We start from the raw sequence: 50,750 nt of genomic DNA, 5'->3' as shown, positions 1-50,750 counted from the left end.
CTTGGCCGGCCCGGTGCCGGCGGCGCGCGCCGCAGCGGCCGCCGCGGCGCCGGCCTCGAATCGCCCGATGTCTTCCAGGGCCTCCTCAAGCTCATAGTCCACCCGGTAGCTGGCGGGGAACGCCTCCGACCACAGCTCGGAGAGGCGCTCCGCCGCCTCCAGCGGGTAGCTCTCGCGCAGTTTCTCGCCGATACCCTCCGGCCAGGACCGCACCGCCATCACCAGCCGGTGCTCGAGCGCGGCCGCGTCGACGACGCCGACCGTGTCGTTCTTCTGCAACCGGATCCGGAAGAACAGCCGGGCCAGCGCGGACTCGGTCATCCGGGCCTCGAAGTCGACGGACTCCGCGTGGAAGGTGTCCCGCAACTCCTTCTCGATCCGCAGGCGCACGGCCGTGGTGTACCGGTCGCGGGGAAAGTAGACCAGCGCGGTCATGAACCGGCCGTAGACATCCGGGCGGAGGAAGAGCCGGGTGCGACGCCGCTCCTGCAGCCGCTGGATGGCGAGCGCGGTGGTGAACAGGGTGGGCACGTCGATCTGGAACAGCTCGTCGCGGGGGTAGGTTTCCAGGATACCGAGCAGTTCCTTGCCGCTGTGCGACCCGGGCGGGAACCCGGCCTGCGCCATCACGGCGTCGACCTTCTCGCGCAGGATCGGCACGTCCCGCACCGAGCTCGTGTACGCGGTCGCGGCGAACAGGCCGATGAATCGCTGCTCCCCACGCACGTTGCCGTCTGCGTCGAAACTCTTGATCCCGATGTAGTCGAAGTACGCGGGCCGGTGCACGCTCGACCGCGAGTTCGCCTTGGTGATCACCAGGGCGCTGCGCTCGCGCGCCTTGAGCCGGCCGGCATCCGTCAGGTGCTGGATCTGGTGGCCGTCGTCGGTGAAGCGCAGCAGCCCCAGGCCGCTGCCGTCACGGATGCTCAGCACGTCTTCCCCGTCGACGGTCTCCAGGTCGTACTCCCGGTAGCCGAGGAAGGTGAAGTTGTCGCGGTCGAGCCAGCGCAGCAGGTCCTGCGCCTGCTTGATCTCCTGGATGCCCTCGGCGTGGGCGACGTCGCCGAGCGCGTCGGCGATCTGCACGGCCTTCGTGCGCATGGCCTGCCAGTCCTCGATCGCGGCGCGCACGTCGCCGAGCACCTTGGCGAGCCCGGCGACCAGGGCGGGGCGCGCGTCGTCGTTGGCGGGTTCGATTTCGATCGCGATCCACGACTCGACCTGGGTGACGGTTTCGTCGGCGGCACCGGGCCGGGCACCGTCGCCGCCGTGCACGCGGGTGACGCCGATGAGCTCGTTGGTGTCCCGGTCCCGGCTCACGACGAGCAGCGGGTGAACCTCGAGGTGGATTGCCGAGTGCTGGCGCACCAGCTCCGCGGTGACCGAGTCGACCAGGAATGGCATGTCGTCGGTGACGATGTAGACGACGCTGCGGCCGGCTTCGTTCCGGATCTCGATGTTCGGGGTGCGGGGAGTGCGAGTTCGGGCGACCTCCCAGTGGTGGACGGCCCGTGCCCGGAGCAGCTCGGTGGGGTAGTTCTGGGCGTCTTCACGGGCCAGGTGCTCGTAGTAGTCGCCCAGGAGAGCGTCGAGTGTGCTGCCTGCCGGGGATTGTCCGGTGCGGGTGGACTCAGACGTCATTGAAATAGGCCTCCATCAGAAAATCTCCGCGTCATTGCGGAATTACGTGCGTACGATCCGGGGCATGCGACTGCCACGCCCCCTGTCTACCATCGTAGATTCGCCAGCCGGGTTCCGCAGACCGAACCACCGGGCGGACGCCGATCCGGTGATCGAGCCCATCCCGGTGATCGAGCCGTCCCGGTGATCGAGCCCGTCGAGATCCCACCCACCCCGGTGATCGAGCCGTCCCGGTGATCGAGCCCGTCGAGATCCCACCCACCCCGGAGATCGAGCCCGTCGAGATCCCACCCACCCCGGACGTCAGACACCAGTGACGAGCGTAGGCTGACGCGATGCGCGCAATCATTGTGAAGTCCCCCGGGGGCCCCGAAGCCCTCACACTCAGCGCCGTCGCCGACCTGCCCGCCGGGCCCCGCGACATCCGGATTCAGGTGGCCGCGGCCGGCGTGAACCGCGCGGACGTGGCGCAACGGCTGGGCAGCTACCCGTCGCCGGCCGGGGCGCCGGACTGGCCCGGGCTCGAGGTATCCGGTGTGGTGACCGAGGTCGGGGCCGAGGCGACCCGGTTCGCGGTCGGCGACCGGGTCTGCGCCCTTCTGGCGGGCGGCGGGTACGCCACCGAGGCCGTGGTGCACGAGGACCTGGCCCTGCCGGTTCCGGACTCGGTCGACCTCGTCGACGCGGCCGGGCTGCCCGAGGCGCTGGCCACCGTGTTCTCCAACTTGTTCCTGAGTGCCAGCCTGACTGCCGGCGAGACCTTGCTCGTGCACGGCGGCGCCAGCGGCATCGGCACCACCGCGATTCAGCTGGGCCGGCTGGCCGGCGCGCGGGTGGCCGTGACGGCCGGGTCGGCGGCGAAGCTGGCCGTGTGCCGGAGCCTCGGGGCGGAGATCCTGATCGACTACCGCGAGCAGGACTTCCCCGCCGAGCTCAAGGCCGCCACCGACGGGCACGGCGCCGACGTGATCCTCGACATCATCGGCGGCTCCTACGCGGCGCGCAACGTGGACGCGCTGGCCGTGGGCGGGCGCATCATGGTGATCGCCAACCAGAGCGGCGAGAACGCCGGCTTCGACCCGTTCCACCTGATGCAGAAGCGCGGTCGCTACTGGGGCACCACGCTCCGCGCCCGCCCGTTCGAGGAGAAGGCCGCGATCATGCGCGGCCTGCTCACGGATGTCTGGCCCTGGCTGGAGTCCGGAGCCTTCCGCCCGGTCATCGACAGCCGGTTCTCGTTCGCCGAGGCGGCGGACGCTCACCGGCGGATGGAGGCATCCGCTCACGTGGGCAAGATCGTGCTGGTTCCCTGAGGTCGGTTGCGGGTCTCGACAGGCTCGACCACCGTTCGACCACCGGCGGTGATTGAGCCCGTCGAAATCAAGGCTCGCGGGTCTCGGGGTCGACAAGCTCGACCACCGCTCGACCACCGGCGGTGATTGAGCCCGTCGAAATCAAGGCTCGCGGGTCTCGACAGGCTCGACCACGGCTCGACCACCGGGGAGGTTGACCGCCGCTCTACACTGGCGGGCATGTTGATCACAAAGCTGGCGCCGGGAGAGGTCTTCGTGTTCGGATCCAATGCCGCCGGCTGGCACGGCGGCGGGGCGGCCGCGACGGCGCTGGAAGAGTTCGGCGCGGTCTGGGGCGAGGGGCACGGGCTGCACGGCCAGTCGTATGCGATCGACTCGATGAGCGGGTTCGAGACGCTCGCCGCGGAGGTGGCGACGTTCCTGGGGTTCGCGGCCACGCATCCGGAACTCACGTTCCTGGTCACCGAGGTCGGCTGCGGGATCGCGGGCTACTCCCCCGCCGAGGTCGCGCCGTTGTTCGGCGGGGCGGCCGCGAACGTCCTGCTGCCCGAACGGTTCCACTGACCGGCTGACCCGGCGGGCCGACGGATGCCCGGCCCGGCCCGGCTGCGACTAGATGTCGAACTCCTCCGGCACGCCCACCGAGGTCCTCCCGGGCCCATCGGTCTCTCGCAGGACCTGCCTGGCGGACTGGCGAACGGTCTCGTGAACTGACTCGTCGGTGTAGGTGGACGTGACGAGGATCGGCATGTGGTCAGAGGTGCCTTGCGGCAGCGTCTCGACGTTGTCGATGGTGAGGCCGGTGGAGGTCGCGAGGTCGAAGTGCCCGCGGAAGAACTTGTAGCGGGTGTAGGTGCGCGAGTCGCTCAGGGTGAGGTCGTAGCCGGACTTGTTGATCTTGTCGCCGAGGTTGCGCTTGAAGATCGGGTAGTTGTAGTCGCCGACCATCAGGGTGGGCAGGCCAGGGCCGAGCAGGTTCAGTTCTTCGTGCGCCGCCCGGATCTGATTGCGGCGGAGGGAGTTCAGCGCGGTGAGGGGCGCGGCGTGGAACGAGGCGACGACGAGCTCGCGGTCGGCGACCCGGTCGATCAGCCGGGTGCCGATCAGGCGTTCGTGGGCCGGGGTCAGCAGCAGGTCGTGCAGGGATTTCTTGAGCGCGAACGCCTGCGTCTTGACGGCCTCGAACCGGTCCTTGCGATAGTAGATCGCAAGGCCGAGCCGGTTGGTCAGGGTGGAGTCGGCCAGGTGAAGCAGACCGATCTCGGCCGGCAGCTCGAGCGTGTCGCACTCCTGCAGGCAGAGGACGTCGGGCTCGAACTGATCGTCCAGCGTGCTGAGCTCACCGCTGGCACGGTTCTTGCGGAGGTTGTAGCTGATGACCCTCACGGCAGACCTGTTTCCGACTCGATGGATGGGCTTCCAGCCTACTTTTCCTCGGCGGAGAACTGCCAATCGAGTATCCGGCGGGTGGCCACTCGGCAGCCGACGGGGGCTCGGCCGCCGACGGGGCTCGGCCGCCCCTCGTGCGTAACTCCTGCAAATTCACGGCCCGGCTCCGAAGTCCCGCGGGATTCCGCGGGAGGGGCCGGCAGCATCCACGAATTGCAGGAGTTATGCACATGAGCCGCGGGACAAACCGGATGGGGGGGGGACCGGATGGGGGCGGGGAACGGATGGAGGCGGGGAACGGATGGAGGCGGGGAACGGATGGAGGCGGGGACCGGATGGGGGCGGGGACCGGGTCAGCGCCAGCCGAGGGCCGGGGCCACGTGACGCACGACCGACCCGAGCAGGTGCGCGGTGCAGGCCACGCCGAGCAGGTTCGGGATGGTCACCAGCACCGTGTCCGCCTCGCGCACCGCCGCGTCGGCGGCCAGCTGCGCGGCGATCAGGTCGGGCTCGCCGACGTAGCTCGCGCCGAAACGGGCCAGGCCGCCGTCGAGGTAGCCGGCCTGGTCTTCCTCTCGGCGCCGGCCTTGGGGCCGAAGTAGGCGCGGTCCTGGTCGTGGACGATCGGCAGGATGCTGCGGAGTGGGAGAGTCACTCTGGGACCACAGGCACGGAAGGGAGCTCGGATGTCGGTGAATCCAGATCGATAAAAGTCACCGCCGAACCCAGCATTCCGTTGCCAAGTCGATTCTTCATCACCTGTATTGCCTCAGGGTTCAGGTCCACCAGGACAAACTTGCGATCGAGTTCTCTGGCCGCAGCACCAGTCGTGCCGCTGCCACCGAAGAAATCGAGAACCCAGTCACCTCGCTCACTGCTTGCCTGGACAATTCTCCGAAGAATTCCCATTGGTTTCTGGGTCGGATACCCCGTCTTCTCTCGCCCGTTGGGAGAGACAATCGTGTGCCACCACGTATCCGTGGGCAGTTTGCCGAGCGCGACTTTCTCGGGCGTTACGAGTCCGGGGGCCATGTACGGTTCGCGGTCTACTTCGGAACTGTTGAAGAAGTACCGCTCCGGATCCTTCACATACACAAGGATATTGTCGTGCTTCGCGGGCCACTTCCTTTTGGCCCTCGCGCCATAGTCATAGGCCCAGATGATTTCGTTGAGGAAACTCTCTCGACCGAAGAGTGCGTCCAAAAGAACCTTCGCATAGTGGACTTCGCGGTAGTCCAGGTGAAGGTAGAGCGTGCCATCGTCAGCTAGGAGACGCCACGCTTCCTCAAGCCGCGGCTCAAGAAATTCCCAGTAGTCGCCGAATGTATCGTTGTATCCGTAGGCGATCCCCTTCACAGTCTCATAGGACTGCCCTTTGAACCCAATACGAGATCCAGTTGCGGAACGTGTGGTCTTCATCGTCTGTCGAGTCTGGATCTTGCCGGTATTGAATGGCGGGTCGATGTAGATCAATCGAAAACTGCTGTCCGGGAGGGTCTTCAGGAATTCGAGATTGTCCCCTTTCACGACGAGATTGTCGCCTCCCGGATTCCAGAGCGGCTTGGGCATGATGGGTTCCGGGGCAAGACTCATGCACGTCACACTATTCGACAGGTCTGACCATCGATGACCCACCGGATTGCGCCGCTTCAGACTCGGCCCACCCGGTTCCCGAGCCCCGCGCCGCCACTTCCAGGCACCGCAGCATGGTCACGGTCTCAATCAAGCGTCGGCGGCACTATCCCTTCAGCTCGTGCGCTTCCTGCCGGCCCGACCGACCCTGCGCACGTGGAGCGTGTCGAGTCGCCGTTCCACGACGGCGCCGACGGGCAGGGCGGCGGCGAAGCTGACGAGATTGTCGAGCATGTCCGGTGCCTCACGCACGAAACAATCGCGACACCAGCCCTCGGCGACGAAGCACGCCGCCAGAGCCTCCTCGTAGCCCGCAACGGTGAGTCCGGGGACCTTGCTCACCCTTGCCGTTGTCGTGGACTGGAGAGAACTCATCCCGAGGAACGAGCGCCCGCACGAGCACTCTCGGCCATAGGGATCGAGCCAACTGGTCAGGCACGGGTCGAGCATGAACACCAACTCCCCCTCGGTGCAGCGATTTGCGTCGCTCGGCCTGCTTCCCTGTGTGGATCGGGTCGCCACCAAAGCCTTCATTGTCTTCTCCTTGTTCTCGGCACGAGCGTCAGGGAGCAGTCGGTGAGCAGCTGTTCAACTGAATCTCACGGTAGCGACAACCACCGACATTGCCTCCCACATCGCCGTGGAGGACGCCGGACACCTATGCATAGACTCGTCAGCACGGGCGAGCAAAGCCGTGGGACGCGAAGGTGGAACCGAGATGGCCCAGAGCGACATCGTGCTGGTGCGGCACGGGCAGACCCAGTGGAGCATCTCCGGGCGGCACACCGGGCGCACCGACATCCCGCTGACCGACCTCGGCCGGCAGCAGGCGGATGCCCTCGGCGAGATGCTGGACGGCCGGGACTTCTCCCTGGTGCTGTCGAGCCCCCTGAAACGCGCCTGGGAGACCATGCAGCGCGCAGGGTATGCCGACCAAGGCATGCCCGACGAGAACATTCTCGAATGGGACTATGGCGTGTTCGAGGGTCGCACGACCGCGGACATCCGTTTGACGGAGCCCGACTGGTCGGTGTGGACCTCCCCCCTCATTGGCGGCGAAACCTCCGACGAGGTCGGCGCGAGGGCCGATCTGGCCATCGAACGCTGCCTGGCTGCCCCCGGGCCGGTCGGCGTGTTCGCCCACGGGCACTTCCTGCGGATCATGACGGCCCGCTGGATGGGGCTGCCTGCAGCCGCGGGCCGCCATCTGAGCCTCGGCACCGCGACGGTGTCCACCCTCGGCTGGGAGCGCGAGAACCGCGTGCTGAAGATGTGGAACGACGCCTGTCACCTCAACTCGATGGACCCTGTGGTCTGACCCGGCGCACGGCCGCAGCGCCGGTCAGGCCCGGCTCACTGCCCGGCGGGGACGCTCCGCCCGCAGCTCCGCTACGCGCAACTGCACCGGGGCGCCCCGCGGGCCCAGCTGGGCTTCGGCATGTCACGGGCCAGCCCCGCCATGGTGGCGTCGAGAGCGAGGCCGGGCGGAGGCCGGGCGGAGGCCGGGCGGAGGCCGGGCGGAGGCCGGGCGGAGGCCGGGCGGATGCCGGGCGGATGCCGGGCGGATGCCGGGCGGATGCGCCACAATCGAAGCAACGCCATGCGCCACCGACGAGGGAGTCCCCGATGTTCCAGACCGCGCAATCCGCCGACGGCACGATGATCGCGTACGAGAAGACGGGAACCGGGCCGGCCGTGATCGTCGCAGGCGGCGCCTTCAACACACGGATGTCGCCCGGCGCGCTGGTGCCGCTGCTCGCCTCGCACTTCACGGTCTTCGTCTATGACCGGCGGGGCCGGGGCGACAGCACCGACACGCAGCCGTATCTCATCGCGCGCGAGGTCGAGGATCTCGCGGCGCTGATCGACTCGGCCGGCGGGTCCGCGATGATCTACGGGCACTCCTCCGGAGCCGTGCTCGCGCTCGAGGCCGCCGCCGCCGGGCTGCCGATCACAAAGGTGGTCGCCTACGAGCCGCCGTTCACCGCCGAGGAGAACGGGCCGGGTTCCCTCGGCTGGGCGGACGAGGTGCGCGCCGCGACGGATGCCGACGACCGCGACAAGGCCGCCACCCTGTTCCTGCTCGGCATCGGCGCGAATCCCGACGGTGTGGCCGCCATGACCCGGCAGCCCTGGTGGCCGGGCATGCTCGCCGTGGCGCACACGCTCCCCTACGACCTCGCGCTGGTCGGGGACGGGCTGGTTCACGCCGACCGGCTCGGGAAGATCGCCGCCCCGACGCTGCTCATCGACGGTGCCGACAGCCCGTCGTGGGCGGGCACCGCGGCATCCGTCACCGCTGGGGCGATCCCCGGCGCCCGGCGGCTCACCCTCGACGGGCAGGACCACAACGTCAATCCGGCCGCGCTCGCGCCGGTGCTGATCGGGTTCTTCGCCTAGCCCACCGCCCTGCCGCTGTCTGACTTACGGACACAACACCTCTTTCGCGCCTTGGCATCGACGTGGCATCGACGTGGCATCGACCGCGAAGATGTCTTGTCCGCAACTCAACTCGCACGGGGTGAGAATGGCTGCGCCTAGCGTTCGACGAGGATGCCGTCCTCGTCGCAGTAGACCGTGCGGCCGGGCGTGAAGCTCACTCCGTCGATCTCGACCACGGCATCCGCTGTGCCGAAGCCCCGTTTGGCGCTCTTGCGCGGGTTGCTGCCGAGCGCCTTGACCCCGAGGTCGAGGGCGCCGATGGCGACCCGGTCGCGGATGGCGCCGTTGATGATGACACCAGCCCAGCCGTTGGCGACCGCGCTTTCGGCGATCATGTCGCCCATCAGAGCGCTGCGGAGCGATCCAGCGCCGTCGACCACAAGCACGGCGCCGTCGCCCGGCGTCGAGAGAATCGACTTGACCAGGGCATTGTCCTCAAAGCACGACACGGTGCGGATCGGGCCGCTGAAGCGCGCGCGTCCGCCCAGCGACTGGAACTGAGTGGCGACGGACTGGAGGTCCTCCCCGTGCTCGTCGTAGAGATCGGCAGTGAGCTCGGTCATCGGTACCCCTCGGCTTCGTCGGACGTGCGGTTCCTCCAGCGTACGACGCCGACGGTAGCGGCGCTCAGCGGGTCTCGACAAGCTCGACCACCGGGGCAACCTCGACCACCGCCCGGTGATTGAGCCTGCCGAAATCAACCGGGTCTCGACAAGCTCGACCACCGCCCGGTGATTGAGCCTGTCGAAATCAACCGGGTCTCGACAAGCTCGACCACCGAGACAAGCTCGACCACCGCCCGGTGATTGAGCCTGTCGAAATCAACCGGGTCTCGGCAACCTCGACCACCGGGGCAACCTCGACCACCGGGGGCGGCGTGACGAATCCGGCGCAGGCCCGTCTTATCAGTGACGGATGTCGCATCCCCGTGACCGCCGAATCTGCAAGGCGATAGAATTCCCGCACATGAACCCGGAGGACACCCCCGTGACGAGCACCGACCTGCCCCAGTCTGACCAGGCCATCCGCACCCCCGAGACCGCCCGCCCGGGCCTCGCCGCGGTCGTCTACAACCCGATCAAGGTCGACCTCGCCGCGCTCAAGAGCGCCGTCGCGGCCGAGGAGTCGGCCGCAGGCTGGCCGGAGACCCTGTGGTTCGAGACCTCGGCGGATGACCCCGGCCAGGGTCCGGCGAGGCAGGCGCTGGAGGCGGGGGCATCCGTCATCATCGTGGCCGGCGGCGATGGCACGGTGCGCGCGGTCGCCGAGATCGTGCATGGCACCGACTGCTCGCTCGCCCTGCTGCCGTCGGGCACCGGAAACCTGCTCGCCCGCAATCTGAAGCTGGTGCTCGACGATCCCGAGCAGTCGATCCACGCGGCGTTCACCGGGTTCGACCGGGCCATCGACGTGGCCATGATCGAGATCGAACGGGGCGACCGCACGGTCGACCGGCACGCCTACCTCGTGATGGCCGGGCTCGGCCTCGACGCGAAGATGCTCGCCAACACCGACGACGCGCTCAAGGCGAAGGTCGGCTGGCTGGCCTACGTGAAGGCCCTTGCCGCCGTGGGCCAGGACAAGAACGACCTGCACTTCCGCTACAGTCTGAACAAGCAGCCGACGCAATCCATGCGCGCTCACACGATCATGGTCGGCAACTGTGGCTCGCTGCCCGCCAAGATCGTGCTGCTGCCGGATGCCGCGGTCGACGACGGGGTCTTCGACATCGTCGTGCTCAAGCCCGAGGGTGTTCTCGGCTGGCTGCAGATCGTGTCCAAGGTGATCTGGGAGAACGGGGTACTCGCCCGCACACCGCTGGGGCGCAAATTCCAGACGAAGGATGTCGACGCCCTCAACTACGCGACCGGCACCGAGCTGATTCTGCGCCTTCACCGTCCCGAGGAGATCGAACTCGACGGCGACGAGTTCGGCAAGGCCGTCGCCCTGAAGACCTGGATCGACCCGGGCAGCCTCACCGTGCGCGTGCCGAACGACGCCGGGTAGGCCGAGCCCGGCCGCCGCGCCGGGCGCCGAGCCGAGTTCGCTCCGGCGGGCGAGCCGAGTCGGTTCAGGCGCCCCGCCGGTTCAGTCGCCCCGCCGGTTCAGCATGCTGCCGGGCAGGTGCCGGGCGAGGAGGCGAACGACGATGCAGCGGCCTCGAGCGTCCGAGGCGGATCTGCTCCGGACGGAGTCGCCGCGTCCGACGATTCCGTCACTGCCGGGTACTCTTGCTGGGACTCAACCGCCCCGTCGCTGTAGTGCACCGTCAGCCAGCCGCCGCGGGTCGCCTCCGCGACCGCAGCGCCGACCGCCTCGTCCCTGGTGCTGTGGCCGCTCAGCTCCTCACATTCCGGCACGCTGTACACAAACCACACGTTGTCAGTGTCTGAGTATCCGACAATTCGGGATGTCGAAGCCATGCGCCATTCAGGCCTTCGATCAGGTATTTCGCAAGGCCTTCAGGTGAAACCGGGCGACGGATGCCGTCACCGCCATGACCACCGACCCCCGGTTATTGAGCTCGTCGAAATCACACAGCGCGACCGGTCTCGCCAGGCTCGACCACCGGAGCACCCTCGACCACCGACCCCCGGTGATTGAGCTCGTCGAAATCACACAGCGCGACCGGTCTCGACAGGCTCGACCACCGGAGCACCCTCGACCACCGGTGATTGAGCTCGTCGAAATCACACAGCGCGACCGGTCTCGACAGGCTCGACCACCGGAGCACCCTCGACCACCGGTGACGGCTCGACCACCGACCGGGCTTGACCACCGAGGCCACCGTGCGGCGGATGAAGAACGCGGCGGGGATCGCGAACAACGAGATCACGGCGCCGCAGAGGAACGCGGCGTGGATTCCCGCGGAGGTGGCCGCGACATCCGTTGCCCCGCCGGCCAGGCGCGACGCGGCGACGGATGCCATCACGGTCACGAACAGCGCGGTGCCGGCCGCCCCCGTGAGCTGCTGCACGGTGCCGACCGTGGCGCTGCCGTGGGAGTAGAGCTCGGGGCGCACGGCGGCCAGACCCGCGGTGAACAGCGGGGTGAAGAGAAGCGCGAGGCCGAAGCTCAGGGTGACGTGGGCGGCCAGCACCCACCACTGGGAGGTGTCGGAGCCCAGCGGAGTCATCGCCCAGAACACCGCGCTCACGATCGCCGACCCGGTCACGAGCAGGCGGGGTCGGCCTCTAGATCGGCAGCAGGATGACGGTGCCGAACAGCGCCATCATCACGATCGCGAAGGTGAAGGTGCGCGAGCAGCCAGGACCGGCGCCGTTCCCGGCGCATTCCCGGGCGCTCACCGGCCGATCTCGACCTGTTGGTCCTCCGTTGGCACAGCTCACCCCCGCTTCCCGGTGGCTAACTCCTGCAATTTCATGGAGCCCGCCCAAACTTCTGCATGTTTCCGCGGATCGACGGCGCGCGTCCCGGCATTTGCAGGAGTTAGCCACCGAACTACGCGCAGAGCCTGTTAGGGGACGCTGATCGGGACACCGAACAGAAAGGCCGGACCGTTCGCCGGGCGGGAGGCTGGACAGGACGCCAGAGGACGCGTCGACGGGACGCCAGAGGAGGCTGGACAGGACGCCAGACGGGGCGCCGACGGGACTCCAGCCGGGGCGTCAACCGTCGCGCCGGCCGAAAATCGATCGTGTCGTGCGGTCGGTGTGACGAATGCCAGCAATCCGCGTCAGATTTCCGGGCGGTCGTTCTTCCGCCCCCAGCCGCACCCCCGTGTTGCACAACTCCTGCAAAATGGAGGTTCTCTTCGAAACTCCCGCGTGATTACGCGGGCAACTCGCGCGACGAACAGAATCTGCAGGAGTTGCGCACGCGGGGCGGCCCACACGGCCCGCATCGATCGGCGTCCCGGCCGTCGCGGGGATCACGGTGATCACGCGGATCGCGGTGGTCCCGGCCGTACGAGGCCGGTGGGGAAACAGCAGCTACGCATTCCCCAGCTGCACCAGCAGCCGCGGGAAGTCGGTGACGAGGGCATTCCAGACGATCCGGTAGTCGGTGTTCGTGTAATCGTGCGCGAGATAGTTCCCCAGGGCGCGCAGCTCGGCCCAGGCGACCTGCGGATGCTGGTTCCGATACCCCTCGGACAACCCGTTCGACCGCGGTCTGCAGGTCGATCACGATGGCCTTGGCGGCGAGCTGCTGGGCGCGATCCGCCCGGTCGAAGAACACCTCGCGGCCGCGGGCCGTGATGAGGTCTGCATGACGCACCAGGTCACGGATGTCTGGGGCGAGAACTGAGCGCCGCCAGCGCCCGATCGACCTCGGCCACGTCAGGCCGGTCGTCGAAGGCCCGTTCCGCGATCTCCCCCGTAACGTCGGCGAGCTCACCCCGATAGGCACGATCCGGGTCGATCGAGACGGCCACGAGGTGATCATACGAACGGATGCCGCCCGCACCTTCCGGGGGAGCCTGAAATTGGACGGTACCGGGCGGCGTCGCCAGAGCGGAGGCTGCGCGCCGACGATTCGCGGCAGCGAGCGGGAGCAGCCAGAACGCGCCGACGTGGGCGTGACAAATCCGGCCCGGGTCCGTCTCATCAGTGACGGCATCAGTGACGGCTTCAGTGACAGCATCAGTAGCAGATTCAGTGACGGATCCAGCAACGGATGTCACAGCCCGCCCCAAGCCGTAGGACGCTAGTATTCCCGCACATGAACCCGAAGGAATCCCCGTGACGAGCACCGACCGTGCGAGTGCCGAACGACGGCGCGGAGTCGCCGAGACCACCCGTGGCCGCAGCGTCGAGGTGGATGGGCATCAGTTCACCGTCCACTCCATGGCGAGCGCCTCGCGTTCGCCGGAGGTGCCGACCTACCTGATGGTGCACGGCATCGGCGCGTCGCACCGCTACTACCGCCGGATCCAGAAGAGCCTGGCCGTCACCGGGCACACCCATTCGCTCGACCTTCCCGGATTCGGCGGCACCCGCACCCCCGGGCGGCCTCTCGCGGTCGAAGAATACGGCGGCCTGCTCGGCCGGCTTCTTGATCAACTCCAGGTGCCGCGGGCGGTCCTGGTCGGCCATTCGATGGGCGCCCAATTCGTCACGGAGCTGGCCCGGCAACGCCCGGATGCCGTCTCCCACCTGGTTCTCATCGGTCCCGTCACCGATCCCCGCCGGGCGACGGCCCTGCACCAGGCGATGGGCCTGACCCGGGATGTGGTCAAGGAGACGCCGTCGGGCAATCTGATCGTCTTCCGCGACTACCTCGAGTGCGGCCCGCGCTGGTTCTCCACCGAACTCGCCCCCATGCTCGAGTACCGCACCGACCTGGCACTGCGCGAGGTGCGCTCCCCCACCCTCGTGATCCGAGGCGCCAGCGATCCCGTCTCTGGCAGCGCCTGGTGTGCGGCGCTGGCCGCCGCCGCGCCGGACGGGCATCTCCTGGAGGTCGCGGGGCACCGCCATCTGGTGCACCACAGCGCCGCCGTGCAGGTTGCCGCCCGCATCGAGGGACACGCCCAGCGGCATCCGCCGGTCGCGCATCCTGCCCCATGAGTCGCCGTCTGCTGAGTCGCCGTCTGCGCGAGGCCTGGTGGTGGATGCTCGACTATGCCTACGCGGTGACGGGGCAGACCCGCGCCTCCCTCTCCCGCGCCCGGCCGGTGGACTTCCACTCCGGTGCCGGCGCGCCGATCGTCATCATCCCCGGGGTGTACGAGTCCTGGCAGTTCATGCGGCCGCTGATCCAGATTCTGCACGACCACGGGCATCCGGTGCACGTGGTGGCGGCGCTGGGCCGCAACCGGCGTTCCCTGACGGATGCCGCCGCGACCGTCGCCGCCCACCTCGAGCGGGAGAACCTGAACGACGTCATCATCGTGGCGCACAGCAAGGGCGGCCTGATCGGCAAACAGCTCATGACGACCGTTGACCCCGAGCATCGGGTGACCGCAATGACCGCGATCAGTGCTCCTTTCGCCGGTTCCCGCTATGCGCGTTACCTAATGGTGCCGAGCATCCGCGCCTTTGCCCCCACCAACGCCGCCCTGCACGACCTCGGGCTGGACGACCGGGTCAACCACCGCATCGTGTCCATCTACGGAGTGTTCGACCCGCACATCCCCGAGGGCAGTGAACTTCTCGGCGCCCGCAACATCCAGCTCAGCGTCGGCGGGCACTTCCGCATACTCGGCGACCCGAGCACCGTGCGGGCTGTCCTCAACGCGGTGACGGATGCCGCCACGCCGGTGGTCTGACCCCACTGACACGGGAGCCCTACCGCGGCCCGTGCGATACCCGCAGAGCCCTGCCGCGACCCCAGCGAGAATCATCTGCGTGTCCGCTCTCAGGCCGCGCCCGTTTCCGCAGGGCGCGCGCGCCGTTGCGGGGGCGCCCTGCGGGAGTGGGCGCGGCGGCACTCTCTCCTCATCGCGGATGCCCTCGAAGGGCTGCGGCTGCCCGACATCCGCTCCCACCTCGTGCGGCACGAAACGGCTCTAGTCGAGCTGTAGCACCAACCGGAGAGCGGCGTCGATCCCGTCCAGTTCGGCCCGACTGACGTGGCCCACGAGGCTTCCGAGGCGTTCCGGCGCGACCGCAGCCGTCTGTTCGACGAGCACCTGAGTCGTTTCGTCGCCGATCGTGATTGTCGGCCGAAAGCTCCGGGGCCGGGCTGACCGCGAGGTGGGTGCAACCAGAACGGTGGAGAGGGAGAGGTCGTCTGATTGAACGATGATGGCGTATCGAGCACCGGCTTGTTCATGACCACGGCCTCCGCGGGGCGCCGTCAGACGGTGGATGTCACCGCGCACGCAGGTCATCCATCACGTCGAGCACCGCACGACTTTCCGCACGATCGGCGTCGTCATCCAGCAGAGCCGCCGACTCGTAGCGCATCTTCTCCCGCCGACGCAGACGAGCCGCGTCGACCAGCGCCTGCCGAATGGCCGTCGACACCGTCGATCCGTCGGCGGTCAGCTCGTCCAGAGCCCGCTGTGCGCGTTCATCCGTTCGGAAGTTTATCGAGGCCATGACGCCATTGTAAGACGATATGTAAAACGAATCCACTACGCATCTCGCTGTGATGAGGTCTCCTGCGCACGTCCCGCGCACGGTGAGGGTGGTCGCGTTGCCGGTGTGGCATCGGATTCAGACGACGATCTGACCACACGAACACGGGCGCACGGCTGCGGTGCGTGGCCTATTCAGGAAATCGGTGGGAGCCACCTCGACCATCTGCAGGATTCCGCGGCCGCGGCATCCTGCCCACCTCGGATCTCCTGAATCAGCCACGGCTGAACACGACCCCGACCAAGTACATGCCGATAAGCTCAGCCAGTATCTAGGTTCGGGGGAACGGATGTCGGCAGGCGGATCGGCTTGGAGCGAAGCGACGCGTCAACTGGCGCTCTCAGAAGCGCACGCGCTCGCCGCTGAATCCTCACGGGCGAAGGCCGCGAACTACTTCGCCGCCGCCGACAGCGAAAAGCGCATCGCCCACGTTCTCGCCCCCCTCGCCGCGGCTGGCTACTACTTCCTGCCCGATCGTCAGTGGCCCGGCAGCCGTCGCGCTCAGGTCGACATGGTCGTCGTCGGACCGGGCGGCCTGTTCATCGTGGACACCAAGGCCTGGAAGGACCCGATCATCGCGGCGGGCCGGGTCTTCCGCGGGCAGGCCGATGTCACCGACGAGTTCGACGGTCTGGCCGACCTCGCGTGGAAGACGGAGGCGGCTCTGGCCGAGATCGGCCTCGCCCCGGGCGAGGTGCGACCCGTGGTCGTCTTCGCCGGGCACAAGGGCGTCAACGCGTCGGTTGGAGGGGTCGAGATTGTCGGCGAAGGCGACATCGTGCGCCACATCGCCAGACGCGGGCAGCGCCTCACCGCGTCTGCCGTCGAGCAGGTGCTGGCCGCCGCGATCAAGCACTTCCCCTTGATTGGCGCGCCGGCCCCGGTCGATGTGACCCTGCCCGAACCGATCATCGGCCCGGAACCAGCTCTCGATCTGGACCATCTCCCGAGCGAGAGCGACATCGAGGCCGCGATCCTCGAGGGACTCCTCGCCCCTCCGATCGAGGAGTGGATGACGTTCCTACATCCCGACCAGGCCAAGTTGGTGCGCCGCAGTTTCAACGGGCCCTCCCGCATCCGTGGGGCTGCCGGCACCGGCAAGACCGTCGTGGGGCTGCACCGTGCCGCGTACTTGGCACGGTCGCAGGCGAACGCCCGCGTGCTCGTGACCACCTTCGTGCGCACGCTGCCCGATGTGCTGAGCAACCTGCTCGGCCGCATGGCACCGGATGTCGCGGGTCGCGTGGAGTTCAGCGGCGTGCACCAATTCGCCCGCAAGGTGCTCGACGAGCGCGGCATCGACGTGCGTGTCAGCACCAAGCTGGCCGATCAGTCATTCGACGAGGCGTGGAAGCAGACCTGCGGCCCGCTGACGACAATCGACACGAACTCCCGTTACTGGCGGGAGGAACTCGACCACGTGATCAAGGGCCGCGGTCTCACCACCTTCGATGAGTACGCCGACTGTGCCCGCATCGGCCGGCGCCGCCGCCTTACCCTCGATCAGCGCCGCTCGGTCTGGGCGCTCTACCAGCGCTACGAATCGCTTCTGCGCACTCGCGAGGTGCACGACTTCGCCGACCTGATTCTGCTCGCCGAAGCGGCTCTGCGCGCCAAACCGATGGTCGGGTACACCGCCGTCATCGTCGACGAGGCTCAGGACCTGTCGTGCGCAATGATCCGCATGCTCGCCTCCGTGGCCGGTGACGGTGCGGATGCCTTCACCCTGATCGGCGACGGCCAACAGACCATCTACCCCGGCGGTTACACCCTCGCCGAGGCCGGCCTCTCTGTCGCCGGCCGCGGTGTCATCATGGACATGAACTACCGCAACACCGCCGAGATCCTCGCCCTGGCGGCCCGCGTCGTCGACGGAGCCAGCTATGTCGACATCGAAGGCACCGCCGCCAGCGCCGCCGCGATCACCTCGCCCAGGCACGGCGAACGCCCGCTCTTCGCCCGGGCGCGCACCCGAACCGAGCACGACGGCAGACTGGTGCAGCGCATCCGTCGGGCCACGCAGAGCGTGAGTGTGGGCTGGGGTGACGTGGGCGTGCTCTGCTTCACCACCTGGCAGGTGCGCGACGCGGTGACGCTTCTTCGCACCGCGGGGATTCCCGTGATCGAACTCACCGATTACGACGGTGGCCCAACGGATGCCGTGAAGGTCGGCACGATCAAGCGTGCCAAAGGGCTCGAGTTCAAGCAAGTGCTGCTGCCCTGGATCGCCGAACGCCTGATGTCCCCGGGCGTCACCGGAGCGGGGTGGACCGATTCGCAGATCGAACGCGACGAGCGCGACCGCCGCGAACTGTTCGTGGGCATCACCCGCGCTCGCGACGAAGTGTGGGTCGGCTGCATCGCGGCGCAGGGATCCTCTGCGTGACCTACGCAATCCCCAGCTGCACCAGCAGCCGCGGAAAGTCCGTGACGAGCGCGTTCCAGACGATCTGGTAGTCCGTGTTCGCGTAATCGTGCGCGAGATATTTCCGCATCGCCCGCAACTCAGCCCACGCGACGTGCGGGTGCCGGTCCCGATATCCCTCCGGTAACCGCTCGACGGCGGTCTGCAGGTCGATCACGATGGCTTTCGCGGCAAGCTGCTGGGTGCGATCAGCCCGGTCGAAGAACACGTCCCGCCCGCGAGCGGTGATGAGGTTTGCGTGACGAACCAGGTCACGGATGTCGGCCAGCAGCGCATCCGTTCGGTCGAATTCGTGAGTCATCGGGCAACGCTCCCGCTGTAAGTGGTGTTCATAACGGCACTCCCTCGGCGACAGCCCGGTCGCGGATACCGCCCTCGGCCCGGTCACTCATCACGTCGACGTGCACGCCGAGGAGTTCCTCGAGGTCGAGCACGAGCCCGGCCGCATCGAGAATCGAAGCGTCGGGGGCGAAGGTGACGAGAAGGTCGATGTCGCTGCCGGCGGCATCCGTGCCCCGGGCGATGCTGCCGAAGACCCTCACCGCGCCGGCCCCGCGGTGGCCGGCCAGTTCGAGCACGCGGTCCCGCTCGCGCGCCAGCACGAGCGACGGCCGCTCAACGGTGGCAGCCAGGATGCGAGCGAGGGTTTCCGGCCGCGGCTGCACCCGACCAGCCTCGTAGGCGGAGAGGTTGGGCTGCGGAACTCCGGCACGCAGGGCCAGCTGGCTCTGCGAGAGACCGGCCCGTGCACGCGCTTCAAGAATCCGGGTCGACGCACTCATGCCGAGATTATAGCTCGAGGCTATACGAAGTGCGCGCCGGACTGCCCTCGTGTGGCGACCGGCACCCATTGGGCGTCCATGCCGGCTCTCCGCGGCCTGATCCCCGCCGAAAAGCACCACTAGTTCGGGTTGTGTTGCCTTACCGAGAGTGACCCGTGACCGGACGCGACGACACATTTTGCGGCGTAGATCGGAACTCCGCCGTGTTCCGCTGTCTGGGTGAGGATGAGGACCGCCGCTGACGGCCCTATGTTCAGCGGTTTCGCTCGCGTGGGGCCAGCGTCCGTTGCGACGATCTGGCACACGCCGTTTGTGAAGACGTGGCCGTTGGCCTGCATGGATGCGAGGAGTGTTCGTGGTTCGGCGGCGATCTCCGAGAGTTCGGTTGCGATTCGCGCGCTCACATCACTGAGGTAGCGCCCAGCGGGGAGATGCTCTTGCACAGTGGCAACGGGGACGCCGTCCTGCAGCAAGACGCTCTCGCGGATCCAGGCGTTGGCAGCCGGGTCGAGCGAGAGCCGGTGGGACACGAAGTCTGTCACCCGTTCCAACTCGAAGCGCACCGGCTGGACAGTCAACGTCATGTTCGGGTCGGCTAAGGCGATCTCAAATGGCCGCAGCTGTTCCAGTCCGCCGTGCGGGATGAAGTCCGTGACGAATCGCCCAACTCCGCGACGGGTGACCAGTAACCCGTCTTCTTCGAGGAGCATCAGCGCCTCGCGTACGGGTGTGCGGCTGACGCCGAGCATCGCCGAGAGCTCCGTTTCCCTCGGCAGCATTTCGCCGAGCCGGAACACGCCGGAGCGGATTCCATCCGCGAGCCGCGTGTAGACCGCGACTCGAATCGGCTGGCCGACGGTGAGGTGGAGCTGCTGGTGCAAGAACGGATGCGGTTCTAAACGGGTCGTCACGAGACCTCCTTGTCACGCTGAACGTATCACATTTGACATGATACTCAAGAGGTATAACCTCATACTGCATAGACGAAGGAGTCAACATGAGTTCAACCACCACGAGGGTCGGATCACCGTCAACGATGAAGGGCCTATATCCCCCCACGAGCAGCACGCCGCACATCGATCCGAAGGGGGTGGACATCGCCGAGACGATCCTCCTTCCGGGGGACCCGCTGAGAGCGAAGTTCATCGCCGAGACATACTTCGACGACATCCGCTGCTTCAACGAGGTTCGTAACATGTTGGGTTTTACGGGCACCTACCGAGGGCGGCCCGTGTCCGTAATGGGCACGGGTATGGGCATCCCATCCATCTCGCTCTATAGCTACGAGCTGATCCACTTTTTTGGGGTCAAGAACCTGATCCGGGTGGGCAGCTGCGGCGCCATGCAGGAGAACATGGAGCTCTACGACGTAGTTATCGCCCAGGGCGCGTCGACCGACTCCAACTACCTGAACCAGTTCAACCTGCCCGGTTCATGGGCGCCGCTGTCGTCGTACAGGCTGCTCGAGCACGCCAAACGGATCGCCGACGAGCGCGGTCAACGCACCCACGTGGGCAATGTGCTCTCGTCCGACCTGTTCTACGGCGCCGATCCCGACGCCATGGGGAAGTGGATGAAGATGGGCATCTTGGCCGCCGAGATGGAGTCGGCAGGTCTGTTCGCCAACGCCGCGGCCGGGGGCGTCGATGCGCTTGGCATTTTCACTGTTAGCGACCAGCTCGTCACCAACGCCAAGACCACCCCCGAGGAACGGCAGACCGCCTTCACAGGAATGATCGAGATCGCGCTGGAACTGATCTGATGAGCACCACGACTCACGCCACGCGTCCAACCCAGGTCTTCCAACCGACCCGGGCCGTCCCCATCCTGCTGTTCCTCTTCGTGTTTTCGCTGGTGCTGGACAATGGCTTCAAGTTCATGTCGCCGGCGCTGGCGCAGAATCTCAACCTGCCCGTCAACACTGTCAGCTTGCAAGCCACGCTGACCGGCATCCTGATCGGGATCGGTGCCGTGGTCTACGCCGCGCTGGCCGACTCGATCAGTATCCGGAAACTCATCATTTTCGCGATCCTCGTGATGACGATCGGGTCGATCATCGGCTTCATCTTCCAGACCAACTTCCTGCTGATCCTAGTCGGCCGGCTGATCCAGACCGCCGGCTTGGCGGCCGCCGAGACCCTCTACGTGATCTACGTCACCAAGCATTTCAGGGGCGACGAGCAGAAGAAGTACCTGGGCTTCAGCACCGCAGCCTTCCAGCTGTCGCTACTGATCGGCACCGTCGGCAGCGGCTTCATCGCCACCTACATCGGCTGGGCAGCCTTCTTCCTGGTCACCTTACTTTCCCTGCTGACCATCCCGGTCGTGCTGCGTACGGTTCGTGCTGAGGCAACAAATGAGGGCCACGTAGACGTGTTCGGGCTTTTTCTGATCGCGGTGTTCGCCACCGGCATCATCCTGTTCATGCAGAACTTCAACTTGTGGTACCTGATGCCAGTCGTCGCGGGGCTGATCCTCTTCATCTGGCACATCCGAACCCACGAAAACGCCGTGATCACCATCGCGTTCTTCGCCAACGCTCAATACTCGCTGATGATCATCGTGGTCTTCGTCATCTACTCGGTCCAGCTGGGCTACACCTTCCTCTTCCCGTTCCTGGTATCCGACATCTACGGCTTCAACCTCGGAGAGGTCTCCCTGCTGCTGATCCCCGGCTACATCGCCGCCGTGATAGTCGGCTCGGCCACCGGCAAAATCGCCCGGGTCCTCACATCCAAGCAGGCCATCACTACGGCGTTGATCGTGATCATCGCCTCGATGCTGATCCCGGCTCTGGTGGTGGACAAGTGGATCGGGATATTCGTGATCTCGATGATCTTGTTCGGGATGGGCTTCGCGTTGATGTACGGCCCCCTCGTGTCGACCGCCATTGGGCGGGTGCCGGTCGAGAACTCTGGTATCGCCATCGGCTTCTACAACCTCACCATCAACATTGCCGTGCCGATCGGCATCGCCTACACCGCAGCACTGATGAATCTGAAGCCCAACCTGCTTGGGGGGATCGCCGGTACCGACCAGGCGGCCTCCTACGGAACGGTGTTGTTGATTCTCGCGGCGGTGGCCGCCCTCGGCCTGGTGCTCTACCGCGCCTTCGTCGCGGTCCTGGAGCGACAAGGCGAGCGCGCACCCGCACCCGTCACCAATTAAGGACAAACCATGATTTCCGCCCCCACCATCACCCTCAGTGCGGCCATCGTCGCCAACCACATCGACCACACCCTCCTGAAGCCCGAGGCCACGGCAGCAGACGTGACCGCACTCATCGCCGAGGCCATTAGGCTCGGCACCTACTCCGTCTGTGTCTCGCCGTCGATGCTGCCGCTGACGATCCCCGCCGACGCCGACCTCAAGGTCGCGGTCGTCTGCGGCTTCCCGAGCGGCAAGCACCACAGTGTCATCAAGGCCGCCGAGGCCGCGCTCGCCATCGAGCAGGGCGCCGACGAGATCGACATGGTCATCGACATCGGTGCCGTCAAGGCCGGCCGCTTCGGCGAGGTGCAGGCCGATATCGCCGCCGTGCGCGCGAGCGTCCCCGCGCCGAAGGTGCTCAAGGTCATCATCGAATCCGCTGCGCTGACCGATGCCGAGATCGTCGGCGCCTGCCAGGCATCCGTCGCCGCGGGCGCCGACTTCGTCAAGACCTCCACCGGCTTCCACCCCGCCGGCGGGGCGACCGTGCACGCCGTGCGCCTGATGAAGCGAACCGTGGGCGACCGGGCCCAGGTGAAGGCGTCGGGCGGCGTACGGACCTTTGAAGAGGCCGCAGCAATGATCGAGGCGGGCGCGACCCGCCTCGGCGTCTCCGGCAGCGCCTCGCTACTCAGCGGCGCCACACCGACCGTCCTGGCCGGCACTTACTGATCGTCTGCGCCGGTGTCGGCCGCCGGTACTGGTCGATCAATCACCTCGCCGACACGTCGATCAGCACCTTCCCGACCGCGCCACTCTCAACCAGCGCGTGGGCATCCGCCGTGTGAGCAAGGTCGAACCGGTGCAGCGGCAGCCCCGCCTCCTCCCCCACGGCCAACGCGCCGTCGGCGAGCGCGGCGTTGATGTCCTCGGCCGCCGCGCGAATGACGTCGGCACCCACCGTGTAGAGCAGCACGAACTGGTAGCGCACGTTGAGGCTGAAGTGCCGGCGCACGTCGAGCGTCACCTGATCGCCGCCGTTGTTCGCATAGACCGCGATCGACCCGCGATTGCGGATGACGGCCAGATCGAGCTGCGCGTTCTGGGCGGGGGCGACCTCGACGATCAGGTCGACGCCCTCCGGCGCGATCTCCCGGATCTGTTCGACGATGTTCGGGTCGGTGTAGCTGAGCACGTGCTGCGCGCCGGCCGCCGTGGCGAGCGCCGCTTTCGCCGGCCCGCTCACGGTCGTGATGACGGATGCTCCCGCCCACCGGGCCAGTTGGATCGCCGCGTGCCCGACCGCACCTGCTCCGCCGGCCACGAGCACCACCTTCCCGGCCAAAGCGCCCGGGTGCAGCCGCCGCGGTCCGTCTTCGGCCACCGTCAGCGCGCGATACGCCGTGATCGCCGGCACCCCGAGGCTCGCGCCCTGGTCGAAGCTCGCATTCGCTGGCAGCACGAAGACCCGCTCCGCGGGAAGCACGGCGTACTCCTGAGCCGAGCCACCGTTCGCGCGCTGGTACGCGGCGAGCGCTAGCCATACCCGGTCGCCCACGCGCACGTGCTGCACCCCGGCGCCGACCGCCTCCACGATTCCGGCGCCGTCCTGCCCGGGCACGACGTCCTCGAACGCCAGGGCCTCGCCCGGTGCCGAGCCACGGCGCGACTTCCAATCGGTGGGGTTCACACCGCTGACCACGATCCGCACCCGCACCGCGCCGGCCCCGGGTTCGGTCACCGACCGATCGACGAGCTGGAGCACGGACGGGTCACCGGTCTGGCTGTACACAATGGACTTCATGTCAGGGACAACGCACGAGGCATCCGATTGTTTCCCAACTGTCTCCTGAACCAACGCGGACGCGAATGAACAGTTGATCGCAGACTCGCGCCGCGCTATTGTTGAATCAAAATGTGTAAACTTGATTCAATCATCCTGACGAGGGAGCTGATCCAGATGACAACCGGCGACCGCATCAAGCGCCTTCGCGAGCTGGCGCAACTCTCCCAACGCGACCTGCAGGCCCGCACCGACATCTCACAATCGACGATTGCCCGCATCGAATCGGGCGATCGCGCAGTGAAGCCCTACGAGCTCTCGGCATTCGCCGCCGCCCTAGGCTGCCTTGAATCGAGCCTGATGGATAGCCATCCCGTGCGAGACCGCCTGCAATACGCTGCACGAACAAATAGTGGCTGCATTGCGGAAACGGAGTCCGTCAAGGATCACCTCTTTTATCTGCTTGAGATGGATACCTACCTCCGCCGGGCTCTCACGACAAAGCAGCCGGCCTAGTGCACGCCAACGGTGCACGATGATCTCCAACGAGCACACCGCAGCCAAGGCCGCGGCCAACTTCCGTCTCAGGTACGGGCTCGGTAGTGCCCCTATCAGCGACCTGAACGACTTGATTGAAAGCCGCCTGCAAATTGACGTCGCGATCCTCAACATGGCCCCCGGTCTCGACGGAATGGTGGTGCAAGACCCGGAGACCGGGCAACGCATCATCTCGGTCGCCTGCACGCTATGGCCCGAACGACAGCGCGCCACTCTGGCGCATGAGCTGGGCCACCTCGAACTGGGTGACTTTGCGAAGGACGGGGTGATCGAGTGCATCCTGCGAACCAGCGAAGAGATCCGAGCGGATGCCTTCGCCCGACACCTCTTGGCACCCTCCGAAGGCGTAACCGGCTTTCTCGGAGGAATCCAAAAGACGAGGCGCGATCTCAATGAGGCCGACCTCTCCCGCGTCGTGCGCTATTTCGAGGTATCCACCCAAATCGCACTTATCCAGCTGGACCGCGCAGGTTGGCTGGCTCCAGGTCAGCGAGAGGAATGGTCGAGCCTCTCGGTTGGAAAGCTCGCGGCCCGCCACGGTTGGACCGACGAGCACCAAGCTTCACAGCAGAAAGCGAACACTCCTCAAGCCCCCATGCGGATCGTCGAACTGGCCATGGACGCATACGAAAACAACCTCATCGGCCTTGAAGTTGTCGCGAGGATTCGCGGGCTCACCACCGAGAAGGTCCAAGCCGAACTGAACGAATACGGCATCATGCCGAAACCCGTCGAGCTCCCAACGTCAAGGTTTGGCCGCCGCAAGTGAGCCGAGTGCCCGACGCCCAACGAGACCACAGCGAACTCGTCATCTTGGACGCCGGACCGATCCTTAACTTCTTGGGGAGAAAAGAGACCGCAACGCTCTATCTCAATACTCTCCAGTGCATGACCGATCAAATCGTCGTACCCGATGCGGTCGTCGACGAAGTGGCAAACAAGTCAATGAAGGATCGTCGCTTCGACCTCTGCAACCGCAAGTTAGCAGGCATGATCAGCGGCAACTACATAGTCGAGCTCACCACCCCGAACAGGTTGACGAACGAGGACTATGACTTCGAGTGGGCCTGGGTCGTGAACAACTGCCCGGCATCTATGGCCAACTCCGGCAAGAACCGCGGCGAGATGGTCCTCCTCGCCCATGCTCGGCTCATTCAAAAGCAAGGCCGCGATGTGGTGGCCATGATCGACGACCAGGATGCCATCCGACTCGCCAACAAAGCAGGAATCCCGTCGTTCACGACGGTGGATCTTTTCGAGGAGAGCGTGCTTCATGGCCTCATCACGAGCCGGCCTCAGCTGAAAAGGCTCTACTCGCTCGTTGCGAACCAGGACGACGGTCTGCTCTCATTTCACCTCACGGGATTGACGAACGCATTCTAGGTTTCTGGTCTCCCCCGAACCCGCGCTGTCTGGTCTGTTCGAGCGCCGGAGCTCACCCGGCCGACACGTCGAGGGTCACCTGGTCGCCGCCGTCGTTGGCATAGACCGCGATCGACCCGCGGTTGCGGATGACGGCCGCACATCACAGATCGGGGCGATGCGCGGCTATTTCACCGTCACAGTCCCCGCGCGTCGCTTGCGGCGCCTCGTCGACGAACCGCCTCGCCCATAGACCAGATACATCGTGAACCCCATGATGATCATGAGCAGCACGGTGTAGACGAACGTGATCGACATCGAGTCGACGTTGTTCTCGCCCTCCGTGCTGGCCTTGATTGCGACGCCCAGCGGTTGGTAGAGGGGATGGTAGAGGAACACGGCTGCGTCGTAGTCATCGAGCAGGCTGTTGAAGTTGAGCGCCGTGATCGCGGCTGCGGTAGGAAGAATCAGCGGAACCAGCACCTTGCGAAGGGTGAACATCGACCCGGCACCGAGGATGCGGGCGGCATCCTCCAGTGACTCGGGTACGGACGCAAAAGCAGCCTTGAGCAATCGCAACGTGAACGGGACCTTCACGATCACGTAGGCGATCAGCAGCAGACTCGTCGTTCCCGTGAGCACCTGGCCGCCGACCATCGCGTTGGGGCGGTCGAACGTCATGACGAGGGCAAGGGCGATGAGAATCGTCGGCAGGATCCAGGGAATGTGCAGCAGGTATTCCAGCATGGTGGTGACCGGGTTGCGGTGTTTCTGCAGCACGCGTGAGACGAACAGCATCCCGCCGACGACGATCGCCGACGCCAGCGCGCTGTAGACGACGCTGACCACGAAGGGTCGGAGCACCGCGGGCGTGCCGAACACCGTGGCGTAGTTGTCGAGGGTGAAGTCGCCCCAGGTGATGCTGCCGGTGAGGATGGCGCTCGATTGCAGGAAGGAGAACAGAACGATGAGCAGAACCGGCGTCGCGTAGACGACGAAGAGGACGTAGGCGGCCACGTGCACGGCAGCGTTCGCGAATCGGTTCGGGATTCTCTGTTTCTGCAGCGGTGTCGCCACCTTCGCCACCGAGAAGTACACCCCTGACTTCTCGACCCGGTTCATCATGGCCAGCAGCACGATGGTCGCCAGACCGAGGATGACGGCGAGCAGGGCGGCGAGGTCGCGCGACCCGGTGCTCTTGGAGAAGGTGAGGATCATCGGGGCGATCGTCTGGAAGTCGGTGCCGCCCAACACAAGCGGCGCCGTCAGGGCACCGAGGCCGGTCAGGAACGTGAGCACGGTCACGGCGAAGATCATCGGCCGCAGGGCGGGCAGCACGATCCGCCAGAGGATGCTCATGGTCGATGCGCCCATGTTGCGGGCCGCCTCGATGGTCTGGTAGTCGATCTTGGCCAGCGACGATCCCAGGAAAAGCATGTGGTTGGTCGTCGTGGCCAGTGTCATCACAACGACGACCGCGAAGTACCCGGAGAACCAGTTCGGGTCGATCTCCGGAAACCAGTTGCGCACGGCGTTGGTGACGAATCCGTAGCGCCCGTAGATGAAGTTGTAACCGGCGGCGAGCACGATTCCGCCGTAGATGAGCGTGGTGGCATAGCCGAGCCACAGCATCCGTGCCCCACGGATCTTGAAATAGTCCGTGACGAGAACGATGAAGATTCCGACGACGTTCACCGTGACGGCCAGCGTGGCGGCCAGCGCGAAGCTGTGCCAGAGGCTGTTCATCGCGCGTTCGGAGCTGACCAGTTTGTCGATGGCTCGAAAGCTGAACTGGCCCTGCGGCAGGAACGTTGAAATGAGCAGGTTGGCATTCGGGAAGACCAGGAACGTCGCCACGAACCATAGCGTCACCAGGCTGACGATGACCACGAACGGGGATCGGAACATCGAGGCCCACGACGAATTGCGCACGGATGCTCCCCTCTAGTACTGCAGGACCGACGACGGGTCGATATACAGCTGCGCCGCAGAACCTGGTTCGAGCGGACATCCGCCGCCCTCGGGGACCAGAGCGCGGATGCTGCTGCCGTGACTGTCGATCGTGTAGGTGCTGTGAGAGCCGTGATACGAACGGCCGGCAACGACACCGTCGAGCCGAATCGCGGCAGTGGCGCCCGTGGGCGCGTGCAACGACACCTTCTCCAGGCGCAGGTACGACGTTTTCGCCGCCGCGAGACCGGTGCCACCGCGCTGGCGAAGCTGGTGCACGACATCACCCGAAAGCCTGTTCATCGCACCGACGAAGGTGCAGACGAACTCGGTGCCGGAGCGGTTGTAGATCTCCTCCGGGGTGCCTACCTGCTCGACCACGCCATGGTTGAACACGGCGATCCGGTCGCTCATGGTGAGAGCTTCTTCCTGGTCGTGCGTGACGTACACCGTGGTGATGCCGAGTTCGCGCTGCAGGTTCTTCAGCTGTTCGCGCAACTGCACGCGCAGCTTGGCGTCGAGGTTGGACAGGGGCTCATCGAGCAGCAGGATGCGCGGCTTGAGCACGAGGGCACGGGCGATGGCGACCCGCTGCTGCTGGCCACCGGAGAGTTCGGACACGTTCTTGGCGAGCTGCTCCGAGGTGAGCTCGACTTGGGCGGCGATCTCGTCGACGAGGAGCGCCGTTTCGGCTTTCCTGGTCTTCCGCACCCGGAGGCCGAACGCGATGTTCTCCCGCACGCTCATGCTGGGGAACAGCGCGTAGTTCTGGAAGACCATGCCCACGCTGCGCTTTTCGCTCGGCAGCCGGGTGGCCACCTTCCCATCGATGTAGATCTCACCCCGGGACGGTTCGATGAACCCGGCAAGCGTGCGCAGGGCCGTCGTCTTCCCGCACCCGGAGGGCCCGAGCAGGGTGAAGAACTCACCCTGCTCGATCTCGAGGTTCAGGTCGGGGATGGCGATCTTCTCGCCGAAGCTCACTTCGACGTTCTCGAATCTGATCATGCCAGTTCGTCCCGGGCCGAGCCCTAGGGCAGGTACTCGAGCTCGGTCTTTTCGACCCACTCGGAGATCCGTTCGCGGGTCAGCGACCAGTCGATGTCCTGCTTGGGGAGGGATTCGATCAGCGCAACGACCTCGGGGAGCGCCTGCGCGCGTGCCTTTTCATTCACCGGGAAGGAGGCGAATTCAGCGGCGAACTCGCCCTGAACGTCGGCGCTGCCGAACCAGTCGATGAACTTTTCGGCCTGGCCCTGGCGAGGGGTGCCGTTGATGACCGCGATCTGCTCGGTGACGTAGGGGACACCGTCTTTCGGGCTGATCACGCCGGTCTTGGTGGCGTATTCGGCGTCGCGGCTGGTGATCCCGCTGCTGGGGAGCACGCCGTAGTCGACCTCGTCGCGGGTCAGGCGCGCATACAGGTCGGTGCCCTCGACGGCAGGGGAACCGTGCTTGTAGTAGTCCTGCACCTGCTTCCAGCCGGCATCAGAGATGCCCAGGTCGCCCTTCTTGTCGGCGTAGGGTGCGAGCAAACCGGCGAGAACCAGTTGGGGGGTGGCCTGGCCGAGGCTGGTGTTCACCTCGTATCGGCCGTCGTATGCGGCGTCCTCCCACAGGTCGCTGACCTGCGTCGGCGCGTCAGCCCCGGTGACGGTGTTGGTGTCGTAAACGGTGACGATGGCCTGCTCGACCAAGGGCCAGAACGCCCCATCCTTGGCGTCGCCGGCACTCTTGTCGACATCCCCCGACCACTCCGGCGTGTACGCAGAAACGGCATCCTCTGACTTGAGCGTTTCGAAGAACATGTTGTTCAGTCCGAAGACAACGTCGCCGACCGGGTTGTTCTTCTCGGCGACGATGCGGTTGGCGAGGTCTGCTCCGCCCAACCCCACGATCTCGATCTTCATCCCCGCCTCGGCCGCCTTCGCCGTCACCCATTCCCCGCGCCCATCGGAATTCGAGTTCGTGTAAACGATGAGAGTTCCGGAGGAGTCCCCCGACGACGATGCCTCGCCTGCCGTGCTGCTGCACGACGTCAACGCGAGGGTGCCCAGAAGCACGGCCGCAAGAGTGGCGGTGAGGGTGCGCTTGTTCAATTGTCAGTCCTTTTCTGGGCCGCGAGAGGGCAGATGGCCACTCACCGACCGGGTCAAGTTTTAGCAACGGTGACTTCACACTAAGGCGCAGCAAATCCTTCTCCAGGCCATCTGAACGAACGTTCGTCTTGCGTTAACTGGCTGTACTCGCGCCGTTGAATCCGACGACTCAGCTGATGTCTTGCGGTTGCGGATGACGGCGAGGTCGAGCCGCGCGTTCTGGGCGGGCGCGACCTCGACGATCAGGTCGACGCCCTCCGGCGCGATCTCCCGGATCTGTTCGACGATGTTCGGGTCGGTGTAAGCACCGCGTGCTCCTCAGCCGCGAAGCAGCCTACAGACACACGATGAGGGCGACCCCGCACCGCGGGGCCGCCCTCTGGCCAAACAAAGAACTGGTGAAGCTAGACGGCCTCGGCCGCCGCTTCCTTCTCCGCCTTGCGACGAGCCTTCTCGGCGTCGAGAACAGCCTTCTCGGCAGCCTTCTCCTCCGCGATCCAGGCGTCACGCTTGGCCCCGGGCACCCAACCCTTGTCCACAACGCGAATCTGGTAGACGATCGCGACGCTAACCAGCACCACCGCGATGAGGATCGCGAGGATGACTCCGAGCCCGCCGCCCACACCGACGCTGACACCCACGAGCGTGCCGAACCAACCGAAGTCGGCGTCGCCGAAGGTGCTGTTCGCGAAGCCGAGGTCGCCGAGGACCAGCAGCAGGATGGCGGGCAGGATGGTGATGATCACACCGTTGACGAATCCACCGATCATCGCGCCGAGGCGGCCGCCAGTGGCATTGCCGTAGACACCGGCTCCACCCCCGGTGAAGAAGTGAGGAACCATACCGGGGAGGATCAGCGCGAGCCCGAACATCGGGTTCAGCCAGATTGCCAGCACACCCAGCGCGATGAGGCCACCGGCGAAGGAGCTCAAGAAGCCGATGAGCACGGCGTTGGCGCCGAACGGGAACACGATCGGGATGTCGAGCGCTGGACGCGCACCGGGCACAACCTTCTCGGCGATGCCCTGGAACGCGGGCACCAGCTCGCCGAGCACCGTGCGCACACCGTAGAGGATGACCGCGACACCCACACCGAACTGCAGGGCCTGTGCAAAGGCCGCCATGATGAACGCGCCAGCGTCGGCGGAGCCGAAGATGCCGAGCGCATCCTGCATTGGAAGGGCGATGAGGCCCCAGATGGCGAAGACCATGTAGATGAGAACCATCGACAACGAGGTGGCGACCATCGAGTCGCGCAGGAACTTGAGTCCCTGCGGAAACTTGATGTCTTCGGTCGATTTGCTGCGACGACCCACGGCCTGGCCCGCCGCACCGGCGGCGATGTAGCCCAGGGTACCGAAGTGGCCGATCGCGATGGTGTCGTTGCCGGTGATCTTTTTGGTCCAGGGGTGCGCGAACGCGGGCATGACCACCATGATCACGCCGAGCAGCAGGGCGCCGATGACGACCACAAGCCAGCTGGCACCGTCACCGAAGCCGACGGAGAGCACCACGGTGAGCATGGTGGCCATGAAGACCATGTGGTGCCCGGTGAGGAACACGTACTTGAGCGGCGTGAAGCGGGCCAGGGCAAGCATCACCAGGAACCCGAGGGTGAGCACGTAGGCGCTCTGGGCGCCGAACTGCTCCTGCGCGATGGCCGTGATGACCTCGTTGGTCGGAATAACGCCCTGGGCACCGGTCACCGCGAGGATCAGTCTGCCCAGCGGGTCGAGGGAGCCCACCACCACGTTGGCGCCGGCACCGAGGATCAGGAAGCCGAGCGCCGCCTTGAGAGCACCGCCGATCACTTGCCCGGAGTTGCGCTTGAGCGCCATGAGGCCGATGGCGGTGATGATGCCGATCAGATAGGCCGGCACATTGAGAATCTGCTGTCCGATGAAGTTCAGTACGACGACGAGCCACTCCATTGTGGGAGCTCCATATTCTGTGAGAAGGGAAGGTGAAAGGGTTTACTCGACGGCGGCGGTGAGCTTCTCGGTGATCTCCTCGAGATCGAAGAAGTTGTTGATGATGATGACCTCGGCGGGCACATCGCCGAGTTCCTCGGCGAGCTCCTGGGAGGTGAGCACGATCTCGGCCGTCTGCGCGGCGCCGCGGGCCACGCCCATATCGGCGGCCTCGACATCCGCATCAATACCGAGCTTCGCGAGAACCTTCTCGGCGTTCATTTTCAGGAGCACGGACGTACCGATGCCCATTCCACAGACGGCGACGATCTTCATGGGGTGCCTTTCGATTGGGTGAGATAAGAGGGTAAAAGAGTGGGGTGGATGCTGTGCCGCGCGTTACGCGACCGAGGCGAGCCCGCGGAGCACGGCGCGAACGTCGTCGGGGCTGGTGGCCGCGGTGAGGCGCTCCATGGCCGAGCTGTCGGCGAGAACACCGGCCAGTGCACGCATCACTGTGAGGTGAGCGTCGTGGTCGACGGCGGCGAGCCCGATCACGAGGTTGACGGGGTCGTTGGCCTTGTTGCCGAATTCGACGGGGGTGGCCAGGCTCACCCAGCTGAGTCCGCCGGTGAGAACCGCCGGCGACGGTCGGGAGTGCGCCAGGGCGATGCCCGGGGCGATGACGATGTACGGGCCGTGCTTTTCGACAGCGTCGATCATCTCGTCGGTGTAGGCATCCGTGGTTGCTCCACCCAACACGAGGCCGTCGCCGGCGAGACGGATCGCGGCACGCCAGTCGGCTGCATCCGCCTGGGTCACGATGGACGACAGTGCTTCGGCGAGGTTGAATGCCACGAATGAACTCCGTTGTTTGGATTCGATCCACCCCCTGACTGCGAGGGCGATTGGGATGACTGTACAAGCCTAAGCGACCTTTTGTCTACAAATGAACCAAAGTTTTTTGAAACTGATTGCCTGGCGTATCGAAGTGGCGTCGTGGGCAGCGAATGGCGGGCGCGGGCAGCGTGGGAACTGCCCCGAGCTCCCGCGCGAATCAGATCGACGGAATGAGCAGGGAGACACCGGGCAGGCCGCCGCGGGTAAGCCGGCTGATGCGGTCGGCCTCGAAGAGTGCGTCCTGGGCGATGAGCGAGGCTCCCGTAATCCCGGCGATGTGGCCGAGCCGGGATTTCTCCACCACCAGCCCCTGCAGGGCGAAGTCCCGGGCGCCGGCGAAGATAGCGTCGCGGATGGCGCCGAGGAAGGGCTCGCCGGCCTGGGCGAGGTTGCCGCCGACCACCACGGCCTGCGGGTTGAGCAGGCCCACCACGTGCGCCAGGCTCTGCCCGATGGCGGTACCGGTCTCGCTGAGCAGCCGCAGCACCTCGGGGTCGCCCTGGTTGGCGAGGCCGACGATGTCGTTGCTGGTGCGCACGCGGTAGCCCCGGCGCTGCAGTTCGCGGCGGATCACCGCGCCGCTGGCGATCGTCTCAAGCCGTTCGGTGCGGGCTCCGCCGGAGCGCACCGGGCTGAGATCGCCCGCGCCTCCCCGGGAGCCGTGGTAGATCGAGCCGTCGAGCACAAACGCCAGACCGACCCCGATGCCGGCCTTGAGCACCGCGACGTCCCGGTATTCGCTCCAGCCCCGCCGCGCCTCGGCGAGCGCCATGATGTTCACGTCCCGGTCAACGGCGAAGACGGCATTGTCGAAGCGGCCGGCGAAATAGTCCTTCACCAAGACGCCGTCCCACTGCGCGTCCACCTGCGGGGTGGCGAGTCGCCCGGTCACAAAATCGACCGGGCCGGGCACGCCCACGCCGATCCCCACCACGTCGGCGCGGGTCTTGCCGAGCCGATCGAGCATGTGATCGAAGACCTGGCCGGCCCATTCGAAGATCTCGGCCGGCCCCTCGCTCAGCCCGATGTCGGCTTCATCCTCGCTGAGGATGGTGGAGACCAGGTCGGTGATGGCCAGGCGGGTGTGTGACCCGCCAATGTCCACGGCGAGCAGCAGGCCGGCGTGCGGATTGACCGCGAACTCCTCGGGCGGGCGGCCGCCGCGGGAATCGAGTTGCCCCACACTCACCACGATCGACGCGAGCAGCAGTTCGTCCAGACGCCGCGCCAGGGTGATCCGCGACCAGCCGAGCTGGTCGATGAGGTCGCTGCGGGTGGTGGCGAGGCCGGATCGGATCAGGCCGAGCACCACGCCCGAGCCCGTGGATAGAGTGTGCGCCATCGAATCCTTACCCTCCGACGCATCCGCGGGCGCACTGCACACCCGCCGGATCCGTTATTGACTTAAGTACATTTGTATACCAAAGTGTCTCCCATGGCTAGCGAATCAACGAATCCCACGTCAACGACGACGCAGACCGAGCTCGACACCCGTGCTGTCGCGAGTGCCCAAGCCCTGGCCGCCCACATAGTGCAGGCCAAAGGACATGGACACGGCGGCACCGCCATGGCATTGGCGCCATTGTCCCACGTGTTGTTCGCCCGAGTTCTGCGTCACTCCCCCGCCCACCCCGACTGGCCCGCCCGCGACCGCTTCGTTCTTTCCGCCGGTCACGCCAGCCTTTTGCTGTACACCCAACTGTTCTTCACCGGTTACGGCCTCACCCTCGACGACCTCGCCAAGAGCCGCACCCTCGGCTCCAAGACGCCCGGACACCCCGAGGTGCACCACACCGTCGGCGTGGAGATGAGCACCGGCCCGCTCGGTCAGGGCGTCGCCTCCGCGGTGGGGATGGCCATGGCCGCCAGGCACGAGAGCGCCGTGTTCACCCCCGGCTCCAACCTGCTCGACCACACCACCTGGGTGCTGGCGGGCGACGGATGCCTGCAGGAGGGAGTGTCCGGTGAGGCGTCCAGCCTGGCCGGCACGCTCGGCCTCGACAACCTGGTGCTGATCTGGGACGACAACGGCATCACCATCGACTCCGGCACCTCCGAAACCTTCTCCGAAGACGTGCGCGGCCGGTACCGGGCCTACGGATGGCGCGTGCTCGAGATCGACACCTCCAACGACCTTGACGCCCTCGAGGTCACCCTGCGCTCTGCGGCGGAGCGCACCGGCCGCCCCACCCTCGTGGCCCTACGCACCGTCATCGGCGCCCCCTCCGCGAAGTTCGGTGGCACGTCGGCCGCGCACTCGGGCGGCTTCGGCGCCGACGAGCTCGCAACCGTGAAGACCACGCTCGGCTTCGCACCCGACGCTCCCCTCGACGACCTCGTCGCCCCCGAGATCCTCGAACACACCCGCGGGGCGCTCACCCGCGGCGAGCAGCTGCACCGCGACTGGGAGGCCGACTTGGCCGCCTGGAGCACCGGCAACCCCGCAGCCGTGGCACGGTGGAACGCCTTCCATGGTGGTGAATTCGACAGCTCCGCCCTCAACACCCTGAACGTCGGCAGCCCCGGCGACATGATCGCCACCCGCAAGACCAACGGCGCCGTGCTCCGCGCCCTGCAGGGCACCGCACCCCTGTGGGGCGGCTCCGCCGACCTCGCCGGCTCCACCACCGTCGAGGTCGACGGGGCCCGTTTCTCCGCCGCGAACCCCGGCGGCGAGTTCATCCGGTTCGGCATCCGCGAACACGCCATGGCCGCCATCCTCAACGGCATCGCGCTGCAGGGTCCGTGGCGCCCGTTCGCCTCCACCTACCTGGTCTTCAGCGACTACATGCGCCCGAGCATCCGCCTCGGCGCCCTGATGGGCCTCGGCGCGGTGTACGTCTACACCCACGACTCCGTCGCCGTCGGCGAAGACGGCCCCACCCACCAGCCCGTCGAGCAGATCGCGTCGCTCCGCACCGTTCCGGGCCTCGATGTGGTGCGCCCCGCCGACTCCGTGGAGGTGGTCGCCGCCTGGCGCCGCATCCTCGCCTCTCCCGACCGGCCTGTCGCGCTCATCCTCAGCCGGCAGGACCTGCCCGTGCTGGCGCACACCGAGTTCACGCCCGCCGGGGTGACGGCCGGCGGCTACGTGCGCTGGCAGCACGGCGACGGCAGCGACCTGGCGATCCTCGCCACCGGCAGCGAGGTGCATCTCGCCATCGACGCCGCCACCCAGCTCGCCGAGCAGGGCATCTCCGCCCGGGTGGTCTCCATGCCCTGCGTCGAGTGGTTTGCCGAACAGACCGCCGAGTACCGCGAGTCAGTGCTGCCCGCGACCCTCCGCGCCCGCGTGGCCGTAGAGGCGGGCCGCGGCCACGCCTGGTACCGGTGGGTGGGACTCGACGGATGCGTGGTGTCGGTTGAAGAGTTCGGCGAGTCGGGTAGCGGCCCCGAGGTACTCCGTCGCCGCGGCATCCACCTCGATGCGGTCATCGCCGCCGCGCACGTCACCCTCGCCGGCAACCCCGCCACGCCGCAAGGCACCCCCGAACCCCTCACCAACCACGGACGCACCTCATGACCTCTCTCTCCCCCGACGCCGCAAGCGTCGCCTGTCAGATCGACCACACCCTGCTCAAGCCCGAGGCCACCGCCGCAGACGTGACGGCCCTGATCGCCGAGGCCATCGAGCTCGGCACCTACTCCGTCTGTGTCTCACCGTCGATGCTGCCGCTCACGATCCCCGCCGGCGCCGACCTCAAGGTCGCGGTCGTCTGCGGCTTCCCCAGCGGCAAGCATCACAGCGCCGTCAAGGCCGCCGAGGCCGCGCTCGCCATCGAGCAGGGCGCCGACGAGATTGACATGGTCATCGACATCGGTGCCGCGGAGGCCGGCCGCTTCGGCGACGTGCAGGCCGATATCTCCGCCGTGCGCGCGAGCATCCCGGCACCGAAACTGCTCAAGGTCATCATCGAATCTGCAGCGTTGACGGATGCCGAGATCGTCGCCGTGTGCCTGGCTGCCGTGGCCGCGGGCGCCGACTTCGTTAAGACATCCACCGGCTTCCACCCCGCCGGCGGGGCGACCGAGCACGCCGTGCGCCTGATGAAAAGAACCGTGGGCGACCAAGCCCAGGTGAAGGCATCGGGCGGCGTGCGCAGCTTCGACGATGCCCTCGCCATGATCGCCGCGGGCGCGAGTCGCCTCGGCGTCTCCGGCAGCGCCTCACTACTCAGCGGCGCCACACCCGCCGTCCCGACCGGCGCCTACTAGCTAGACATCATCCAGGACGCCACAGCTGCGATGAGAAACCCACCGACCTTGAGCAGGAACAGAGCTCGGCCATGGGCGTTCTCGCTGGCACAAGCGTGTCCTTTGCGAAATCGTTACCGTCGCCGAAGCCTGGCTCACCCAACCGAGACGTCAATGAGCACCTTGCCGACCGCGCCGCTCTCGACCAGCGCGTGGGCATCCGCAGTGTGCGCGAGGTCGAAGCGGTGGAGCGTCAGCCCCGCCTCCTCCCCCACGGCTAGGGCGCCGTCGGCGAGCGCGGCGTTGATGTCCTCGGCCGCCGCCCGAATCACGTCGGCACCCACCGTGTAGAGCAGCACGAACTGGTAGCGCACGTTGAGGCCGAAGTGCCGGCGCACGTCGAGAGTTACCTGGTCGCCGCCGTTGTTGGCGTAGACCGCGATCGACCCGCGGTTGCGGATGACGGCCAGGTCGAGCCGCGCATTCTGGGCCGGCGCGACCTCGACGATCAGGTCCACCCCCTCCGGTGCGATCGCCCGGATCTGCTCCACGATGTTCGGGTCGGTGTAGGTGAGCACGTGCTGCGCGCCGGCGGCCGTGGCGAGCGCCGCTTTCGCCGGCCCGCTCACGGTCGTGACAATGGATGCCCCCGCCCACCGGGCCAGTTGGATCGCCGCGTGCCCGACCGCACCTGCCCCGCCGGCCACCAGCACCACCTTGCCAGCCAGGGCGCCCGGGTGTAGCCGCCGCGGTCCGTCTTCGGCCACCGTCAGCGCGCGATACGCCGTGATCGCCGGCACCCCGAGGCTCGCCCCTTGGTCGAAGCTCGCATTCGCGGGGAGCGGGACGACGCGCTCGGCGGGAAGCACGGCGTGCTCCTGGGCCGTGCCGCTGTGCGCGCGCTGGTAGGCGGCGAGTGCCAGCCACACCCGGTCGCCCACGCTGACGTGCTGTACTCCGGCGCCGACCGCCTCCACGATGCCGGCGCCGTCCTGCCCGGGCACTACGTCGTTAAACGCGAGCGCCTCGCCCGGTGCCGAGCCGCGGCGCGACTTCCAATCGGTGGGGTTCACACCGCTGACCACGATCCGCACCCGCACCTCGCCGGCTCCGGGTTCGGTCACCGGCCGCTCGACGAGCTGAAGCACGGACGGGTCACCGGTCTGGTTGTACACAATGGACTTCATGTCAAGGAGAACACGAACACCACCCGAAAGTTTCCCGACCTGTCGTCTACCCCATGGAAACCGGTCCCTGAATGGCTGCCACCGAAGCCGCAAAGTACTCGTAGAGGCTCGACTCGATTGGGCTCGCCAGGCCAAGCGTCATGGAGACAACGTCAGGCCCAGTCTCTCCTGACATTTTCGTCTGGCGAGCATCCTGAGACTTGGCTCTGCCGAGATAGTAGAAGTCAGTGCCCTCTGCATCGTCTTTCTTTGCGAACACGTGCAGCGGGAGCTGATTCTCAACAATGGCTTTCACCTCACCACTCGCGAGTGTTCGTCTACTCCGGGTGTACCAGGTCAGGGTTGACGGGTTGAGGAACTCATCCTCATACTTCGTGCTCTCGGACACGTCGGGACCCTTGTGATAGGTCACGAAAATTGGGCAACTGTTCGAGAAATAGTCGACCTTGTATCCATAGATGGTGCTCTGCTGGTTTGACTGCCAATTGAGCAAACGGCAGACGTCTTTGCGAGAGTAGCGCTGCCCCACTTCCAGCTCCCCGCTCCACTTGTATCGGTGGCGCGCAAGATACAGTCCCGTGTCAACGACATCGCGAACGTGCATTTGGAAGACCGGATCTGCACCCCATGCCATCGCGAATTTCTCGCTGAGGCGGTATGCGCCGTCGTCAAGGGAGACGACCGGGACGGCACCGTATTTCGCAGCTTCCGCTTTGGTGAAGAAAGTCAGGCTGAGCACCGCCAGGACGGAATTGAGAGTCGCCTGATCGTTGTCCAGCCCGCTCACCCCGAGCGCAGTTTGATAGTCCTCGACCGTCACTCCAACAGGATGCAACAGCAGCTTGTCGAGAAGCAGTAGCTCATGGGGCCGCTTTCCATTGAGCAGTTCTACGGAGAGGAAGGTCAGGACAGCATCTTCGAAGGCTCCGGCCGGGGCATCCGTTGCCCCAACCTTGTCAAGAAACCTCCAGTAATTCTTCTGCTTGGTCGCAATGACCGTCGGGTCGACGGTGTCGAAGCGCGCGAAATCCATGAGGAGCGGCGACCGACCAAGGCGGTTCTTGAGGTCGACGAAGGCTTTTTTCAGGTTTGACATGCTGTCGAGAGTTGTGGTCGCGAGGGAAGCAAAGATCTTCTCTCTTGAGATCGCGTCAAAATTGACGCTTGAGAGGCCGGCTATTGCTCCAGCTTCTTGAGCATCGATGATCTTCTTGCGAATCGAATCCTTGTTGAGGGTGCTATCGCCGAAAAGCGCGATGGGGATCAGGTAGTTGTTGTCGTAGTTGCCAATGAAGTCGATCACCACGAGGTGGTCTTTGCCAGCAGCCTTGCGCAGTCCACGGCCCAACTGCTGCGTGAAGACGATGCTCGACAACGTCTGACGGAGCATGACAACTTGATTGACAGACGGGATGTCGATGCCTTCGTTGAAGATATCGACAGTCGCGATGTAGTCAAGTTCACCGCGCTCCAACATCTGCACCGCCAGCTCGCGCTCCTCGACCGAGTGTTTTCCGCTCAACGCGAGTGTTCGAAGTCGTTGCCCGTGGACGTCCCGCTGATTAAGAATTTGAGAGAGCTCAGCCGCTTCGGCGTTCTTGCTGCAGAAGATCAACCCTTTGACAGGCACGCCGGCGTGGCCATATGTTTCGATGGTCGACACGAGATGGTCCACGCGTTCAGAAGCGACCAATCGGCTGAGATCCGCCACTTGATCGATGACTTCGCCGTCTGCTTTCACGTAGTCAGTAACCCCGTAGTAGTGGAACGGCGCCAACATGTCAGCCTCGAGCGCCTTCTGCAACCGGATTTCGTAGGGCACGTTGAAGTCAAACAGCTCAAACACGTTGAACTCATCTGTGCGCTCCGGAGTTGCTGTCATCCCGAGAAGGAAGGCCGGCTCAAGGTAATCGATCAGCGTGCGATAGCTCGCGGCGCCTGCGCGATGAACCTCGTCTATCAGAACGTAGTCAAAGGCATCAGGCTCAATCTCGCGAAGGTTCTCCGGCCGAGAAAGTGATTGGATCGATGCGAACACATAGCGACGATCGAGCTCTTTCTTCGATCCGACAAATTTGCCGAAGTCGCTGGCCGGGGCACTAAGCACGCGCTTGAATTCATCGATCGCGCGGTCCAGAATCTGCTCCCGGTGGACGACAAACAACATCCGTTTTGGCGCGTACGCCCGCACGTCGAGCGCGGAGAGGATGGTCTTTCCGGTCCCTGTCGCCGAAATGACGACTGCACGGCTCTCCCCGGCGTCCCGCAAAGCTTGAATCTCGGAGAGTGCCTCAACCTGCATTGAATTTGGGACAATTAGTCCCATTGGCAGCGCATCACCGGTCGACTCAACCCAGGTGGATCCTTGAAGAGGGGGTGGCTGCGGAGCCCAGGTCAGCGCGTATTCATCGATCCATCTACGCGTCAAGGGGGTCGAAGCATCCAGATGCGCCTGCACCGCGCACTTCAGCTGCTGCACGATGTCGCCATCGGGCAAAGCCGAAAAGCGCAAATTCCATTCCTGGTTTTTCAGCAGCGCCGAGGCGGTCAAGTTCGAGCTGCCGACGATCGCTGTGGTGCTCGACTCCTGCTCGAATATGTACCCTTTCGCGTGGAACCCAGCAGCGGAGTCTGGATAGACGAAGACATCGACGCCATCGAGGTTAAGGAGTTCACGGAACGCGGCAGGTGAGTTGAATCCGAGATAGGTGGAGGTGATGATCGTGCCCGTTCCTCGGTAGTCGAGGAGTGACTGTTTGAGCAGGGCGACCGCGCTCGGTGCGATGAATGCGACCGAGAACACGAAGTTGCGCGACCGCTTGAGCTCATCAAGGATCGTTTTGAGCATTGTCTGGCCATTGGCGTTCGATACAAGAGCGGGATGAAAGACCTGGTCAGCTATGACGTGTGAATCTAGGAAGCCAAAAGCATTGTCGAGCGTTAGTTGACTGCGAGTCTCACTCAAACCAGGAAGTCCTTCATCACGCGCTCGACTGCGGGGATGTCGGCAGGGGCCCATTCGAGCTGATCAAGCTCGGAGGCTTGCACCCACCGCAGCTCCGAGTGCTCCGTCAGGCGGGGTTCATCACCGATGAGCGAGCAGTAGTAGGTCGTGAGGATGACGATGCCGAAGTCGTACTCGTGCTCTGTGGTTTCGATATGCTTGCCGATTTCTGCGGTGCAGAGCAGCTCTTCTTCGAGTTCGCGGAGCAACGCCTGTTGCGGTGACTCGTTTGACTCGATCTTGCCTCCGGGGAATTCCCACATGCCGGGCAATGACATTGTCGAGCTCCGCTGTGCCGCGAGGATTGTTTTCCCTCTTGTGAGGACCGCACCGACCACATTGATCCTTTTCTTCAAGTGTGTTCTCCGTTGCTTGACCGTCGATCCGTATGGCCAGCTTAGCCAGCGGTGGCGAGCCGAAACCCGCCCCGGTTGGGGATGGGGAACGCCGCACAGAACGATCCCGAGAGATCGAGGGAGGCGCGCTTGCGTCGCCGATGGGGGAACTATCAGTTGGCAGATTCACGCGGCCACTTGGCCGGGCCGCTGGCCATGGTGCTCAGCGCGCATGAGAGCGGCGAGGTGCAGGTGTCGCGGCGGCCTATCGTTTCGCGCTGTCCGTTCTCTGCCCGGGCGCATTCGACAAGTGCTCCGATTGCAGTCGGGAACCGTTAGGAGTTCGCGGGGTCGGGGAATCGCTGCCGTCCGATCCATCATCACTTGTCGCAAGCGATCCCATCGCCATCGCGATCGAGGTCATATTCATCCGTGCCTACGACTCGGAGGGGCCCATCAACATACGCGGGGCCGTTGCCGCTTCCTCCAGCGCAGTCCACGTCGCTTGCAATCGGAACGCAGACGTCTGCGTAGTTCGAATTGCAATCACTCTGCGCAGCAGGTGGAGGCGGAGGCGGTGCCGGCTGCCTGGAACCAACTGAAGTGACCTGCGCGATTGGTAGAAGTGTTACCACTTCGCGACTCAGAGTCCGAGAAATTTCAACGCCATCAACGTACTTAGCCAGGTAGATCATAGTGACCTCGCCATTTTGGCCAGTGGTCGTCACTACCGTCGTGCCAACGTCGCTAGTGCTGTCGTCGACGGATGTTAACTCAAATGGGATTTCGGCAACCTCCTTAACCTCCGCTTCTGTCTCTACCCGGGTTGGAGTCGGACTGGGAGTCGTTTTGTGCTCTAGCCTCACGGATCCGGAGGCGGCCGGTGGCACACCCGTGGTGGTTGCAGAGGTTGGGTGAGTCGCCGCATTGGCTGCAGTTCCTATGAGCAGAACGATGACGCCGGCCACCAGCACGGCCTGGCCACTTGATCGAGAGCCTAGGCGAAAGAACTTGGCGGATCCATGTGCAATCGCAATGGCCCCAGCGATGCAACCGAGTAGCCCGATTGCGGTAACAATCGACCAAAATACACCGCCAAAAATTGCCACCAACGCCAATCCCAGGCCAACGCCGCCAACCCACCACCATTTGGTGGCAATCCGGCCTTCGTCTGTCCTCAGCGGGTCAAAATGTTTCGCGAGTGCGCTGCTCGCACTCATGCAGAGGCCATGTAGCAGGTGGCAGCAGTTCGATCCGCGGACGATAGATTCATGGCGTAAACAAGCACCTTGCCCCCCTGGCTAATTGCAGCATTTGATGTGAGGTTATCACTACATAAATCTAGATGCGCCCCCCATTCGGGCCAGGGGAACCCGCGATACTGGGCCCGCGCTCGAGCCTCTAGGGCGGATGCCCCGTGGCAAGCTCAAGTGTGCGTAGAATTGCGCTCAACTCGAACTCGAGATCGTTGTCCCCTTGCACCGCGGATACCGTCGACACCCCAGGAACGCGCCACGCTTGCTGGTGTGTTCGACCATGAACGCGCGACCGCACCTTGGACACACGATCGATGGAAGTACCTCTCCAATGGCGTTGGTACGCACGATGCCGTGGTCCCGAACTAGTTCCATCAAGAACGGAGACTCTCGGTTCTTCACGGTCACCAGGAGCACGCCTCGCCTGGCGCGGGTCATGGCCACATAGAACAGTCGCCGCTCTTCGGCCCGCTTGAATTCTTCTGCGGCGGCCATCGCCATACGCAGCACCGGGTCGTTTGGGATGGTACTCGGAAAGCCCCACTTGCCAGAGACCATGCACGGGATCACGATGTAGTCCGCTTCCGCGCCTTTGGAGGCGTGCATGGTCGAGAACCGCACGTCCAGGGTTGCCGCAAAGTCCCGGCAGTCCGGTAGGTAGTCGCTCTGGTGCCGATAGCGGCCAAGCACCAACACGGTGAGCTTGCGGCCCTGGGCCTCTGGAATGGCGCCGCTCAGAACGTGCATGTGCAGCACCTTCAGCCGGTGGCGGATCGCAGGCTTCACGGCGGCATCGGTGTCGACGGAGACGGCGCCGATCGTCGGCGGGAAATCCGCGGTCGAGGACACGACCCGCTTGACCAGCTGGCTGGGGTTCTGCAGCACGAACCGACTGGAGACATCCGCTATCGATTGCGGAAAACGGAACGTGCGCTCCAGCCGCAGCACCTCACTCGGCCCGAACAGGTGCTCGAATCGGTCATCACCGACAGGTCAGCGCCCGCGAACCGGTTGATGCTCTGCCAGTCGTCACCAACGGCGAACAGGTGACGCCCTGGCTGGGCCACGAGGGCGCGGGCGAACCGGGCCCGCGCGTGGCTGGCGTCCCGGATGCCGCCCGCCGGTTCGGGATGCCGCGGAAGCGAAAGCGACGGTCTGGATGCTCCAGCTCGAGGTGTGCCCAGACGCGGCCCGGGGTCACCGTCAGCCCGCCGAACGAGCCAATTTTGCGCGTGACAGGCTCCCCGTCGACGGTGACGATGAGGTCGGGCCCGGTCAGCGTCAGCCGCCAATCACGGGCCTTCGTGACGTGCTTGCCGAGGGCTGATGGGTGCCAGGTCTGCGCTGGGTTGGGGGTACTCACTGACGCGACATCTGGGTGAGGTAAAAGATCTAGGCCTCGGCCCTACCTGAGCAGCTTCACCGATCGAGCCACGAAGCCGATCAACGCCAGCACGATCGAGATGGTGAGCAGATACGTGGCCACCGTGGCCATGCTGGTCAGTGTCGGCGCAGTCACTGTTGGATTGCCTGTTCCGAACTTCCACAGGAGGTATCCGCCACCGGCAAGCACGGCAGAGAAGAAGAGGGCAAGCACAAACAGCTTGGGGCCGCGGCCGCGCAGAAGCTGCACGATGCCATCCAGAATGAACGAGGCCACAAAGGGCAGGCCAACCGTGCCAATCAGAATCCCGAAGTAAGCCACAACCAGCGCACCGATGTCGACAAGCAATTCTTCTGAAGTCACGTTTTACTCCCCCAATTGCGCGCCTACTCCGCGCCTTCAAGCTTAAGCGGGCCCGCTCTGCAGAAATTGCCATCGATCTGCTTCTTTGTCCCCAATTGGGGTGTCGCCGAAGTGAGGGTGCCCCTCGGTCATACCTAGGCTTCAGGCATGACCCGACGGAAGTCTGACCCAGCATTTCGTGACGACCAGATGCGCCGAATCCACGAGCCTCAGGTGCGAGCCATCAACGCACTCTGCGATCAACTCATGCTTGAGCTGCCCGGGTTCTCTGTGCCGGACATCGCGCCCCACTATGGCGCCGCCACGGACGTCATCCCTTGACATTGACCGCCCCGATCCTGGACCTGTATCTGACTCCTGGGCGACGATGTTAGAGGTGAACGTCATCTGTACACAGCGTTTCGGGCTTGAGTTTTGCGCTACTCCCGCTTGATAGGCGATTGTCACAGCTGCCACGAGGCACGCTGCTCCGGCAACTCCACCGAGTGGGGGCGGGAGGCATAGGCACCCGGATCTTCTGCCGTGCGCGCGGCGCGGAACCTACGCCCTGAGTTCCTCGAGGATCCTCTCCAAAGTCGTGCCCAGCAGCCGCGCCGACGTCCCGTACTTCTCCGTGAGCCGGGCGCGCGACGCCTGCGACAGCCCGGCCTGCCGAACGGGGCGGCATTGTGCGAGATATCCGCCCTCTTAGCGATCAGCGCGAGCGGGTAGGCCTCCACCCGCGCCATCGACTCGGCGAGCGGCTCCCCCGTGCGCTTGGTGATGGCATCCACAGCCTCGACGACGTGCTCCTCGAAGCCGAGCCAGCGCAGGTAGTCGAGCTTCACCGCCGTGCCGGTCGTCGACCACCCTGAGAGTGAAGTGACGGGCTTCAGTCGGATACGGCCTTCTCTGCTCCAACGACTTGACAAGATTAACGGCCGTACGCACAATGGACGTACACAGGAGGAAACATGAACGCGAGTGCTTCAACACGCCCGTCCAAGAGCCAACGCCTAAATGTCCGGGTCACGGATCGGCAAGAAAAACTCATTCGCAAAGCAGCAGAAGCTACCGATCGAACGATGACTGATTTCATCCTGGAAAGCGCCAGCGTCGAGGCGGAAAGGATTCTCGCCGATCGTCGATGGTTTGTTGCCACTGACGCACAGTGGGCCGAATTTAATCGCCTGCTGGAACTTCCCCTCGCTTCGGAAAGCAAGCTCTCGAAGCTGGCGAATCGCGCGTCGCCTTTCGCCAACGAATCGTGACTTCACAACCACTGCCTTCGCTACCTCGAAAGCTTGAGCGCGACGACGACAGGGACTCATTCGAGTCTGGCGCGTTGGAGCTGGATGAATGGCTGCACCGCTTTGCCTTTCAGAACCAACGTGCGAATAGTGCAGTCACGTACGTCAGCTGCGTGGGAGAAAAAGTTGTTGGCTACTATGCCATCACCGTCAGCGCCATCGCTCGAGAAGACGCGCCCCTCGGGCTACAGAGATCCGCACCTAAGCAGATCCCTTGCATCCTTCTCGCCCGGCTCGCAGTCGATTCTCAGTACAAGGGTCAAGGCATCGGCGTCGCCCTCTTCCGCGATGCGCTCCGGCGCGCGGTCCAATTGAGTGAAAGCGTCGGAGCGATGGCAGTTCTCATTCACGCCCGGGATGACGAAGTTCGAGCATTCTACGAGCATCACGCCGACTGTTTCCCGTCCCCTCTCGATGACCTTCAACTCATGATCCCGATGAAACACCTGATTGCCGTTTTCGCGGGTTCCAGTTCATAACTAGCCTCAAACTTTGGAGAAGGTGCGGGAGCCGCATCCGCGAACCCCAGGTTCGCCCGATCAACCCTCTGCGATGAGCTCATTCTTGAAAAGCCAGACTTCTCAGTGCAGTACATCGCGCCGCACTACGGCGCCTCGACCGCCGTCATCCTCGCCTTGTCCTCGAACCCCGGACCGCAGGCCGGCGGAGCGAAGGGATCCGGCATGCTCTCGCGGGACAACAACGAAGGCACGGCCGCGCGGATGGGCGACGTCTATGCCGCGGTCGGCCTCACCGACGACCAGATCGTGCCGTGGAACGCCTACCCGTGGCACGTTCACGAGACGCACCCCAACGGCTTGCCGAACAATCTTCTCGACGACGGACTCGACGCGCTCAAACGCGTCCTCGACCTCCACGCCGACATCCTGGCCATCGTCGCCCACGGCGGCGACGCCCACCGGAGCGTGCGGCAGTTCATGTCAAAGAAGCGCTTCGGCGCCAGGCCCGGGACTACCTCCTGCCGCTCTTGATGGCCGGCGAGACTGAAGCAAATGTCGATGCGTACGTCTCGGCACTGCCTGTTCATCGGCAGCGGGCGCTATTGCGCGAACTGTTGTTGTTGGATTTGATTCCTGTCTCGTCCAGTTAGCCAAGACAGATGGCAGTATCCGTGACCAGGCCGACGGCATCCGCTTACCGTGCGCTCATCATCGCTCGGGGACGCCGCCAAGTTCGCTGAGCTCAGCTTCGCTCAACCCAGAGATTTCGGCTACGACTGAGGCGCGCGTTCCATCGAGCCGGGCGAGTGCCGCACGAATGCCGTCGTTGATCTCTCCCCGGTGGGCCTCGACGTAGTCGCGCACTGCGGCGTCGACGATGTCTTTCTTGCTTCGGCCTAGAAAGTGGGCGGCATCCGCCACCATTTTGTCGGTCGTGGCGTCTACTTTGATGGGGCTGACAATGGCCATGATCGTCACCTCGTTTGCTCTGTGGTTTACCTGGAGTAGCAGAGTACCAAAGTACCTTTAAGATTTCCAGGGTCTTCAGTGCATGTCGGACCTGTATGGCCGTCATCACGGTTCGTAGTCTGCCCGACGAGGTGCAGCGCCGCATCAATTTCCGCGCCGCCTCGAGCACGGCCTGGGCCGCCAGGAAGAACGAGTGAGGGATGGGTCCGCCGGGCACGAAGTCCAGTTCGCGCAGAGGAGCATGCTTCACAGCGGACAAGCGCGCGACCGGATTGCCCGACCAGCCCTGGTGCATTTCGCACGCGCCCCAGGCCCGCGGGCGTCTTTCTCACGGGCGTGACTGTGCGCCTGGAATTCGTACACCAGATAGGCGTACATTTGAGGCATGACCGCATCCTCTGCCGCGAAAACTGAGCGGCTCGCTGTGCGCATGAGTGCACGCGAGAAGAGCACCATCGAACACGCCGCCGCCGCACTGGGCCGCAGCATCAGCGAGTTCTCCGTGGCAGCGCTCACCGAGCGCGCGGAGGAGGTGCTCTCCGATCGCCGCGTGTATTCCGTCTCCCCGGCGGCCTGGAATGAATTCCAGGCACGCCTGGATGCCCCCGCGCGCCCCGTCGCCGAGCTTGTCGCGTTGTTGCGTCGGCCGTCCGTCTTCGACGAATGACGCGGTACCTGCGACCGGTCGCGCTCACGCGCGAACACGATCGGGGTTCCTTCGCCAGCGGCAATCCCACCCTCGACGCCTGGCTGCGAAACCGGGCGTTCAAGAATGAGGGATCAGGGGCCTCCCGCACTTTCGTCTCCTGCCCAGCGGAGTCGGCGCACTCCGTCGCCGGCTACTACACGCTCGCGGCGTCTTCCGTCAGCGTCGACGAGGCGCCCGTGCGGGTGCGGCGCAACATGCCCGACCCGATCCCGGTCATTCTGCTCGGCCGGCTCGCCGTCAACGAACACCATCAGGGAATCGGCCTGGGCTCGTCGTTGTTGACGGATGCCGTGCTTCGCGCAGCCGGCGCCGCCGCGTCCGTGGGCGTGCGTGCGCTGCTGGTGCACGCGATCGATGATTCAGCGGAGCGCTTCTACCGGCATTTCGGATTCCTTCCTTCCTCGCTCAGCGAGAGGACCCTGTTTCTGAGCATCGAAGACATCCGTGCGAGCGCCGCACAGCGCGATCGCAGCGCCGACGAGTAGGGCATCCGTGGCGTCGGCCAGCATCAATTCTCCTGGCGCGATCCGCGAGCGCGGGGCGACGCGAGGAAGCTACGTGCTGACGCGGGTGCCTCCGCTGGTGCTCGATGCGATCGCGGAGGCATCCGGGATGTAGCCCGGCTGGCGGCCAGCCCGTGCCGGTGTCAGGCGCTCAGGGCGTCCAGCGTCACCAGCCGCGCATCCGTCTGTTGGGCGAGCTTGCGGTCAAAGGTCCACAGCGGCTCGCGGCGCTCCGTCTGCGCCAACGCAACGAGATAGCAGTCCTCGAACGACAGTTCCGGGTGCCCGAGGTAGTCAGCAAACGCTCCCTCGAACAAGTCTGATCGCCCCTCGATCATCGGAAGACGGAGGAGTCCCATGACCGCCTCGTATTGTTCGGCACGAGTCAATTCATACGCCCGACCCAGCACGAATATCGTCTCAATCATTGCGACATCGGACACGGCGTTCGGTCCATGGTCGGTGACGAGGGACACGGCCAGTTGGTGCTGCTCTGGCACGTCGTCGAGGAGCAGGCGGAGCAGGACATTGGCGTCCAGCGAGCCCGTCACGGTCGCGACTCGGGACTCTCCAGGCGGTGCTTCTGGTAGTACGCGTCGACATCCGTCACTGGAGTCCGCCGCTTCGCGTAGCCGGAAATGCGCGCGCTGAGCTCGTCGAGATCGAGCGCTCGGGAGACCGTGAGCGATCGGCCCGACTCATCCACGGAGACCTGCAGTCGATCACCCTGTTTCAACCCGAGGGCTGCGCGCAGGGCTGCGGGCAGCGTGAACTGCCCCTTGCTGCTCAGTGTCACAATCGCCTTCATGCCTTACATTTCATCCGAGGTAAGCCCTGCTTTCAAGCAGTAAGTTGACGCTCCGGGCGGGGCCGTCGTGAGGAGTCCCCTTCTGGCTCAGGAAGCCAGTCAGCCGTAGCTGGACTCCGCTCTCGCGCGCAACTCGGCAAGGACACGTTCCGCCGACACCGGTCGCCGTCGCCTCCCGTGCATAACTCCTGCAATTTGAGCGGCCCTTCCGCCGGAACCCAGTGTTTCAGGGGCACACCCGTGAGGTGCCCCCTGATTTGCAGGAGTTATGCACGGAGGGGCCAGCGCGTCAGCTCCTGCCACGCGGATGCCTCAGCAGAGTGGTTCTGTATACCAGACACGGCGGAAAGGACAGGACATGGCCATCACGGTCTCACAGGGGCGGGCCCAGCTCACCGGCATCGGCAAGCCCGAGGCACTCAAACATCAGCTCGCGGGCTACTGGTCGCGCCGAATCACCGACGAGCATCGACTCGTCTACGCCGTCGAAGAGAATCAGCTCGTGATCATCGCGGCGCGATACCGCTACTGACCATCCTGAAAGAGGTGTCGATGGATGGCCTTCATATGGTCGTAGTCGAAACGACCAGTGATGGGGTCCTCGGCGGGCTCGACCCCTCGGAGATGGCGGAGGCATCCGGGAAGTGACGCCAGGACCGCCTCCCGGCGCAGGGTGCGGAAGCGGGCCCAGGTTGGACCGTGCGCCCGCTTCCGCTGGGTGCGCCACGAGGGTCTCGAGGCTCGACCACCGGGGATTGAGCCCGTCGAAATCACGACGCGGGGTCTCGACAGGCTCGACCACCGGGGGGGGCAGGCTCGACCACCGGGGATTGAGCCCGTCGAAATCAGGACTCGCGGTCTCGACAGGCTCGACCACCGGGGCAGGCTCGACCACCGGGGGGCAGGCTCGACCACCGGGGCAGGCTCGACCACCGAGGGCGGGCTCGGCCACCGGCTTGGGTCAGAAGCCGCCCATCGACCTGGGCGTGAGGGCCTCGATGAAGGTGGCGTTCGGGTTGGCGTGCGGGAGGGCATCCGTCACCTCGCGCAACGCCTGCTCGATCGGCACGCCCCGGTGCCTCGCCGCGTAGAGAGCGCCGACCGTGGGGGTGCGGCTGATCGCCTGCACGCAGTGCACGAGCACGGTGCGCCCCTCGGCCCGGAGCGCCGCGATCGCGTCGACGGTGTCCCAGAGTACGAAGGTGAGGTTGGGGTTGGCCCGCGGGTCGACCTCGTCGACCAGCCAGACCGCCACCCGGTTCTCCGGGCGGATGCGCGCGGGAACCTGGCTTCGGCCCACCCGGCAGAGCGAGACCACGGCGTCGATCTCGTCGGGGAGCGCATCGAGGGCGCCGACCGCGCCGAGCCAGACGCCGGGGTCGTGCGGATGCCGCACCAGGGTCGAGATGTCGCCGAAGGTGGCGTAGGGCAGGCGGTCGGCGGCCGGCCAGGTGGTGTTGGCGCGGTCGCGGCGGGGGCGCCGGTCGGGGGCCGTGGAATCGTCGTGGGCCTGGTCGGCGAGGTCGGCTCGACGGTCGGGAATCAGCGGGTCGCGACGGTCGGGGCGGGTCGGGTCACGGCGGTCGGAGGAGGTCGGGTCCCGGCGGTCGGGGGCGCCCGGAGCACGACTGTCGGGGCGGGTCGGGTCACGACGGTCGGGGGTCGCGGGGTCTCGACGAGCTCGACCACCGTCGGCTCGACCACCGTCGGCTCGAGCAGCCTCGGCTCGACCACCGTCGGCTCGAGCAGCCTCGGCTCGAGCAGCCTCGGCTCGAGCAGCCTCGGCTCGAGCAGCCTCGGCTCGAGCAGCCTCGGCCGCCGCCCCGAGGCCCGCCCGGCCGGCGAGGATGGCGACGTCGGCGAGGAGGGCGCGGCCGGCGAAGGCGGCGCGACCGGCCACGACTGT

54 protein-coding genes and 2 pseudogenes are annotated in these 50,750 nt (G+C 65.5%); 22 read left to right on the top strand and 34 right to left on the bottom strand.

All coding sequences use genetic code 11. From position 1 onward, the window contains the following. Positions 1–1,641: pseudogene (locus tag E3T48_RS16530) on the bottom strand (NAD-glutamate dehydrogenase domain-containing protein); the annotation flags it as partial. 335 nt (positions 1,642–1,976) lie between these two features. Between E3T48_RS16530 and E3T48_RS16525 the strand changes: the two are divergent. Both E3T48_RS16525 and E3T48_RS16520 read left to right on the top strand, forming a co-directional pair. Further along, positions 1,977–2,954: an NAD(P)H-quinone oxidoreductase gene (locus tag E3T48_RS16525; protein ID WP_134525102.1), complete on the top strand. Its 978-nt coding sequence runs from the start codon at positions 1,977–1,979 to the stop codon at positions 2,952–2,954. Between the two features lie 219 nt (positions 2,955–3,173). Further along, on the top strand, positions 3,174–3,518 hold the full coding sequence (locus E3T48_RS16520) for an A1S_2505 family phage non-structural protein (RefSeq protein WP_134525101.1): 345 nt from the start codon (positions 3,174–3,176) through the stop codon (positions 3,516–3,518). Between the two features lie 48 nt (positions 3,519–3,566). Here the strand turns inward: E3T48_RS16520 and E3T48_RS16515 are convergent, their stop codons facing one another. The 4 genes from E3T48_RS16515 to E3T48_RS17670 form a co-directional block, all read right to left on the bottom strand. Then, on the bottom strand, positions 3,567–4,340 hold the full coding sequence (locus tag E3T48_RS16515; RefSeq protein ID WP_134525100.1) for an endonuclease/exonuclease/phosphatase family protein: 774 nt from the start codon (positions 4,338–4,340) through the stop codon (positions 3,567–3,569). A gap of 502 nt (positions 4,341–4,842) precedes the next feature. Continuing rightward, complete coding sequence (locus E3T48_RS16935; RefSeq protein ID WP_166789784.1) at positions 4,843–4,998, bottom strand: hypothetical protein; 156 nt, start codon at positions 4,996–4,998, stop codon at positions 4,843–4,845. Continuing rightward, positions 4,995–5,936, bottom strand: coding sequence for a DNA-methyltransferase (locus tag E3T48_RS16510; RefSeq protein ID WP_420898392.1), 942 nt, complete (start codon positions 5,934–5,936; stop codon positions 4,995–4,997). The genes E3T48_RS16935 and E3T48_RS16510 overlap by 4 nt, the downstream gene beginning before the upstream one ends. A 153-nt stretch (positions 5,937–6,089) precedes the next feature. Continuing rightward, a complete protein-coding gene (locus E3T48_RS17670; RefSeq protein WP_420898391.1) occupies positions 6,090–6,509 on the bottom strand; it encodes a DUF7715 family protein in 420 nt (139 codons plus the stop codon). A 184-nt stretch (positions 6,510–6,693) separates the two neighbouring features. Between E3T48_RS17670 and E3T48_RS16500 the strand changes: the two genes are divergently transcribed. Next, positions 6,694–7,293: a histidine phosphatase family protein gene (locus tag E3T48_RS16500; protein ID WP_134525098.1), complete on the top strand. Its 600-nt coding sequence runs from the start codon at positions 6,694–6,696 to the stop codon at positions 7,291–7,293. 71 nt (positions 7,294–7,364) lie between these two features. Here E3T48_RS16500 and E3T48_RS16930 read toward each other — a convergent pair whose 3' ends face one another. Further along, positions 7,365–7,577, bottom strand: coding sequence for a hypothetical protein (locus E3T48_RS16930; protein WP_166789783.1), 213 nt, complete (start codon positions 7,575–7,577; stop codon positions 7,365–7,367). 24 nt (positions 7,578–7,601) lie between these two features. Here E3T48_RS16930 and E3T48_RS16495 point away from each other — a divergent pair, with 24 nt between their 5' ends. Then, positions 7,602–8,375 (top strand): alpha/beta fold hydrolase, encoded by a 774-nt coding sequence (locus tag E3T48_RS16495; protein WP_134525097.1) that lies wholly within the window; start codon positions 7,602–7,604, stop codon positions 8,373–8,375. Positions 8,376–8,512: 137 nt separating this feature from the next. Here E3T48_RS16495 and rraA read toward each other — a convergent pair whose 3' ends face one another. Continuing rightward, complete coding sequence (gene rraA, locus E3T48_RS16490) at positions 8,513–8,980, bottom strand: ribonuclease E activity regulator RraA (protein WP_134525096.1); 468 nt, start codon at positions 8,978–8,980, stop codon at positions 8,513–8,515. A 403-nt stretch (positions 8,981–9,383) separates the two neighbouring features. Between rraA and E3T48_RS16485 the strand changes: the two genes are divergently transcribed. Next, entirely contained in the window at positions 9,384–10,424 is a 1,041-nt protein-coding gene (locus tag E3T48_RS16485; RefSeq protein ID WP_134525095.1) for a diacylglycerol/lipid kinase family protein, read from the top strand. 98 nt (positions 10,425–10,522) lie between these two features. Here E3T48_RS16485 and E3T48_RS16480 read toward each other — a convergent pair whose 3' ends face one another. The 4 genes from E3T48_RS16480 to E3T48_RS16925 all read right to left on the bottom strand — a co-directional run bounded on the left by E3T48_RS16480 (position 10,523) and on the right by E3T48_RS16925 (position 12,813). Then, positions 10,523–10,795, bottom strand: a complete 273-nt coding sequence (locus tag E3T48_RS16480) for a hypothetical protein (RefSeq protein WP_134525094.1) — start codon at positions 10,793–10,795, stop codon at positions 10,523–10,525. Between the two features lie 155 nt (positions 10,796–10,950). Beyond that, on the bottom strand, positions 10,951–11,592 hold the full coding sequence (locus E3T48_RS16475; RefSeq protein ID WP_134525093.1) for an MFS transporter: 642 nt from the start codon (positions 11,590–11,592) through the stop codon (positions 10,951–10,953). 778 nt (positions 11,593–12,370) lie between these two features. Continuing rightward, positions 12,371–12,535, bottom strand: a complete 165-nt coding sequence (locus E3T48_RS16470; RefSeq protein ID WP_134525092.1) for a HepT-like ribonuclease domain-containing protein — start codon at positions 12,533–12,535, stop codon at positions 12,371–12,373. Between the two features lie 125 nt (positions 12,536–12,660). Further along, positions 12,661–12,813 carry a hypothetical protein gene (locus tag E3T48_RS16925; RefSeq protein WP_166789782.1) on the bottom strand — a complete coding sequence of 51 codons (153 nt, stop codon included), beginning with the start codon at positions 12,811–12,813 and terminating at the stop codon, positions 12,661–12,663. Positions 12,814–13,120: 307 nt separating this feature from the next. On the opposite strand from E3T48_RS16925, the gene E3T48_RS16465 reads away from it, so the two are divergent. Both E3T48_RS16465 and E3T48_RS16460 read left to right on the top strand, forming a co-directional pair. Continuing rightward, on the top strand, positions 13,121–13,948 hold the full coding sequence (locus E3T48_RS16465) for an alpha/beta fold hydrolase (protein WP_134525091.1): 828 nt from the start codon (positions 13,121–13,123) through the stop codon (positions 13,946–13,948). Continuing rightward, positions 13,945–14,649 carry an esterase/lipase family protein gene (locus tag E3T48_RS16460; RefSeq protein WP_134525090.1) on the top strand — a complete coding sequence of 235 codons (705 nt, stop codon included), beginning with the start codon at positions 13,945–13,947 and terminating at the stop codon, positions 14,647–14,649. The genes E3T48_RS16465 and E3T48_RS16460 overlap by 4 nt, the downstream gene beginning before the upstream one ends. A gap of 240 nt (positions 14,650–14,889) precedes the next feature. On the opposite strand, the gene E3T48_RS16455 is transcribed toward E3T48_RS16460, so the two are convergent. Beyond that, on the bottom strand, positions 14,890–15,213 hold the full coding sequence (locus tag E3T48_RS16455) for a type II toxin-antitoxin system PemK/MazF family toxin (RefSeq protein ID WP_241986888.1): 324 nt from the start codon (positions 15,211–15,213) through the stop codon (positions 14,890–14,892). After that, positions 15,194–15,424, bottom strand: coding sequence for a hypothetical protein (locus tag E3T48_RS16450; RefSeq protein WP_134525088.1), 231 nt, complete (start codon positions 15,422–15,424; stop codon positions 15,194–15,196). Before E3T48_RS16450 ends, E3T48_RS16455 begins: the two co-directional genes overlap by 20 nt. Positions 15,425–15,752: 328 nt before the next feature. Here E3T48_RS16450 and E3T48_RS16445 point away from each other — a divergent pair, with 328 nt between their 5' ends. Beyond that, on the top strand, positions 15,753–17,849 hold the full coding sequence (locus tag E3T48_RS16445; protein WP_134525087.1) for a nuclease-related domain-containing DEAD/DEAH box helicase: 2,097 nt from the start codon (positions 15,753–15,755) through the stop codon (positions 17,847–17,849). Between the two features lies 1 nt (position 17,850). On the opposite strand, the gene E3T48_RS16440 is transcribed toward E3T48_RS16445, so the two are convergent. From E3T48_RS16440 to E3T48_RS16430, 3 genes are all read right to left on the bottom strand, one after another. Further along, positions 17,851–18,189 carry a HepT-like ribonuclease domain-containing protein gene (locus tag E3T48_RS16440; RefSeq protein WP_134525086.1) on the bottom strand — a complete coding sequence of 113 codons (339 nt, stop codon included), beginning with the start codon at positions 18,187–18,189 and terminating at the stop codon, positions 17,851–17,853. 28 nt (positions 18,190–18,217) lie between these two features. Beyond that, a complete protein-coding gene (locus E3T48_RS16435; protein ID WP_134525085.1) occupies positions 18,218–18,670 on the bottom strand; it encodes an XRE family transcriptional regulator in 453 nt (150 codons plus the stop codon). A gap of 119 nt (positions 18,671–18,789) precedes the next feature. Then, positions 18,790–19,581, bottom strand: coding sequence for a GntR family transcriptional regulator (locus E3T48_RS16430; RefSeq protein ID WP_134525084.1), 792 nt, complete (start codon positions 19,579–19,581; stop codon positions 18,790–18,792). Between the two features lie 86 nt (positions 19,582–19,667). Here E3T48_RS16430 and deoD point away from each other — a divergent pair, with 86 nt between their 5' ends. The 3 genes from deoD to deoC (E3T48_RS16415) are packed head-to-tail and all read left to right on the top strand — an operon-like array spanning position 19,668 to position 22,552. Then, complete coding sequence (gene deoD / locus E3T48_RS16425; protein WP_478213395.1) at positions 19,668–20,432, top strand: purine-nucleoside phosphorylase; 765 nt, start codon at positions 19,668–19,670, stop codon at positions 20,430–20,432. Then, positions 20,432–21,838, top strand: coding sequence for an MFS transporter (locus E3T48_RS16420; protein WP_134525083.1), 1,407 nt, complete (start codon positions 20,432–20,434; stop codon positions 21,836–21,838). The genes deoD and E3T48_RS16420 overlap by 1 nt, the downstream gene beginning before the upstream one ends. Before the next feature lie 9 nt (positions 21,839–21,847). After that, on the top strand, positions 21,848–22,552 hold the full coding sequence (gene deoC / locus E3T48_RS16415) for a deoxyribose-phosphate aldolase (protein WP_134525082.1): 705 nt from the start codon (positions 21,848–21,850) through the stop codon (positions 22,550–22,552). Positions 22,553–22,592: 40 nt separating this feature from the next. On the opposite strand, the gene E3T48_RS16410 is transcribed toward deoC (E3T48_RS16415), so the two are convergent. Beyond that, on the bottom strand, positions 22,593–23,624 hold the full coding sequence (locus tag E3T48_RS16410; RefSeq protein WP_134525081.1) for an NADPH:quinone reductase: 1,032 nt from the start codon (positions 23,622–23,624) through the stop codon (positions 22,593–22,595). Between the two features lie 156 nt (positions 23,625–23,780). Here E3T48_RS16410 and E3T48_RS16405 point away from each other — a divergent pair, with 156 nt between their 5' ends. From E3T48_RS16405 to E3T48_RS16395, 3 genes are all read left to right on the top strand, one after another. After that, positions 23,781–24,119, top strand: coding sequence for a helix-turn-helix domain-containing protein (locus E3T48_RS16405; protein ID WP_166789781.1), 339 nt, complete (start codon positions 23,781–23,783; stop codon positions 24,117–24,119). Between the two features lie 19 nt (positions 24,120–24,138). Beyond that, positions 24,139–24,930 carry an ImmA/IrrE family metallo-endopeptidase gene (locus tag E3T48_RS16400; RefSeq protein WP_134525079.1) on the top strand — a complete coding sequence of 264 codons (792 nt, stop codon included), beginning with the start codon at positions 24,139–24,141 and terminating at the stop codon, positions 24,928–24,930. 119 nt (positions 24,931–25,049) lie between these two features. Beyond that, positions 25,050–25,544, top strand: coding sequence for a PIN domain-containing protein (locus E3T48_RS16395; protein WP_134525078.1), 495 nt, complete (start codon positions 25,050–25,052; stop codon positions 25,542–25,544). Between the two features lie 165 nt (positions 25,545–25,709). On the opposite strand, the gene E3T48_RS16390 is transcribed toward E3T48_RS16395, so the two are convergent. The 7 genes from E3T48_RS16390 to E3T48_RS16355 form a co-directional block, all read right to left on the bottom strand. Beyond that, a complete protein-coding gene (locus tag E3T48_RS16390; protein WP_338145251.1) occupies positions 25,710–27,455 on the bottom strand; it encodes an ABC transporter permease in 1,746 nt (581 codons plus the stop codon). Positions 27,456–27,467: 12 nt separating this feature from the next. Continuing rightward, positions 27,468–28,481 (bottom strand): ABC transporter ATP-binding protein, encoded by a 1,014-nt coding sequence (locus E3T48_RS16385; RefSeq protein ID WP_134525077.1) that lies wholly within the window; start codon positions 28,479–28,481, stop codon positions 27,468–27,470. Positions 28,482–28,504: 23 nt separating this feature from the next. After that, positions 28,505–29,572, bottom strand: a complete 1,068-nt coding sequence (locus E3T48_RS16380; RefSeq protein ID WP_134525076.1) for an extracellular solute-binding protein — start codon at positions 29,570–29,572, stop codon at positions 28,505–28,507. Positions 29,573–29,976: 404 nt separating this feature from the next. Further along, positions 29,977–31,503, bottom strand: coding sequence for a PTS ascorbate transporter subunit IIC (locus E3T48_RS16370; protein WP_134525075.1), 1,527 nt, complete (start codon positions 31,501–31,503; stop codon positions 29,977–29,979). A 42-nt stretch (positions 31,504–31,545) separates the two neighbouring features. After that, the gene (locus E3T48_RS16365; RefSeq protein WP_134525074.1) at positions 31,546–31,818 is read right to left on the bottom strand and encodes a PTS sugar transporter subunit IIB; all 273 of its coding nucleotides are present in this window, start codon (positions 31,816–31,818) and stop codon (positions 31,546–31,548) included. Positions 31,819–31,881: 63 nt separating this feature from the next. Continuing rightward, the gene (locus E3T48_RS16360) at positions 31,882–32,340 is read right to left on the bottom strand and encodes a PTS sugar transporter subunit IIA (RefSeq protein WP_134525073.1); all 459 of its coding nucleotides are present in this window, start codon (positions 32,338–32,340) and stop codon (positions 31,882–31,884) included. A 199-nt stretch (positions 32,341–32,539) separates the two neighbouring features. After that, positions 32,540–33,724 (bottom strand): ROK family protein, encoded by a 1,185-nt coding sequence (locus E3T48_RS16355; protein WP_134525072.1) that lies wholly within the window; start codon positions 33,722–33,724, stop codon positions 32,540–32,542. Between the two features lie 93 nt (positions 33,725–33,817). Here E3T48_RS16355 and tkt point away from each other — a divergent pair, with 93 nt between their 5' ends. Then, positions 33,818–35,905: a transketolase gene (tkt, locus tag E3T48_RS16350; RefSeq protein WP_134525071.1), complete on the top strand. Its 2,088-nt coding sequence runs from the start codon at positions 33,818–33,820 to the stop codon at positions 35,903–35,905. Beyond that, on the top strand, positions 35,902–36,597 hold the full coding sequence (gene deoC / locus E3T48_RS16345; RefSeq protein WP_134525070.1) for a deoxyribose-phosphate aldolase: 696 nt from the start codon (positions 35,902–35,904) through the stop codon (positions 36,595–36,597). Before tkt ends, deoC (E3T48_RS16345) begins: the two co-directional genes overlap by 4 nt. 134 nt (positions 36,598–36,731) lie before the next feature. On the opposite strand, the gene E3T48_RS16340 is transcribed toward deoC (E3T48_RS16345), so the two are convergent. From E3T48_RS16340 to E3T48_RS16310, 6 genes are all read right to left on the bottom strand, one after another. Next, positions 36,732–37,763 carry an NADPH:quinone reductase gene (locus E3T48_RS16340; RefSeq protein WP_134525069.1) on the bottom strand — a complete coding sequence of 344 codons (1,032 nt, stop codon included), beginning with the start codon at positions 37,761–37,763 and terminating at the stop codon, positions 36,732–36,734. A gap of 46 nt (positions 37,764–37,809) precedes the next feature. Beyond that, positions 37,810–40,611 carry a DEAD/DEAH box helicase gene (locus E3T48_RS16335; protein WP_241986887.1) on the bottom strand — a complete coding sequence of 934 codons (2,802 nt, stop codon included), beginning with the start codon at positions 40,609–40,611 and terminating at the stop codon, positions 37,810–37,812. Between the two features lie 113 nt (positions 40,612–40,724). Continuing rightward, entirely contained in the window at positions 40,725–41,123 is a 399-nt protein-coding gene (locus E3T48_RS16330) for a (deoxy)nucleoside triphosphate pyrophosphohydrolase (RefSeq protein ID WP_134525067.1), read from the bottom strand. A 359-nt stretch (positions 41,124–41,482) separates the two neighbouring features. After that, positions 41,483–42,322, bottom strand: a complete 840-nt coding sequence (locus E3T48_RS16325) for a G5 domain-containing protein (protein ID WP_134525066.1) — start codon at positions 42,320–42,322, stop codon at positions 41,483–41,485. A 228-nt stretch (positions 42,323–42,550) separates the two neighbouring features. Continuing rightward, complete coding sequence (locus E3T48_RS16320; RefSeq protein WP_134525065.1) at positions 42,551–43,243, bottom strand: 3'-5' exonuclease; 693 nt, start codon at positions 43,241–43,243, stop codon at positions 42,551–42,553. A 520-nt stretch (positions 43,244–43,763) separates the two neighbouring features. After that, positions 43,764–44,105, bottom strand: coding sequence for a hypothetical protein (locus E3T48_RS16310; protein ID WP_134525063.1), 342 nt, complete (start codon positions 44,103–44,105; stop codon positions 43,764–43,766). Between the two features lie 953 nt (positions 44,106–45,058). Between E3T48_RS16310 and E3T48_RS16305 the strand changes: the two genes are divergently transcribed. The 3 genes from E3T48_RS16305 to E3T48_RS16295 all read left to right on the top strand — a co-directional run bounded on the left by E3T48_RS16305 (position 45,059) and on the right by E3T48_RS16295 (position 46,386). Then, a complete protein-coding gene (locus E3T48_RS16305) occupies positions 45,059–45,355 on the top strand; it encodes a type II toxin-antitoxin system TacA family antitoxin (RefSeq protein ID WP_134525062.1) in 297 nt (98 codons plus the stop codon). Beyond that, the gene (locus E3T48_RS16300; protein WP_134525061.1) at positions 45,352–45,873 is read left to right on the top strand and encodes a GNAT family N-acetyltransferase; all 522 of its coding nucleotides are present in this window, start codon (positions 45,352–45,354) and stop codon (positions 45,871–45,873) included. Before E3T48_RS16305 ends, E3T48_RS16300 begins: the two co-directional genes overlap by 4 nt. 105 nt (positions 45,874–45,978) lie before the next feature. After that, complete coding sequence (locus E3T48_RS16295; RefSeq protein WP_134525060.1) at positions 45,979–46,386, top strand: uracil-DNA glycosylase family protein; 408 nt, start codon at positions 45,979–45,981, stop codon at positions 46,384–46,386. A 177-nt stretch (positions 46,387–46,563) separates the two neighbouring features. On the opposite strand, the gene E3T48_RS16290 is transcribed toward E3T48_RS16295, so the two are convergent. Continuing rightward, entirely contained in the window at positions 46,564–46,824 is a 261-nt protein-coding gene (locus tag E3T48_RS16290) for a hypothetical protein (protein ID WP_134525059.1), read from the bottom strand. A gap of 385 nt (positions 46,825–47,209) precedes the next feature. Between E3T48_RS16290 and E3T48_RS16285 the strand changes: the two genes are divergently transcribed. Next, positions 47,210–47,491, top strand: a complete 282-nt coding sequence (locus E3T48_RS16285; protein ID WP_134525058.1) for a type II toxin-antitoxin system TacA family antitoxin — start codon at positions 47,210–47,212, stop codon at positions 47,489–47,491. Beyond that, entirely contained in the window at positions 47,488–48,018 is a 531-nt protein-coding gene (locus tag E3T48_RS16280; RefSeq protein WP_134525057.1) for a GNAT family N-acetyltransferase, read from the top strand. Before E3T48_RS16285 ends, E3T48_RS16280 begins: the two co-directional genes overlap by 4 nt. A gap of 161 nt (positions 48,019–48,179) precedes the next feature. Here E3T48_RS16280 and E3T48_RS16275 read toward each other — a convergent pair whose 3' ends face one another. Together E3T48_RS16275 and E3T48_RS16270 are read right to left on the bottom strand one after the other, a co-directional pair. Continuing rightward, positions 48,180–48,587, bottom strand: a complete 408-nt coding sequence (locus tag E3T48_RS16275) for a PIN domain-containing protein (RefSeq protein WP_166789779.1) — start codon at positions 48,585–48,587, stop codon at positions 48,180–48,182. Further along, positions 48,584–48,844 (bottom strand): AbrB/MazE/SpoVT family DNA-binding domain-containing protein, encoded by a 261-nt coding sequence (locus E3T48_RS16270; RefSeq protein ID WP_134525055.1) that lies wholly within the window; start codon positions 48,842–48,844, stop codon positions 48,584–48,586. The genes E3T48_RS16275 and E3T48_RS16270 overlap by 4 nt, the downstream gene beginning before the upstream one ends. Positions 48,845–49,226: 382 nt before the next feature. Here E3T48_RS16270 and E3T48_RS17370 point away from each other — a divergent pair. Continuing rightward, positions 49,227–49,376 (top strand): annotated as a pseudogene (locus tag E3T48_RS17370) (Txe/YoeB family addiction module toxin); the annotation flags it as partial. Between the two features lie 429 nt (positions 49,377–49,805). Here the strand turns inward: E3T48_RS17370 and E3T48_RS17025 are convergent. After that, a partial coding sequence (locus tag E3T48_RS17025) for a protein-tyrosine phosphatase family protein (RefSeq protein WP_198417693.1) occupies positions 49,806–50,750 on the bottom strand: 945 nt, incomplete at its 5' end.

Source organism: Cryobacterium fucosi (assembly GCF_004403515.1).
Classification (GTDB): Bacteria; Actinomycetota; Actinomycetes; order Actinomycetales; family Microbacteriaceae; genus Cryobacterium; species Cryobacterium fucosi.
This window is presented reverse-complemented; position numbering and strand designations above follow the sequence as displayed.

What these genes read in the sequence shown, in the direction of transcription:
- E3T48_RS16395 (WP_134525078.1), top strand. Translation starts at nt 25,050, where the DNA reads ATGACCGATCAAATCGTCGTACCCGATGCGGTCGTCGACGAAGTGGCA.
- tkt (WP_134525071.1), top strand. Translation starts at nt 33,818, where the DNA reads ATGGCTAGCGAATCAACGAATCCCACGTCAACGACGACGCAGACCGAG.
- E3T48_RS16290 (WP_134525059.1), bottom strand. Translation starts at nt 46,824, where the DNA reads ATGGCCATTGTCAGCCCCATCAAAGTAGACGCCACGACCGACAAAATG.
- E3T48_RS16270 (WP_134525055.1), bottom strand. Translation starts at nt 48,844, where the DNA reads ATGAAGGCGATTGTGACACTGAGCAGCAAGGGGCAGTTCACGCTGCCC.
- E3T48_RS16400 (WP_134525079.1), top strand. Translation starts at nt 24,139, where the DNA reads ATGATCTCCAACGAGCACACCGCAGCCAAGGCCGCGGCCAACTTCCGT.
- E3T48_RS16420 (WP_134525083.1), top strand. Translation starts at nt 20,432, where the DNA reads ATGAGCACCACGACTCACGCCACGCGTCCAACCCAGGTCTTCCAACCG.
- E3T48_RS16340 (WP_134525069.1), bottom strand. Translation starts at nt 37,763, where the DNA reads ATGAAGTCCATTGTGTACAACCAGACCGGTGACCCGTCCGTGCTTCAG.
- E3T48_RS17670 (WP_420898391.1), bottom strand. Translation starts at nt 6,509, where the DNA reads ATGAAGGCTTTGGTGGCGACCCGATCCACACAGGGAAGCAGGCCGAGC.
- E3T48_RS16365 (WP_134525074.1), bottom strand. Translation starts at nt 31,818, where the DNA reads ATGAAGATCGTCGCCGTCTGTGGAATGGGCATCGGTACGTCCGTGCTC.
- deoC (WP_134525070.1), top strand. Translation starts at nt 35,902, where the DNA reads ATGACCTCTCTCTCCCCCGACGCCGCAAGCGTCGCCTGTCAGATCGAC.
- E3T48_RS16355 (WP_134525072.1), bottom strand. Translation starts at nt 33,724, where the DNA reads ATGGCGCACACTCTATCCACGGGCTCGGGCGTGGTGCTCGGCCTGATC.
- E3T48_RS16410 (WP_134525081.1), bottom strand. Translation starts at nt 23,624, where the DNA reads ATGAAGTCCATTGTGTACAGCCAGACCGGTGACCCGTCCGTGCTCCAG.
- E3T48_RS16500 (WP_134525098.1), top strand. Translation starts at nt 6,694, where the DNA reads ATGGCCCAGAGCGACATCGTGCTGGTGCGGCACGGGCAGACCCAGTGG.
- E3T48_RS16520 (WP_134525101.1), top strand. Translation starts at nt 3,174, where the DNA reads ATGTTGATCACAAAGCTGGCGCCGGGAGAGGTCTTCGTGTTCGGATCC.
- E3T48_RS16440 (WP_134525086.1), bottom strand. Translation starts at nt 18,189, where the DNA reads ATGACTCACGAATTCGACCGAACGGATGCGCTGCTGGCCGACATCCGT.
- E3T48_RS16335 (WP_241986887.1), bottom strand. Translation starts at nt 40,611, where the DNA reads ATGCTCAAAACGATCCTTGATGAGCTCAAGCGGTCGCGCAACTTCGTG.
- deoC (WP_134525082.1), top strand. Translation starts at nt 21,848, where the DNA reads ATGATTTCCGCCCCCACCATCACCCTCAGTGCGGCCATCGTCGCCAAC.
- E3T48_RS16325 (WP_134525066.1), bottom strand. Translation starts at nt 42,322, where the DNA reads ATGAGTGCGAGCAGCGCACTCGCGAAACATTTTGACCCGCTGAGGACA.
- deoD (WP_478213395.1), top strand. Translation starts at nt 19,668, where the DNA reads ATGAGTTCAACCACCACGAGGGTCGGATCACCGTCAACGATGAAGGGC.
- E3T48_RS16385 (WP_134525077.1), bottom strand. Translation starts at nt 28,481, where the DNA reads ATGATCAGATTCGAGAACGTCGAAGTGAGCTTCGGCGAGAAGATCGCC.
- E3T48_RS16460 (WP_134525090.1), top strand. Translation starts at nt 13,945, where the DNA reads ATGAGTCGCCGTCTGCTGAGTCGCCGTCTGCGCGAGGCCTGGTGGTGG.
- E3T48_RS16930 (WP_166789783.1), bottom strand. Translation starts at nt 7,577, where the DNA reads ATGGCGTTGCTTCGATTGTGGCGCATCCGCCCGGCATCCGCCCGGCAT.
- E3T48_RS16305 (WP_134525062.1), top strand. Translation starts at nt 45,059, where the DNA reads ATGAACGCGAGTGCTTCAACACGCCCGTCCAAGAGCCAACGCCTAAAT.
- E3T48_RS16280 (WP_134525057.1), top strand. Translation starts at nt 47,488, where the DNA reads ATGACGCGGTACCTGCGACCGGTCGCGCTCACGCGCGAACACGATCGG.
- E3T48_RS16450 (WP_134525088.1), bottom strand. Translation starts at nt 15,424, where the DNA reads ATGGCCTCGATAAACTTCCGAACGGATGAACGCGCACAGCGGGCTCTG.
- E3T48_RS16405 (WP_166789781.1), top strand. Translation starts at nt 23,781, where the DNA reads ATGACAACCGGCGACCGCATCAAGCGCCTTCGCGAGCTGGCGCAACTC.
- E3T48_RS16455 (WP_241986888.1), bottom strand. Translation starts at nt 15,213, where the DNA reads ATGACCTGCGTGCGCGGTGACATCCACCGTCTGACGGCGCCCCGCGGA.
- E3T48_RS16370 (WP_134525075.1), bottom strand. Translation starts at nt 31,503, where the DNA reads ATGGAGTGGCTCGTCGTCGTACTGAACTTCATCGGACAGCAGATTCTC.
- E3T48_RS16510 (WP_420898392.1), bottom strand. Translation starts at nt 5,936, where the DNA reads ATGAGTCTTGCCCCGGAACCCATCATGCCCAAGCCGCTCTGGAATCCG.
- E3T48_RS16435 (WP_134525085.1), bottom strand. Translation starts at nt 18,670, where the DNA reads ATGAGTGCGTCGACCCGGATTCTTGAAGCGCGTGCACGGGCCGGTCTC.
- E3T48_RS16485 (WP_134525095.1), top strand. Translation starts at nt 9,384, where the DNA reads ATGAACCCGGAGGACACCCCCGTGACGAGCACCGACCTGCCCCAGTCT.
- E3T48_RS16445 (WP_134525087.1), top strand. Translation starts at nt 15,753, where the DNA reads ATGTCGGCAGGCGGATCGGCTTGGAGCGAAGCGACGCGTCAACTGGCG.
- rraA (WP_134525096.1), bottom strand. Translation starts at nt 8,980, where the DNA reads ATGACCGAGCTCACTGCCGATCTCTACGACGAGCACGGGGAGGACCTC.
- E3T48_RS16495 (WP_134525097.1), top strand. Translation starts at nt 7,602, where the DNA reads ATGTTCCAGACCGCGCAATCCGCCGACGGCACGATGATCGCGTACGAG.
- E3T48_RS16285 (WP_134525058.1), top strand. Translation starts at nt 47,210, where the DNA reads ATGACCGCATCCTCTGCCGCGAAAACTGAGCGGCTCGCTGTGCGCATG.
- E3T48_RS16525 (WP_134525102.1), top strand. Translation starts at nt 1,977, where the DNA reads ATGCGCGCAATCATTGTGAAGTCCCCCGGGGGCCCCGAAGCCCTCACA.